The organism is Streptomyces fildesensis (assembly GCF_016107395.1).
Taxonomy (GTDB): domain Bacteria; phylum Actinomycetota; class Actinomycetes; order Streptomycetales; family Streptomycetaceae; genus Actinacidiphila; species Actinacidiphila fildesensis.
Genome location: NZ_JAAIKO010000042.1, coordinates 1 through 56,458 on the forward strand (window position 1 = coordinate 1; position 56,458 = coordinate 56,458).

Below are 56,458 nucleotides of genomic sequence, written 5' to 3' on the forward strand. Positions count from 1 at the left end.
ACCGCAGGGTCTCGTACCAGAACTGGGTGTTGTCCGGGAACAGCAGCTGCTTCATGACAGTGTCCTTGAAGGTGAGGGAATGAGCAGGGCCGGGCGGGGGCGGCGGCGGGGTTGCGGTCGGCGTCTGAGCCTTCCGACGCCGGGGATCGGCACGACGGGGATCGACACGACGGGGATCGGCACGAGGGGGGTCAGCGGGCGCTGCCGAGGTCGCGGTCGGCCTCGGAGCCTGCGAGCAGCAAGGTGGTCTCCTCGATCCGGCGGAAGCGGCCGTCGGGCGCGAACTCGCCGAACACGTAGACCTCCATGCGGACCGTGGAGCCGTCCGTCTTCACGACCTCCATGGTGTGGCGGTCGGCGTACCGGTCGCCGTCCGCGAGTTCGTCGTGGACCTCGACCGAGCCGCCGGCCACGACCGTGCGCAGGTGGGCGATATGGGCGAGGAATTCGGTGCGATCCGCCCAGCTGCCGTCGGTGCGCTGGCGGTAGTCGGGGGCGAAGTGCCGCTCGGCGGCCTCGTCCAGATCCAGGCCCGGGGTGAGGAGCAGGTCGGTGAGGGCGGCGCGGATGTCGGTGCGGTTCATGGGATTTCCTCCGGTGTGGTGGTAGTGGCCCGCAAGGCGAGCACAAGAGATGCACGAGAGATGCGTGCTTCGAGCACGCTTATGACTGTACGGGGAAAGCGTGCTTCGCGCACGCTATTCTGAAGCGGTGACGAACACGACCGGCGACGACATCGCCCAGACCCTCGGGCTGCTCCTGCGGCGCAGCACCCGCACCCGTCTCCATACCCGCCTCACCGACGGCCTGGAGGAGGCGGTTGACGACCTCACCTACCCGGTCCTCAGCGGCCTGGCCCGCACCGGCCCGTGCAGCGCCGCCGACCTCGGCCGCGAGGTCGGACTGGACCGCACCACCGTCAGCCGGCGCGCCGACCGCCTGGAGCGGTTCGGGCTCCTCGAGCGCCACCCGGACCCGGACGACAGCCGCGCCACCCTGCTCACCCTCACCGACGACGGCCGCGCCGTCGTGGCCGTCACCCGGCAGCGACTCGCGGACGCCATCGAGGACTCACTCGCCAGCTGGCCGCAGGCCGACGCCCGCACCTTCGCCCGCCTCCTGCGCCGCTTCGTCGACGAGGGACCCTTCGCCGGCGACCACGACTGACCGTCACGGGCGGTGCGATCGAGCGGTCGAGCGGGCCAGCAGGCGGGCAGGCGGGCAGGCGGGCAGGCGGGCAGGCGGGCAGGCGGGCAGGCGGGCGGGTCTACCAGTTCGCCCAGGGGAGGTTCCAGCCGCCGAGCCCGTTGTCGGGGGCGACCGCCTTCTCCTTCGAGTGCACGACCTTGACCACGTCGCCGATCAGCGAGCTGTTGAAGAACGCGCCCGCGGCGGAGTTGTCGCTGCCGCCCTCCACGTCCTTGAGCGAGACGCAGCCGTGGCTGGTGTTGGCCTTGCCGAACGGTCGCCCTTGTACCAGTAGTTGCCGTGGAGGTAGGTGCCGCTGCTGGTCAGCCGCATCGCGTGCGGGACGGCGGGGATGTCGTACTCGTCGCCGAGTCCGACGGTCCGGGAGTTCATGTGGGTGACCTTCTCCTTGGACATGATCACCATCGTGCCGCTCCACGACGGGTGCTTCTCGTCGCCGAGCGTGGCGGGCACGGTGGTGGCCTTGCCGTCCCGGACGATCGTGAGCTGGTGCGTGGCGGCGTTCGCGGTGGACACCTGCGACCGGCCGATGGTGAACGGCTCGTCCTTGTCCACGTCGCCGTAGACGCCCGGTGAGACCTCGACGTTCTTCAGTCGGTAGTGGATGGTGACCTTGGTGCCCGGCTTCCAGTACTCGGCCGGGCGGAAGTCCAGCCGGTCGTCGCCGAACCAGTGGCCCTTCACCTCGGTGCCGTTGTCGGTCGCGAAGGTGATGCCCTTGGCGACGGCGTCCTTGTTCACGATCTTCTTGCTGAACTCCACCTTGACGATCATGCCCACGCCGTAGGTCCGGCCGTCGCCGATGTTGTCGTTCGTGGAGACCTGCCTGCCGGGCGTGCGTGTGGTGAACGCGGTGGTGGCGGCGGCCACGAGGCCGTCGGCGTCCGTCGCCTGGGCGTTCACCGTGTACGCCGTGCCGGGTGCGAGCGCGGCGGCGGGCTTCCAGCCGGTGCCGTCCGGGGTGAGCGAGCCGGGCACGGGCTTGCCGTTCTTGTCGGTCACGTCCACGGTGGTGAGCCTCCCGTGGGAGACCGACACCCGAAGCGCGTTCGGGGCGACGCCCTGGGCGCCGTCCTTCGGCTCGACGTCCAGCACCGCGGCCGACGTCTTCGGCACAGCCCCGCCTGTGGTCGTGGCGGCCGGGCCGCCTGCTGCAGCGGTGTCCGTCGCACGGGAGGCCTCGGCGCCCTCGCCGTGGGGGTTGCCGCAGGCCGCGGTCATCAGCAGGATGCCGCCCATCGTCAGAGCCACCGCGCCGCGGTGGAATCGGTCGCCGGTACGTATCGCGCGCCGGGCCGCCTGAACAGTGCTCACTGTTGTTGCTCCTTTTCGGTGATCACCGAAAGCTTGTCGGCCGCTTCGTCCCAGCAGCAACGGCCGGCGTCCGATCTGGGACGCAGGGACGCCTTTACCTGCTTTGAGCTGGGAAGACGTAACCTTCCTGGGACGCGTTAATGGGACGCAGGAACGGCGTGCCCGGCGGCGGGAACCGCGGGAGCGTGAGCGGGCGTGCTTCTGCCCCGGAGATCGCTTCACGGTGGTCCGACCGCAGGGGGACGCGACAGCGCCGAACCCGAGCACCGAACCCGACCGCCGAACCCGACCGCCGATGTCGGCCGGGGACGGCGGGGCGCGATCATTGCGGGACGCAAGAGCGGGGTGGAGGAACGGTGCCAGAGGGGTTCGGGGAGTTGAAGGAGCGGGACGAGATCGCGCTGCTGCTCGGGGAGCTGAAGAGCCGGTCGGGGCTCAGTTACGGCGCGCTGGCGAAGAAGCTGCATCTGAGCACCTCGACGCTCCACCGCTACTGCACCGGCGAAGTGGTGCCGACGGAGTTCGCCCCGCTGGACCACCTCGCGCGGCTGTGCAGAGCGACGCCGCAAGAGCTCGTCGAGCTGTATCGGCTGTGGGTCGTCGTCCACGCGGCGCGAGGGACCAGGACGTCATCCGGGTCCGAACCGTCCAGTCCGACGGGTCCGACGGGTCCGACGGGGGCGACGGGTCCGACGGAGGCACAGGCGGAGGCACAGGCGGGGCCGGAGGCGCAGGCGACACCGGACGGGAGAGGTGATGAGGCCGGACCGGTCCCCGCCGCCCGCGCCGAACCGGACCCTGTCCCCCGGGCGGTGCCGCTGCGGTGGCGGGTCCGCCACCGGGGGATGCTGGCCGCGGCGGCGGTCGCCGTGGTGCTGGCCACCATCGGGGCGGTCGCTACGGGGCTGGAGTCGGCCACCGGCAGTGACACCGATCCTGGGCGGGCCACGGCCGGCGGGTCGTCCTCCGGATCTCCGGCCGCGGGCGGCCTCGACTCGTCGTCGTCCTCCCCCGCGCTCGCCTCCGCCGGCGCGGGCCCGGGCGCGGGCGCGGGCTCGCCGGGGCCGAGCGGCGGGACGGACACGAGCGCTCCGATCAAGGTTTCGGTCAAGCCTTCCGGGTGGGACACCCCGTGCGATCAGTACCTGGTCGACCGCCCGCCGTCCGAAGTCCCTCGACCGCCCCAGGTGCCGGACGTGGCGGGCTGGGTCTCCCGGCTCGGCGCGGTTCCCGGCCCCTACCTGTCGATCGAGATCGTCGTGCAGGGCACGAGCAGGGACACCGTGGTGCTGTCGGGCCTCAACGTCCGGGTCGCCCGGATCGCGGCTCCCCTCGCCTGGAACGCCTATTCCATGGGCGAGGGCTGCGGCGGCGGAGTCGACGTCCATTCCTACGACCTCGATCTCGACGCGGCCCGCCCGCGGCCGGTCGTGACCGAGGGCAGCACCGGCCTGCCGCTGAAGGTGAGCGAGGGCGACCCGGAGGTCATCGAGATCACCGCCCGGACCACCGCCCACGACGTGTCCTGGTACCTGGAGCTGGAGTGGTCCAGCGGCGACCGGAAGGGGACGCTCCCCGTCGACCTCGGCCACGGCACGCCGTTCCGCATCAGCGCGGTGAAGGGCCGGCCGCTGTGGTCCACCCGATCGGCGGACAAGCCTGGGAGCCGAGCCCGTTCCAGCGGTGACAGCGAGCCGGCCCCGGACGTCCCGGTACTCCGGGGCCGGCCCCGGAACGACCGCTGCTCACCCGGCCTCCCCCACCTCACCTTCACCGAATCCACCGGCATCAACGCGCTCCTCCGCGCCAACCGCACCCTTCAACAAGCCGGTGGTCGAGTCGATCGGCCATCTTGCCGAAGAAGAGCGAGAGTCGTGTTGGCGGCGTTGTCGACTAAATGGCCCGTGGTGTGGCCGGGCAGGCCCGACGATAGGGCCCGCGCACCCCCAGCCCGCGGGTTCGCAAGGGGTTGCTGCGGACCTCCCCCGCAAGGGTGCGGCTTCGCCTCGTCTGGGCCGAACGGGTGGCAATTGCACCGCGCGGATCCCGCACCTCGGGAACGGGGACAACCGCTGCTAGCTTCGCGAACCTTCGGAAGACCCGAGGAGCCCCAGGAGCAGGCGGGGCCCACCGCGACGAGCGGAGACCACGGTGACAGGTACAACGAGCGACCCGGACAAACCGGAGGCTTCCCCGTTCAAGCGCAGGAGTTTCGTGGCGGCGGCAGCCCTGGCGGCCGCGCCGGTCTCGCTGGCCGGGCCCGCCGCAGCCGCGCACGCGGCCGGGCCGCCGCAGGCCGCACCGTTCGGGTCTGTCGCGCGTCTGATGGCTGTTCCCGCCATCGGCCGCGACGTCGGCTGGCTCAGGCAGGCCCTTCAGGTTGCGGTGGAACTCGAACTCTCCACTATCCCGCCGTATCTGTGCGGCTGGTGGTCGGTCAAGGACCGCGGCAGCGAGGTCGCGCGTCTGATCCGGCGGATCGTCGGCGACGAGATGTACCACCTGGGAGTGGTCTGCAACCTCCTGGTGGCTGTGGGCGGGCGGCCCCGGATCAGCGACGCCGCCCCCACCTACCCCGGCCCGCTACCCGGCGGCGTGCGCGCCGGAGTGAACGTCTATTTGTCGGGCCTGACCAAGTCCGTCGTCCACGACGTGATGATGGCGATTGAGGCCCCCGACGCTCCGCTCACCCGCAGCAGGGCCACCTCGCCGAGCGTTGCTGACTTCTACTCCACCCTGCAGCAGGCGTTCCGACAGGCGGCACCGGAACTGTCGGCGCGGGGGCAGCTGTCCGAACACATCGGCTCCGCCGTGCTGAAGCCGGTCGAGAACCTCGATGACGTCGAACGCTGCCTCGAAGTCATCAAGGAGCAGGGCGAGGGCACGATCACCTCCCCGGATGAGTCCTTCGGCGACGACCACCCGGCGCACTACTACGCCTTCGGTGAGATCTACCACGGACGGCGGCTGCTCAAGGTCGGCGCAAGCAGGCAGTTCACCGGCGCGCCCGTGCCCTTCCCCGACACCCGTCCCATGGCCACGGTCCCAGCCGGCGGCTGGCCCCACGCGTCAGTGCTGGTCCGGCGACTCCTCGACCACTTCGACACCACTTACCACGCCGTGCTCGACACCCTCGAAACAGCGTGGGATGGCGGCGACCCCAGCGCCCTGCGCGCGGCCGTCCACGCCATGCGGGGACTGGAGACCCCAGCCGTCGAATTGATGGAGATCGGTATCCCCGGTACCCCGGGGAATTACGGCCCCCAGTTCCGCCCGCCCCTCTCCTCCCGCCCCACCGGACAATGATCGCCGACATCCCGGCAACGGACATGCCCGCACAGGCCCAGCCGCTGGGCCGCCGCCACGCCGTAACGGAGTGTGCGCGTCCGCAGTCGACGCGATGACCCGGAGCGCCACCGCGACGTTCCAGCCTTCGGCGCCTCACCGCGACACCGCAATGGCGAACGCCCCGACGGAACGCCGTGTCCGCGGGTGTGCCGGCGTCCTGAGCCCTGGTGGTGGCCCTGAAAACCGCGGGCGACCGGCCGTACATCGACGGGACCACGAACAACTCACCGGTGCGCTTGGTTGTGGGCTACCACTTCCTCAACCGCTTCCCCCGGCTGGGGCTGACCCCCGCCGACAACGGCAGCATCAACTCCGTACCCGGCGGTCCCACCGCGATCGGCTCCGTGGCCGGGCGCCGGGAGAGGGCAGTTGAACCCCCATCCGATGGAACCGGCCGTCCGGGTCACAACGAACCCGCCCCGACGCGGCCCACGGCGGTGGCTCCCGTGGACGCTTGCCGCCCGCTCACACCGTCGGAAGCGTCGCGGCGTCCCGCCCTGCTCCGGGGACCGGGAGGCCCGGCGAAACGATCACGAACGCCGGTCAACTCTTCCGCGCGCGAAACGAATCGGCGGAGGGTAGGTGCTCACTGTGGCATGTGCCGGAATTCATCACAGTTTGAGTGGCCGTGAGGCCGACCCACACGCAGCGACGTACCACTGGGTGGCAAGCGTGCACAGGTGTTGAAGGAAACGCCAGGGCGGACGCCCGTGTGCTTCCCGCGTGATCCAGCTGGAGGTCCTTGAGTTGAGCCACCGACATGTGAACAAGCGGACCGGCGCCATCACCGGCGCCGTGGCGGCAGTTGTCGCCGGGGTGGCGATCCTGCTTCCCCACGCCAACGCGAGTACCAACACGCCACAACCCCCCGAGACGTTCTCCTCGCAGTCGGCCGCGATGCTCGCGGCATCCCTCGACACGGACCTCGGCGGCAGGACAGCGGGCTGGTACCTGGACACCCCCACCAGCCACCTGGTCGTGAACGTACTGAGCAACGACGACGCCCGGCGGGTCCAGTCCCAGGGGGCCATCGCCAAGGTCGTGCGGAACACCATGCCCGCACTGCGCGACGGCGTTCGCACCTTGAGCGACACCGCCTCGATACCCGGCACCGCCTGGTCCATCGACCCGAAGACCAACCAGATCGTGGTCCTCGCCGACCGGACGGTGACCGGCACGAAGATGGCCACCCTGACACGGGCCACGGACCGGCTGGCCGGTCTGGTGAGCGTCAAACGGACTTCGGGCGAGTTCACACTCTACGACGCGGGCGGCCGCCGCCAAGGCTCGGCCGGCGGCAACCCCCCAGCGGCCGGCGGTGGCTCCCCTGCGGCGGGAGGGGCGGGAGGCCAGGCGGGCGGCGCGAACACCGCGACGGGAGCTATCGGCGGCTCCGCCATCTTCGGTGGCCGAGCGCAGTGCTCACTGGGATTCAACGTCACCGTGCAGGGAGCGCCCGCCTTCATCACAGCAGGCCACTGCGGCAACGAATCGAAGACCTGGGCGGCCGATCAGGCAGGTAGTCAGCCGCTGGGCACCGTCGCGGACTCCCGGTTCCCCAAAACCGACTTCGCCCTGGTGACGTACGACGACCCGACCACGAAGCCGTCCAGCGCGGTCGACCTCCACAACGGCAGCACCCAGCAGATCACCCAGGCCGTGGACGCGGCCGTGGGCATGAAGGTGCAGCGATCCGGCAGCAGAACGGGTCTCAAGGACGGCACCGTCACCGGTCTCAACGCCACGGTCAACTACGGCAACGGCGACATCGTCAACGGACTCATCCAGACCGACGTGTGCGCGGAGCCCGGTGACAGCGGAGGCCCGATGTTCGCCGGTGACGCGGCCGTGGGGCTGACCTCGGGCGGCAGCGGTGACTGCCAGCAGGGCGGCGAGACCTTCTTCCAGCCGGTCACGGCCGCGCTCGCGGCCACCGGAGCCGTCATCGGAGCGGGCGACGCCGGTGGCAGCGGCAGCGCGGCCGGTGGTGGTGACGCGAACGGGAACGCCGCCGGTGGCGACAACGCGAACGGCACCGGCGCGAGTGCTGGTTCCGGCAACGCTACTGGTGGCGGTGACGCCAACGGCAACGACGCCAGTGCGGGTTCAAGTGCGGGTGCCGGTACGGGTGACGCGCACGGTACTGATGCGGGTGCTGGTTCCGCCACCGGCGCCACAACCGGCGCGGATGGTGGCGACGGACAGCAGTAGGTCCGCGGGGACCACCGGCTCCGGTCACCGGTGACACCGGAGCTCCACCGAACTGACCGCACGATGGAGCTGCGGTGACCGGCCCCTCCTCCCCTGGGGCTGGCCACCGCAGCGGCACCGTAAGCGAGCGCGCCCCACTCCTCCAGTCGGGTCATGTCTCGTTCCACACGCGCCGCCATGATGAGTCGTCATAGGCGATCACGTGGACTGGGTTGGTGTAGATGCCGACCGGCCCAGCAGCTTGTCTCGTGCGTGCCGGGTGGCGCCTTCGGGGGCGCCACCCGGCATGTGGTGTGCTGCGGCTCTCCTAGATGTAGTAGCCGCTCCAGTTCTGCTCGCGGGGCAGATCCGGGGCGCAGGACCACAGGGTGAGCCACGTTCCGCTGGCCATGTTGCCACCGTAGTTGGTGATGCACTTGCCACCGAAGAGGGTGAAGGTGTGGTCCTTGGTGGAGGAGAACTCCTGCGGAGATCCGTAGGAGTAGTCGCAGGTCCACAGAGTCAGGACGGCACCATTGACACCGCTTCCATTGCCCGAGGGGGTGAGGCACTTGCCGCTGACCTTGTGCACCAAGTGGTTACGGTCCCAGCCCCACTGCTGCAGGTTGCTGCCCGTGCAGTCCCAGGTGGTGATCTTGGTGCCGTTGGACGTCCCGTTGCCTTCCGGGGTCATGCAGTCGGTGATGACTGACCAGTCGTTGGAAACGACGCCCCAGTGGCTGACGGAGGCACTGGCGGGGGCGGCGGAAAGGGCGGAAAGACCGCACAGGGCCAGGGCTATGGTCAGAAGCGAAGCAATCTTGCGCATACGTTCCTCGTTCATGAGAAACCGGCACAGGAAGGCAGTGCCTGCGGTCTGTCCCCGCACGCCCGGCCCGGCTGCACCGGTACTGGAATGGTGTTCCCCTGCTTCGCGTCCCCGGCTCTGCAGGGGACGCGTGCAACCGCACGCGAGGGTGAGCTGGGCCAAGCTACAGTCGTGCTGCAGAATTTTGCAAGATCTTTTCCTGGGGAGCCGGCTCCCCACGGCCCGTACGCCGTGGTCCTGCCACGGATGGTGTCGGCACACCGCGAAGTCGCCCCCGCGGCCGACCATGAGCCCATGACCCAAAGGGAATGCGGGCACCACCACCCAACACCGCAACTCGCGAACCGGTCAGGGGGCTTAGCCGGTCCACGGTCGAAGGATGACGATCACAACTCCCGATACGCCCTAGCATGATCCACGACGCCGGATGTGCCGGCGTCAGGAAAGGCACGACAATGCGCATACGGAAGATCCTCGCCGCCGCCGCCCTGGCCGGCACCGTTCTGACCGCGGGCCTGGCGACCACCGGCATGGCCTCGGCCTCCACCCTGGCCGACTGCCAGGGGGGCCCTTACGTCTGCCTGTACTTCAACTCCAGCAGCAACGGCTACGGGGCCGTCTTCCACCAGTCGTCGAACATATCGAACTACGCGGGCTACCAGTTCGGCGAGAGCGCCTACGGAACCAATGGTGCCGGCGTCTCCGTCAAGAACCACGCCGCATCGGTCGACAGCTGGTACGCCGGCGCCTTCACCGTTTATTACAGCAGCGGCGACCGCAACTGCAGCTATGCCTGCCAGACCATCCCGGACTACGGATTCAGGGACCTCAACGCGCAGATGAAGAACAACAACGCGGCCGGCTTCTTCGGCTGAGCCGGAGCTGCCCCCGTCTGAGAAGCGACAGTGATCTCCGACCATTCGCACTGGCCGGAGATCACTGCAGCCCAACCTGCTTCCGCCATCCACACCTGCCTGTCTCGCCGAACCGAGAGAGATCACGCCTGTGCTCAGCCGCCCGCGTCGCTCCACCGTCCTCCTTGTCGCCCTGCCGCTGCTGCTGGTCGGCTGCACGGGCGCCGTCGCGGACTCGGAGCGCGGCACCGACGCACCGACCCGGGTCGTGGTTCCGCCCCCGGTGTCCGCCACGCCCGTGCTGGATTCGGCAAACAATCTGCCGCTGCCCCTGGACTCCTATCTGTTCAATCCGGAGCAGATGTTCACGGTCGAGAAGGCGCAGGCACGGCTTGGCGCGAGGTGTATGGCACGCTTCGGATTCAGTTACCCGCACTCGGCACCGCTTCAGCCGAGGCGCGGTAGCGATGCCCCGACCACCCGAAGGGACGGCCGTTACGGGCCGCAGAACGCCACCGTGATGGCGAAGTGGGGCTATCACTTGGAGGGCGGCGACGTGGGCACGAGCTCGGCGCCCCCCAGGCCGCAGCTCAGCCAGCAGATGACGGCCGCTCTGCGGGGTTCGTCCGACATGACGCAGAAGTTCGGTCCCGGCGGGCAGGTCATCAACGGCCGGACCGTGCCGAACCACGGCTGCGTCGGGGAGACCGTCAAGGAACTGACCGGCGCCGTGGACGGCAGAGTGGGCGATGCGCAGCTCGCGGAGGACCTCAAGTTCGGCACGCTGCTGAACTCCCAGCACGACGTCCGGACCCGGACGGTTTTCGCTCAATGGTCGCAGTGCATGAAGGGAAGCGGCTTCAGCTACCCGGACCCCGTGGCCGCGATGGGCGACAAGAAGTGGTCGGACACCCCCATGCCCACGCCGCATGAGATCCAGGTGGCAACGGCCGACGCGAAGTGTCGGCACAAGGCGAACCTGGTCGGCGTCTGGTACATCGTCGACTTCGCCTACCAGAAGCAGGCGATCGCCGAGAACGCCGCCGCTATGGCACAGATCAAGACCGCCCTGCAGGCCCAGGTGAAGGCCGCCACCGCGGCGCTGAACGGAGATCCGTTGCGGCAGGAACGTTGAGAGCGATCACGAAAGGTTCGCTACTTCTTTCGCAGGTGCATGTTGCCGGTCGGGTGGTCGGCAGCATCGAACACTGCGCTCATCTGGGCAGCCACCGCAGTGACCGTTGGATGCTTCGTGGCGAAGCCGGTGCCTGAGGCTGGCGGTCATCGCACGAATCGTCTCGAGTGCGGGCGGAAGGGGTGCGTCTGGTGACGTTGACAAGGCCCAGGCCCAGGGCAGTTGGGGCTGTGGAAATTACTGCCGGGCTCGCGGCCGTTCAGCAGGCCGTTGAGGTGCGTCGCGCGGCGGACGAGGAGGCGCAGCGGGCCACCGGCCGGGTCGATCGCCTACTGGACGGCCGCGATCGGCCCTCGTGAGGCGGCCCCGACCCCGAAATCCGCCTTTTGGACCCTGGAACCCTCGCAAAGTGGGGTTCCAGGTACATCGACACAGGCTTGTCACAGCGCTCCCAGCGATACCGTCAAGTCGGCCAAGCGGAGTGGGTGGCCGCCGTGTTTGAAGCGGGTAACTCACTTAGCGGGTGGGACTGCTGGCGCTCCACGGCAAGCCATCATTTGACGCGTAGGCCTTGATCAGGCACCCTAGCCTCTGTCAAATCGAGAGCCGCCCGGCGCTTCATGCAATGGGGCGGCAGCACATCGGGGGATGTCACCAAACGGGGAAATGCTTCACGGTCTCTGCCGTGTTCAGCGGCTCGGGGTGGAGCCGGAGGCGGCTCTTCGGAGCGTCGGTGCCGAGTCACGCGAGTTAGGTCGGTGCGACCAGGACGGGCCCACGCCTGTCCTGCATTCGTATGCCTGCTACCTACCTGAGTGCGCCTTCTCCGCTTGCATCCTCTGTAGAAATCAAGACTTCGAAGGATTTTCAGTGAAGAACACGACCAAAACTCTCGCGACATTGGCCGCGATGCTTTTCGCATGCATGATGGTCAACGCGACCTCTGCGCAGGCGTACATATCTGCCACGGGCTATCTCATCAACTACCCAGGCGGCGGTGTCAAGTGCGCCACTCCAGAGGGCAATAGCACCGCTAATGGAACCGCTCTCACGTTCTGGGACTGCACGGGCAGCGACATCCAGAAGTGGTACGTCGAGGACGGGTTCATCAGGAACCTGTCCAGCGGCAAGTGCGTGACGCCCCGGGGCAATGCGTATGCCACGAATGGTGCCGTGCTGACCTTGTGGGATTGCGGCAGCTACCGCAACGCGGCTCAGACCTTCAGCGTTGGTGACAGGGTCGACCTGCGGACGAACACTTTTACCACCTACGGGAACAAGTGCATTACCGGATACGGCAATGGCACTTCCAACGGCACGTACATGACCCTTTGGTCTTGTGCCAGCAACGTGCCGGCCACGCAGAACTGGGGCATGTACTACTAGACCCCTGGTGCAGTTGACGATGTGGCCGCGCGCGATGCGGTGCGGCCACATCGATAGGCCCCACCGTGCCCTTAACTCACGTGGGACGCCACACGATTGGGTGATGCCGGGCCGTTTGTCTAACGGCCCGCTCCGGGCGCATGCGGTGCGGTGGGGCCACGAGCCGCGTCGGCGGGCGGCGTCCCATCTCGGTACCGCCCGCCGTCCAGTGCCCGGCCCGCCGCACGGTGACCTCTTTGTGATGCCCGAGCCGTCTGAGCTCCTGCAGACAGCGGAACCTACGGATAGGTCCTGCGCTCCAAGGGCTTCTTCTGGCTGGCCACCCGCCCTCACGTGACGGGCCCGTGGTCACAGGCTGGGTCAGTGGCCCGCTTTGAGCGCTCCGGCGCCCGCGACGCGGAGACCACCCAGGGCCAGGGGCTGGTCTTCATCGGCACCGGGCTGCGCGTCGAAGCCCTGCAAGCAGCCGTGGCCGACTGCCTGATGGCCGACGGAGAGACGCTGCCGCCGGGCGACCCGTTCCCTGCCTGGGACACCTTCGGTATTGAAGAGACCTGCGAGGACGAGCACCTGGAGCCGGTGCCGCAGACCTGAAGACTCCGGGCTGGGCAGTGGTCGCAGCCACGGCACTGCCCAGCCCGGTATCGATATCCGTCCTTCCCGGCCCGGCACTCTGCCGGGCCTTCGCCTTGTCGCTTTCGTCGCGGTCAATCCGAGGCGTACAGCAAGCCCGGACCGCGCGTGGCCCCACGCCCCACCGGGGACGTGGGGCCACGCGCGCTCGCCAAGGATTCAGGCCCTACCAGGACGACTTGGTGACTCCCGGGAGGTGACCATCGTGCGCCTGCTCACACATGCGGATCCGGGAGAGCCCGAACTTCCGTAGATGCCCACGCGGCCGGCCGTCCACGCTGTCCCGGTTCCGTACACGGGTCGCGCTGGCATTAGGGGGCTGGTTGCGCAGCTCTGCCGAAGCGGCATGGCGCTCGGCCTGTGTGGAGGACGGACGCCGCACGACCTCCTTCAGCTCGGCACGCCGGGCCGCGTACCGCTCGACGATCGCCTTGCGCTTCTCGTTCTGTGCGATCTTGCTCTTCTTCGCCATCAGACCTTCACCCCTCGGGCGCGGATCCGGGCAACGGCAGCCTCAACGCCGATCACGTCGACGGTCTTGATCGCCCTCGCGCTCAAGGTCAGGCGGACATACCGGCCCTCGCCGGGCAGCCAGTATCGCTTGCGCTGGATGTTGGGGTCGAAGCGGCGGGAGGTGCGCCGGTGCGAGTGGGAGATGGTGTTGCCGAAGCCCGGCTGGGCCCCGGTCAGTTGGCAGTGGGCGGACAAGGTGCGACCTGCCTCTCTCTGAACCGAATCGTTTATTGAAAACGATTCCCATTCCCGTATAGTAGCGGCATGGCACGCAACGAGGTACGCCCGATCATCAAGCTCCGCTCCACCGCCGACACCGGCTACACGTACGTCACCCGCAAGAACCGCCGGAACGACCCGGACCGCCTGGTGCTGCGCAAGTTCGATCCGGTGGTGCGCCGGCACGTCGACTTCCGCGAAGAACGCTGACCCACCACCGCCACCGCAGCTCGAAGGACACCTCCATGAAGCCCGGAATCCACCCCGCCTACGGCCCCGTCGTCTTCCGCGACAAGGCCGCGAATTTCGCCTTCCCCACCCGCTCCACCGCCACCAGGGACAAGACGGTCGACTGGGAGGACGGCAACACCTATCCCGTCGTCGACGTCGAGATCTCCTCGCGGAGTCACCCCTTCTACACCGGTACCGCCCGCGTCCTGGACACCGCCGGCCGCGTCGAGCGCTTCGAGCGCCGTTACGGGAGGACGTCATGACCCTGCCGGTCGTCATCGTCGGAGGGCTCCACGCCGACGCCCGCAGGCAGGTCGTGGACCGCCTGCTGCACACCGTGCCGGGCAGCGTCGCACTCCACCACGACCTGGCCACAGCGGCCACGGGCACGGTCCGGCGCCTGATGCGTGACGCTTCGGGCGAACTGTCCCGGGACGAGACCCCGCTGGTCAACGACTGCGCCTGCTGCGCGCTGCGCGAAGACCTGCTGCCCGAGCTGGAACGGCTGGCCGACAGCAGCATGACCCGGCTGGCCATCGTCGAGCTGTGGGACTCCGTCGAGCCCCAGGCCATGGCCGAGGTCGTCGCACACGGCAGTGACGTACTCGACCTCACCGGCGTGATCACCGCGGTCGACCCCGCGCTCGTGCTGTCCTACCTCGTCAACGGCGACGACCTGGCCGAGGTGGGCCTGGCCGCGGCCCCGACCGACCAGCGGACCGTCGGAGACACCTGGGCACGGCAGCTGGAGTACGCACCCGTCCTCGCCCTCGTCGACGGCGCAGCAGCAGACGACGAGGACCGCGCCGTCCTCGCCCAACTCCATCCGACCGCGCCCGCCAGGTGCCCGCCGGATCCGGGGAACTGGCCCAGCTGGCCTTCGCCGGCTTCGACGTGGAAACCGCGGCCGCCGCCCAACATCCCGCCTGCGCCCTACTGCCCCAGGAAGCGGAGGAGGCAGGAGTCAGCACCTTCGTCTGGCACCGCCGCCGGCCCTTCCACCCCGAACGGCTCCACCAGGCACTGGAGGACCTCTGCTGCGCCGCCGCCCGCAGCAGGGGCCGCTTCTGGCTCGCTGACCGCCCGAACACCCTGCTGGCCTGGGACGCCGCAGGCGGCGCACTATCCGTGGAAAGCGTCGGACCCTGGCTGGCCGCTCTCCCGGATGCCGCCTGGGAGATGGTGCCGCCGATGCGCAGAGCGGCCGCCTCACTCGACTGGCACCCGGAACACGGTGACTGCTGCCAGCACCTCGTCTTCACCTCCCCCGGCCTCGACCGGCACGGCCTGGAACAACTCCTGGAGTTCTGCCTGCTCACCGACGCCGAATACGCCTCAGGACCCGAGGCGTGGAAGACACTCCCCACCGCCTTCGACTCCCTCCTCGACCCCGCCTCCTGAACACCCGGCATCGACAACCCCGGACACCGACGACCTCCAAGGAATCCACATGGCCCGCCGCCAGGCCGCCCACAAGCCGCTGAAGACCAGCCCCAATCCACTGGACCGGAGCGGTCTGCGTTCTTGATGCCGTTGACCGGATTCCCGGCCCCGGGTCAACCGCCCTTGGCCAGTTCCAGCAATTCGTGCAGATCCTGGGCCGCCTCCAGCGTGCACAACGCCGTTGCCGCCAGCACCGCCACAACGCCCAGCAGCACCACAGCCCGATTGCGCGGGGCAGGGGCGAGCAGGGCGGCAACGCGGCGGGGCACCGGTCCAGCGGCGGTCCGCTTGCGGTCCCGGCCGAGCAGTCCCAGCGCCGCGCCCGGCAAGCGGCTGCGGCTCGCACCGCTCCGGGCTGCCAGGGCTGCCTTACCCACGGTGCGGGCGACGCGACGGCGGTCGCCGATCACCCTGGCGGCGTGTTCGTCGGCCCACCGCTCCACCGTGTAGGTCACAGCCGTGGCTGCCGGGCGCAGCAGTGGATTGGCTGCGGCTGCCAACTGAACGGCGGCGGTGAACAGGTAGTGGTGGCCGCGTAGATGGGCGCATTCGTGGGCGAGCAGGACTGCGCGCTCGCCGTCGTCCAAGGCGGTGAGCATGCCGGTGGAAACAACGATGCGGCCGGGCAGCCCGGGCATGGCGAAGGCGTCGGCGGCCGGTTCGTCGAGGACGACCAATCGGTTCGTGCCGGGAAAGCAGGCTGCTTCCAGGGCCGCGTTGAACAATGCCCGCACGCGCCGCCACACCATGCGGGTCGCAGCCGTCGCCGCGGCGCCGAGGAGTACGGCGGCGAGCAGCCCAACCGCCCGGGTGGTGGGATCGTGGCGTTGCATCACCTGGAGCGAGTACCCGCCCAAGGCGGCGACAGGCGGGATCCGGACCACTGCGGCCAGTACGAGCAGCCCGAGGACCGTGGTGCTGCCGAGGGCCAGGACGACCGCTCCGACGGCGAGGATCCAGGTGGCCAGTCGCGGTTCCAGCCGCTCCGTCAGCGGCCGGACAGCGAGTGCGGCCAAGGCAGTGAAGAGCAGCGGCAGATAGACGGCGAGGCGCATCCGGGGGCGGTCCCTACTGGCCGGGGTCGAGTTCGGCGCCGAGCAAGCGGCGCAGCAACTGCTCGTCGTCGGCGGACAGATCGTCGACGAACCGGGTCAGGACCTTCTCTCGATCCGGTTTGCTCCCCAGGACCTTGTGCATCTGGCGTGCGGCCAGGCCCGGTGCATCGGTCACGGGGGCGTAGGCGTAGGCCCGGCCGCGAGGGGCGCGCTCCAGGACGCCCTTGGCGTGCAGCCGGGAGAGGATCGTCACCACCGTGCTGTACGACAGTCCGCCGCCGAGGCGCTCAGCCGCCTGCGCGGGGGTCAGCGCCTCCTCGGCGGCCTGCAGGATCGCCAGCACCTCGGCCTCCAGAGCGCCGTTGGGGCGCCGTCCGGCTGCCGGGGTCGCCGCGCCGTCGTCATTCATGATTTGGCTACCTTCCGTTCATCATCTACAGTCGCGTAGAACGTCTACGTGACTGTAGAAGCTGCTGGCGCCCCCGAGTGTGCCATGCCCTCCCGCGCCTGGCGAGCAGCCCCGGCGCCCGCCTCCCCCTGCAAAGGCATCCTCGTGACCGCAACCTCGTTCCAGGCCCTGGACGGCGCAGCCATCGACGGCGGCTGGTACACCACCGTCACCGACTTCGCCCGCGACACCCACTGGCTCAACGCCCCGATGCTGGCCTTCACCAGCTACGGAGCGGCGCTGTTCGTCGTGGCCCTGCTCGCCGGTTGGTGGATGGCCCGCCGTGCCGATGCCGCCGCGATGGCCGCGTCGCTGGCGGGCGGCATCGCCGTCGTCCTCGCCTACGTCGTCAACTCCGGCATCAAGGAAGTCTTCGTCGAACCGCGCCCCTGCCGCGCCCTGCCGCACGACTTCCTCGTCGAAGCCTGCCCACCGCTGAACGACTACGCCTTCCCCAGCAACCACACCACCGTCGCCTTCGCCGCCGCCACCGCGCTGCTGCTCATCCACCGGCGCCTCGGCGCACTGGCTCTCGTCCTCGCCGTGCTGATGGCCGCTTCCCGCGTCTACGTCGGCGCCCACTACCCCCACGACGTCATCACCGCCGCCCTGGTCGGCACCGCCATTGCCGCCCCGACCGTCCTCCTCGGCCGCCGCTACGGCGCCCCGGTCGTCGAACGACTCCGCACCAGCCGGCTGCGCCCCGTACTAACCCGATAGGACCGACGCAAGGACGATGGAGGAGCCGACCGTGCCGTACCCGAGGCCGCCTTTGGATTCCAGCTCGCTCAGGTAGTCACCCGCAGTCGCACCGAGCGGACGGGTCAGGACGAACACTGTCCAGAACAGGCCGAAATCGTCGTGCCTGCAGGGCTGGTGGACAGGATCACGCATAGCCATCATCGGGCACAGAGGATCAACGTGCCGCCACGCGCGGGCCTGATCACGCAGTGGTGGGCGAAAGCCTCCAGGATGGCCTTCCCCCTGGTTCGGCGCAGTCGTCGACTCCGGCGCCAGTATGAGGAGGGGCAGTGCCCTGACACCCCTCGGCTGCCCCGAGCCGCACGCTATCCGGCGGGAAGTGAGACCACGAAGCGGGCGCCGGTATCGGCAGGAGACACCGTGATCTCACCACCTGCCGCTCGCGCCAGGCGGCGTGCGAGTGGCAGGCCCAAGCCGGCTCCATCGTGCCTGCTGGCGGGATCGGCCCTGAATCCCGGTTCGAAGACGGCCCCCCACAGGCCGGCCGGAATCCCGGGACCGTCGTCGGAGACCGTGACCTCCACGTTCCGTCCGGGAACGGCCGCATACTCGATCGCTACGCACCGCACCGCGTAGCGGCGGGCGTTGTCCAGCAGTGGCACCAGGATCCGTTCCAGGAGCGGAGCGGAGACGCCCACAGTGGGCTGCTCCCCGTCGATTCCGGTTCGTACCACCACGGGTGGATCCTGGGGGTGGGCTTCGGCGCTGTGGCGCGCAACTTCCTCGATCGTCTCCCGCAATGAACACCGTCCGGATGTCTCGGAGCCGCGGGTGCGCGCTTCAGTGAGCAGCGTTTCGACGATGCCGTGCATGCGGGCTGCCCCGGACGCGATGGCCCGGTGCGCGGTCTCCTGCTCCTCGACGCCGCGCGGCCTGGCTTGCAGCCATTCGACCTCGGCGGTGAGAGCGGCCAGCGGGGTGCGCAGCTCGTGTGACATCTCACCGGTCAACTGCTGCTCATGCCGGAGCACCGCGGCCAGCCGGTCCAGGAGTGCGTCGAGTGTCCCCGCCAGGTCGGCCAGTTCCGCCGGGCGTCGCTCTGCTCCGAAGCGGTGACCGGCGTCCTCCCCGCTCCACCGTGCCGCCTGCCGGCTCATGACGCCGACTGGGCGTAGTGCCCGGGCCACGACCGCACGGGTCACCGGGTAGACACCCCCGAGTAGCAGCACCGCCAGACCGATCGACCCAATGAGCGCGGTCTCGGCCGTATGCCGGTACGGAGTGACTTCCACCGCTGCGACAACCGTGCCCACCTGGCGACCCCGGTCCCGGATCGGCAGTGCGTACAGTCGGAACGGAGCGGAGCCGGACGACTCGTCCGCGAACCCTTCCCCGCCGGCGAGCCGGTCGGCCCAGGCCTGCGGGCCGCCGGGCGGCGGCGGTCCTTCCACGACGCGCCGGCCCTGGTAGATCCAGATTCCGGTGTCCAGGACATGGTCGTCGGACGGTTCATGGACGGTGAGTGAGCCGTTGGACCGCACTTCGACGGTGGCGGCGACGGCGGCCGCACGCGTGCGCAGCAGATCATCGGCCTGCGCGCGCAGCCGCGCGTCGAGCACCACATTGAACGCGGCTGTGAGCAGCGCCACCCATATGGCGGTGCTGGCCAGAGCAAGCAATGCGAGCCGGCCGCGCAAGGTGGCCGGGCGGCGCGTGAAGCGTCTCATGCGAACCGGTATCCGACTCCGCGGACGGTGTCGATGCCCTCGACCGCGTCCACTTCCCGCAATTTACGGCGCAGCCGCGCCAGGAACTGGTCGAGCGTGTTGTCGCTGACGCTGGCGCCGTCGGGCCATCCCGTGCGGATCAGGGTCCGCCGTCGCACCACCGCGCCGGGCTCGGCCATCAGGCAGGCCAGGAGACGGAATTCGGTGGGTGTCAGGGATGCGGTGCGGTCGCGCACCTCGAGCAGATGCCGTGCCGGGTCGAGTCGGACCCCGGCGCCGTGCACCACGCGTTCGCTTCCGGTGCGCCGCACGGCCGCCCGCAGTCGCGCGGCGAGCTCGCTCATGTGGAACGGCTTGGAGAGGTAGTCGTCGCCTCCCGCGGAGAAGCCCGACAGTCGGTCGGTCAGTCCGTCGCGCGCGGTCAGGAACAGCACCGGTGCGACCAGGCCGCGGGCCCGCATGGCCTGGCACACGTCGCGTCCGTCGGAGTCCGGCAGGCCGACATCCAGCACAACGGCGTCCGCGTGGCCGGTGGCGGCAAGGGTTCGCAGTGCGCTGCGGCCGTCGGCGGCGGTCACCACTTCGAAGTCCTCCTCGCGGAGGCCTCGGGCCAGCACGTCCCTCAGCGCGTGATCGTCCTCGACGACCAGCACCAGGGGCCGCGTCCTGCGCACGACCGGGCCGGACCGCGCGCCGGGTTCTTCGGCCGGCTCGGCCCGGCGTTCGGACGGCGCGTCGCGGTGGGAAGGGGTGTGAACAGCCACGGGGTCAGTATCACCCGCCCTCGGAGGCACCCCGGACGAGGTCGCGCGCGACGGGTTCGGCGGCTCCGGGATCCGTCTGATCCTTACGGGTGAAGGACAGGAAGGCGACGAGAGCCGAGATCGTCACGAGGAAGAGCGCGCTGGTCCCGACCGTCCCCAGGCCGAGGCCGCCCTCGTCACCGGGCTGCGAGAGGTAGTCGCCCAGTGAGGCGCCGAGGGGGCGGGTCAGGATATAGGCGATCCAGAAGGCCACCACAGCGTTCAGCTTGATGCCGGTGTGCGCCAGTGCGACAAGAGCGATCAGCGCCCCGAACACGACCGTCGACACCCAGTAGCCCAGGCCCAGCTGCTCCGCGGTGAGATCGCCCGCGGCGGTACCCAGGGCGAACGTGAACAGGATGGCCGCCCAGTAGAAGGCCTCGCGCCGGACCGTGACGATGCTGTGGATGGACAGCGTCTTCTCACTCGCGAACCAGATCGCGAAGGTGGCGGCCAGCGCGATGGCGAACAGGACGGCGGTGGTCGCGAGGGGAACGCCGAAGTTGTCCGTGAGGTTGTCGGTGACCAGCGTGCCGACCACGCTGATCAGAACGACCGCCATCCAGTAGACCGCGGGCAGGTACTTCTTCGCCATGAACTGGAAGAACAGCGTGATGATCAGCAGGCCGGCCATGATGTAGGTCGTGTTGGTCAGGCCGAGGTCGAGATTGCTGTTCAGGAAGTCCGCTGCCGTTTCGCCCACGGTGGTGCAGAGCACTTTGATGACCCAGAAGTAGATCGTGACCTCCGGCACCTTGTTCAACATCTGGCGGCGCGTGGGCGCGGCCCCGGACCATTCCGTCGTGATCGTCATGGCGCGAGGCTGGCACGACGCACCTGAACAGAACCTGACTGTCCTTCCCAGCCGCCGTCGGCCGGGCGCTACAGGCTCTCCTCCGGTCTTTCGAGCCGGTAGCCGTGGCCTCGGAGCGTGGTGATCTCCAGCGGCCGTGTCGGGGCGGCGGCGGTGGCAGCGGCATGGTGCAGGCGACGTCGCAATGAGGCCATGGTGACGTCCAGGGTCTTCGTGGGGCCGAACCAGTTCTCGTCCCACACCTGCGCCATCAGGTCCTCCCGTGACACGGCCGCGCCCTGGTTGCGGCCCAGTACGGTCAGGAGTTCGAACTCCTTCGCGCGCAGCACGATTTCCACTCCGTTGAGCAGGCAGCGCCGTGCGGCGATGTCCAGGGTCAAAGGACCGATCACGAGGGACTCCGGGCCCTCCGGCGCTGTGGTGGGGCGTCGGCGCAGGTGTGCGCGGAGCCGGGCGAGCAGAACGGTCAGGCTGAAGGGCTTGACGAGGTAGTCATCAGCGCCCGCGTCCAGGCCGGCGATGACATCGATCTCGTCGGAGCGGGCGGTCAGGATGACGATGAGCAGATCGGGGTGGTCCGCGCGGAGGCTGCGGGCGACATCGATGCCGTCCATGTCGGGCAGGCCGAGGTCCAGGAGGACGACGTCGGGGAGAGCCTTGTGCGCTGCGCTCAGCCCGGAAGTCCCGGTGCGGCACCAGCTGGCGCTGTATCCGTTACCGAGCAGGCCGGTGTGCAGGTGGCGTCCGATGGTCTCGTCGTCCTCGATCACCAGAGCGGCGGGCCGGTCGGATGCGGTGGCCATGGGCATGCTCCGAAGCGTAGGGGTCGGGCAGGCAGGAGCAGGGCAGACACCAGGGAGAGCGTGGCGCCTGCCCCGCCGGCCGGGTGAGCCGTCAGAGTTCCCGCAGCTCCTCGACAGCCGGCCGGTGGGAGGCACGGGCCGCGGCCAGGGCAGCGGCTGCCAGCGCGGTCATGGTGATCAGCAGGGTCAGGCCCAGGTACTGCCAGGGCACGGCCACCGTGCTGGGCGGTGGGTCGAAGACCCCGGTCAGTACCTTGACGAGCATCTGCGACAACGCCCAGGCGATGACGGCGCCACCGAGCACTCCGCCGGTGAGTACGGCGGCGGCTTCGCTGAGCACCAACCCTCGCAGCTGTCGTCTGGAGGCCCCGAGCACCGTGGCGATGGCGAAGGTGCGGCGGCGTTCCGCCAGGCCCAGAGCCAGCACGATGCCGCCTGCCGCCGCGGCCAGCAGGATCGCGAAGGCGAGTTCGATCCGGGTCAGTCCGGCGAGGTCGACCGAGGTGAGGCTGGAGCCGACCGCGGTCCGTGCCTGGGTGACGTCTGTGACGCTCGCCCTGGTGCCGAGTTCGCTGCGCAGCTTCGCGGCCACGTCCCTCTGGTGGGTGCCGCCGGTGTCGACCAGGAAGGCGCCGACCGCGTCACTGCCGGTGGCCTTGGCGATGTAGTCGGCGTTCGCGACGAAGAAGCTGTCGCGGGGGGCGGTCGGGAATTCCTTCACGATGCCCGCGTAGTGGAACGCCACGGTGCGGAACTGCTGTGTGCGACTGTCCTGCAGGCGCAGATTCAGCAGGTCGCCGGGGGCGAGCTGGAAGTCCTTCACGGTTTCGTCGCTGACCAGAACGGAGTCGGGCCGGGCGGCAAGCCGCTGCATCAAGCTCTGCGCACTGCCGCCGGAGAAGTAGGCGTCCTGCAAGGAGGTGGCAGAGGCGATCGTGGACGACCGCACTCCGTAGAGGTCCTGCAGATCGGATCCGATGTACGCGAACCGGTGCTGCAACGGCTCCACATGCCGCACTCCGGCGACCGAGGCCAGAGCGCTCGCGCCGCCGGGTCCGGTGGTGGAACCCGGTGACTGTGTGACCGTGACGTCCGCGCCGTTGGTCAGCTGGGCATCGATCTCCGACTGCTGGCGGTATGTCGCGTTGAAGGTCGCGGTGGAGGCTGCGAACGAGACCGCCAGCGCCAGCAGCACCATGGACCGCGCCAGCGGACGGTGCCGGCGCGACATGCTCGCTGCGGCCGCCCCGGCCAGCGTTCCCGTCAGCGGCCTGACCAGCCGGACCAACGGCCGGCGGCCGTGGGCCAGAACCATCGTTGCCAGCCGCCACAGCAGGAGCGAGGAGCCCAGCCAGAGCAGGGCCGGGCCCAGGAAGGCCCAGTAGGACACCGAGATGGCGGCCACGCCTTCCGGAGCCAGTACCAGCGCGTAGTTGTTTCGGCTGGACGCCCGGAAAATCAGGAGGGAGACCACCAGCAATACGACGTCCAGACCCCACCGCATCCACAGTGCATTGCGGCCGTGCCTGACTGTGTGCCGTGCCTCGGCCACGGTGCCGGCCCGCAGATCCCGCAGAGCGGGCAGCAGCACGGCGCCCGCTGCGATGACGAGTCCCAGGATCAGGGCGAGGGCGGACCATGTGGCGGCCGAAGCGGTGGTGGCGCCGAACGACGCGGTGCCGAAGGCCAGCCGCCCGGTCAGCGCGGCAATTCCGATCCCAACCGCGCCGCCGGCCAGACCGACCACACCCGCTTCCACCGCGGCGAGCCTGGCCACCTGGCGGGGGCGCAGCCCCCTGGTGCGCAGCAGTGCCTGCTCCCGGCGACGGCGGTCGGCTCCCGCACCCGCCAGTGCCGCGGTCAGCAGGGCGGCCAGGACGGCTCCGGGGGCGCCCAGGAACAGGAAGAGGATCTGGGCGTAGACGGCGTCCTGGCGGGCCGCGCCGAGGGAGGCGCCTAGGTTGTCGCCCACGAGTACTCCGCCGGACAGGTGCGCTTCGAGGTTGTGCGCCGCACTGGTGACCGCCGAGTACGCGGCGGCGGGGTCCTGCGGCAGGCGCGCGTCGCGGGACACATGGATCTGGGTGGTGACAGCGGCCGGGTCCACGGCCTTCACCGGGGTCGTCAGGGTGCTGAACAGGGCGGCCGGAAGCAGGATGACGTTGTCGGGCGGCGCGGAGGGCTGCGTCTGGGGCGGGGCACCGACCTTCTGGAACAGCGAGTCCGCCTGCGGCAGGTCGACGACACCGGCCACCGTGACGGACACGGGGCTCGCGCCCGGCCGGCCGATGCGCACCGTGTCGCCCGGTGCCACATGCAGGTTCGCGGCCGTCTGCTGTGCCAGCAGCACGCCGTCGGCTGCTCCGGTCAACTGCCGTATCTCGCGCGGGAACGCGGACCGGTAGCCTTCCGGGAGACCGAGCAGGACCCCCGAGCCGGTGCTCTGTACCGAACCCGCGACCGTGGCCTGGAAGCCGGTGCTGCGGGCGAAGCCGACCGGCAGCGCGGTCCGTACACCCGCAGCGGCGCGGACCGTGCCGAGTACGGTGGCGGGATCGGCACCGGGCTGCACCTCCACCTGCCAGTCGACGGCGACCGAGTGGACCGCGCGGGCCGTCATGGTCGACTTCGACGCGGTGAGGAACGAACCCAGCGCGGACATGAGTGCCACGGCCAGCGCGATGCCCAGCGCCGTGACCAGCAATCTGCCGCCACGCCGCCGCAGCAGGCCGGCCGACCAGGTGACGATCATGGTGTGCCTCCCCGGCCGGTGTCGCCCGCGGTCGGCGGACCGGAGTCGAAGGGAACGGTCAGCCGGCCGTCGGACATGGTCCAGCGCGCCGGGAACCGCTCACCGACGCTGGGGTCGTGCGTGCTGACGACCAGTGCGGCGCCGATCCGGTCGGCCACGCCCAGCAGGACGTCGACGATGTGCCGGCCGGTGACGCGGTCCAGCTGACCGGTGGGTTCATCGGCCAGCACCAGTCGGGGCCGCAGCGCCAGCACACGGGCGATGGCGACCCGTTGGGCCTGGCCGCCGGAGAGTTCCTGGGGAAGCTTGCCCATCAGATCGCCGGCTCCCACGAGGTCGAGGGCTTCGAGTGCCCGCCGCCGGGCCTCGCCCTCGGGCCTGCCGGCCAGGACCAGCGGGAGACCGGCGTTCTCGGCCACGTCCAGGTTGTTGATCAGACTCGGGCTCTGGAAGACGACCCCGATGTCCCGTGCGCGCAGTCCACCGTCCATGGTGAGGCCGGGCCAGGTCACCGTGCCGCCGGTCGGCCGTTCCAGGCCGGCCATCAGATGGAGCAGCGTGGACTTCCCGGACCCGGAGGGGCCCATGACAGCGATCCGGTCGTGCGCGCGCACCAGGCAGTAGGTGCCGTGCACCGCGACCACGGCGCCCGCTCCCCTGCCGAAGGTCCGGGCGACGTTCTGGCAGCTCACCAGTACCGTGGCGGCCGGGGCTTGGGCCACGGTCGGGGCGTTCATGACTCGATCCTTCCGTCGCGCAGACCGATGACCCGGTCGGCGATCCTGACGACCTCGGGGCTGTGAGTGACCACGAGGACCCCGCGTCCGTCCTTCGCACGGTCCCTGAGCAGGGCCAGTACCCGCTGTTCGGTCTGTCCGTCGAGTTCACCGGTGGGCTCGTCGGCGAGCAGGATGTCCGGGTCGTTGGCCAGGGCGACCGCCAGTCCCGCACGCGCCAGTTCACCGCCGGCCAGTTCGTGCGGCAGTGCCCGTGCCCGGCTGCTGAGGCCCACCTGCTCGAGGAGGCGGTCGGCGTCCGGCGCCGGACCTCGGCTGCGTCCCGCTGCCATATGGACGAGGCGAATGTTGTCGCGGACACTGAGGTGCGCGATGAGGTTGCCGGACTGCAGCAGCACGCCGATGCGGCGGAGCCGCGCCCGGGCCCGCTCGGCTTCCGGACGGTGGCTGATGCGCTCACCGCCGACATGCACCACCCCGCCGGCGGGCTCGTCCAGCCCTGCCAGGCATGCCAGGAGGGTGGATTTTCCCGATCCGGAGGGGCCCACGACGGCGACCGTCTCCCCTCGGCCGACGTGCAGGCTGACCCCGCGCAAGGCGAGGGTCTCCTCCTCCCCGGAGCGGAAGAACCGGTAGAGGTCCCGTGCGTCGAGGACGTGGGGCTCGTCCTTGCCCTTTCCCTTGTCCTCGTCCTTGGCCGGGGCGGGCGCGGTTCCGCTCATCACTGCCACCGCAAGGAATCGGTGACCAGACGCCACGGGTCCACGTTGTCGGCATTGACGGGACCGGACAGCGTGATGACGATCTCGCGGCTGCCCTGGTGGAAGGCGTACCGCTCGAAGGCGTCCCGGCTGACCTTGCCGGTCACCGGGTCGGGAGCGGAGTTGCCCTGATAGGTGAGCAGCACGGCCTGACCGGCCTGCCGGGAGACCAGCGAGGCCGATCCCCGGGCGAACGCGGGGACCTCCCGGGCCAGCTGGGGCACGACCGCCGACTCGGCCGCCTGCACTGTGGGGGCGGTCGGGGCGGCGCTCTGCGACACCTCGATGCGGTTGAGTTTGTCGGTGAAGACCGTCACTGTGCCGGTCCGGGTGCGGGCCCAGCCCTCGGGCACCTTGACCTGGAAGCCGCCTCCAGCCGGGGCGTAGGCGACGTACGCCTGGTTGTCGGGGATGTCACCGGGCGGATTGGACTCCACCGGAGCCGGTGTCTGGCTGCCGGAGGAAGCGCCTGGGGCGGCGGGGCTGGAGGCGGTGGAAGGGCCGGCGGTCGTGGGTACGCTGGTCGTGCCCTTGGCGCCGCCGGAGCCGCCGCATCCGGCGATCGCCACCGCAGCCAACAGGGCAGCCGTGACGGTGAGGGAGCCTCGCAAGGTCATGATGGCCTCCACAGGGGGATGACTGCGATGACCACGACGCTAGGGACCAGGCGGCAAAACCCCGGCGCAATGAGGGTTAGACGACGGCAAAACCTCGCCCCCGCCCCCGCACAACCGGGCCGCAGCAGCCACCGGCGCCCATGATGGGCATATGAGAGCACATGTGGTCCGGGTGGCCGTCGCCGCGGTCCTGGTGGCCCTCGTCCTGCTCGCCGTCCCCCTGGCGGTAGTGATCCAGCGGTCCTTCTTCGACGACGAGCGCGGGGAACTGGAGAGGACAGCGCTGGCCGCCGCCGTCCGCGTCGGACCGCAGTTCGCGGCCGGTGACGAGGTGGAACTGCCCGCACCGGAAACGGAGGGCAAGCTGGGCGTGTACGACCTCACGATGCGGCTGCGCTCGGGCTCGGGTTCCGCGCAGGCCGATGACGTGACGCGGCGCGCGGCCCGTGGAGTGGTGGTGCGCGGGAGTTCCGGAGGTGACCTGGTCGTCGCCGTGCCTGTCTCGACCTCGGAACAGGTCATCGGCGTCGTCCGCGCCACGACCCCGACCTCGGAGGTATGGCACCGCATCCTGCTGACCTGGCTGGCGCTCCTGGGCGTGGTGCTTCTCGCCCTGTGCGCCGCGATCGCTGTCGCCCGGCGCCAGGCACGGGCACTCAGCCGACCGCTGGAGTCCTTGTCCACCACGGCGCGGGCCGTCGCCGACGGTGATCTCACCGCGCGCGCGGGGCGCTGCGGCATTGTGGAGATCGATCAGCTGGCCACGGCCCAGGACACCATGGTCGCGCGGCTGACCACGCTCTTGCAGCGCGAACGGCACTTCAGCGCCAACGCCTCTCACCAGTTGCGCAACCCACTGGCAGGACTGCAGCTCGGACTCGAAACCGCCCTGGACGCGACCCGGTCCCCCGACACGGACCTGCGGCAGGCACTCGAGGACGCCCTGGAACGATCGCAGCATCTTCAGCGAACCGTTGACGAAGTCCTTCGCCTGGCCGGCGCGCCTTCCGGCGAGCTGGTCCCCACGCCCGATGAAACCGCCGCCGAACTCAGCGCGCGGGCTGAACGCCGCTGGCACGGCGCGTTCGCCGACGCGGGGCGGCGCCTGGATGTCGCGGTCCACTCCGGGGCCGGCCCCCTTCGTCTCCCCGGCCGCACCACCGACCAGGTCCTCGACGTCCTGCTCGACAACGCACTGCGACACGGCCGGGGCACCGTGCTGATCACCGTGCGCGAAGCGACCGGGGCGATCGCCGTGGATGTCACGGACGAAGGGACTCTGCGCATCGCCCCGCGGGCCGCCTTCGAACGGGGCACCACCACCGGGTTCGGCAGCGGTATCGGCCTGGCGGTCGCGCGGGAGCTGGCCGAGGCGGCGGGCGGACGGCTCACCGTCAGTGCCACCGACCCCACGGCATTCACCCTCCTGCTACCGGGCCCGGATGCTTAGCGAAGGGTCATACCCCGGCGGCGGTGACCACGGCGTCGGTCGCGAATCCGAGGAGCAGGCCGAGCAGAATGCACCACGTCGTCAGTTCCTTCGACGCCGCCGCACGGCGGGCCACCGCGAGAAGTTCGATGACGACATAGAGGATGGATCCGGCGGCCAGGCCGAGGAACGCGATCGACAACGTGTCATTGACCAGGTGCTGGCCAAGAAGGGTGCCCAGGAACGTCGGCCCACCGCCGATCAGACCCAGCCAGAGCAACGTCGACCACGTCGGGCGTTCACCCTCAGCCGCCAGGGGAGCGACGATGCCGAACCCTTCGGTGGCGTTGTGCAGGCCAAAGCCGATGACCAGCAGCACCGCCAGGGAAATCTCGCCCTGCGCCGCGGAGTTGCCGATCGCCAGCCCCTCGGCGAAGTTGTGCAGACCGATACCGGTAGCGATCATCAAAGCGAGCTCACCGGCCTGCGACCGCTTGGCGGGGGCGAGTTCGGCGGTATCCGCGGCGCCGGGTCCGTGCGGGAGCCCGGACCTGGCTCGCCGTGCCGCCGCCCAGCGGTCGTAGTGCACCAATCCGGCGAGTCCGATCGCCAGCCCGGCCGCCAGCACTGTTCCGCCGACGAGCGCGGTACCCCAGTGCTTGTCGCTCAGCGCCGCGTCCGTGGGCTCCCATGCATGGGTCAGGATGTCCCAGACGAGGAACACCAGGACACCGATCGCAACGGCATTCAGTCCAGCCCTCAAGCGCGGCGCGGCGTTGCGCAACCTGCCCAGCGGAAGCCCGAGGTAGATCGTGAACCCCGCAACCGCGCCGAGCAAGGCAATCTGGGAACTGGACATACCTACTCCATGGCAACGGGCGGACGCGAAGGAACCTGCCCTCATGCTTAGGCAAGGCTCGGCTAACCATAGAGGTTGATCAGCCATCCGTCTACAAGGGTGTAGTCGAACGTGCCCCACCCCCCGTCGAACCGGGTTCGCTCGCGCAAAATGTGAGACTCCCAAGTGCTCGTCCGCTGTCAGGCGAAGGAGCGGACACCGTGGGCGACCGGAGAAACGCGGCGGCGGGGCGGCGTGCGCCGGGCGAGCTCGAGGGCGAGGTCCTGGCTACCCTGTGGGCGGTCGGGGAGCCGGTGGCCGCGGGAGTCGTGCGCGAGCAGGTAACCGGCGACCCCGCGTACACGACCGTGCTGACCATCCTGTCCCGGCCGCACGACAAGGGACTGGTCACCCACGAGAAGGCCGGCCGCGGCTATCTGTACGCACCCGTACGCGACGAGGCCGGGCACGCCGCCGCGGGGATGCGCGATCTGCTGGAGCATGGCGGCGACCGGGCGGCGGTCCTGGCCCGGTTCGTCTCCGAACTACCGGCCGAGGACGAGAAGTTGCTGGAGCAACTACTGCGCGGACACCCGGAGGCATAGACCGTGTGGATCGGCCTGCCGCTGCTGTTCGGCGCGATCCTGGCGCTGGCGGCGCCCTGGACGGGACGCAGACTGCCGCCCCGTTCCGCTGCGTGGTCGCTGGCCTCGGCCGCGGTCAGCGCCGCCGGCGCCTGGGTGACGGCGCTGGCCATGCTGGGCTTCACCCTGGTCGGCCAGGTTCCTTAGGTGGCCGCGGAGGGACGGTGGTCGGCGCGGGTACTGGCCGCAGACGCCCCGGTGGACCGGCCGGTGGCCGCCGCCTGCGCCGTCGGCGTCCTGTGCTGCGCCCTGGGTCGTCGGCCTTCCCCCAGCATGAATCCTCGCCACCCCCTGCACTTCGAGACTGTGGGCCGCAGGCTTGGTACTCACCGACCGCGCCACCACCGCTATCCTGCTCGTGCGCTGATCCTCCGCCTCCCTCACCGCTCGAACCGACGATCGTACAACCGTCGTGGCGGCCTGAACCGGACGGACACCTATCGCACGGACAGAACCACAGGGGGACCGAGGAAATTGGCCGCATACCCACAGGGTGAGTCAAGCAACCATGACGGGTGGGCCCGCTCCGTCGTGGCCGGCCTCGTCACGCCCCCCGAGACGATCGACCACACGCTCGTCTCGGTCCTCCACGGGACGGCGGTGCTCTCCGAGGAAAATGCCCTCCGCCGGGCCGATGCCATCCGAGCGGCAGCACTCGGTCTGCCCCCGGCGGCGTGTGCCGCAGCGGCAGGCATCTCCGAGGCCCTGCTCAGTGACTGGCGCGAACAGGATCCGTCCTTCCACGCCGCCATGGCCAGCGTCCAGGCAATGGCGCAGGCGCACGGCCGCCATGGCGACGAACCAGGATTCTCGGCGCCCGAACTACGCCTGGTTCTCAGCCAAGTCGCCTCCGGCTCCACCCTGGCGGCCGCCACAGCACTCGTGGGCTACTCCACCGCCGTACTCAGACGGCTGCGCTCACGCAACCCGCTGGTCAACGCCCTCGTCAACGCCTCCACCACGCATCGACAGCAGCATGCAACCGCCAAAAAGGGCACCACTCCAGGCAACCGTTACCGACTCGTCCAGCGCGAAGAACGCTGAGCACTGCGCTCCTCAGCGACGCACCGTATTCAGCCCTTGCGGAGCGGGCCACCCCGACCAGTAGGCCGTTGATCCGCTGGCGCTTAGAGTGCCGTCGCGGTCGACGAGCAACCGGCCCTGCGGCGACCCCGCCCCTCGGACGGTCGGGCTCCCGTCAGGCGAACTTCGGCATCTCGCCGACCGTCTTCGACATGTCAATCACGGCGAACGCCGCGCCCTGCGGGTCCGACACCGCCGCGAAGCGGCCGAAGGGGCTGTCCATCGGCCCGAAGAGGAGCTTGCCGCCGCGCTTGGTCGTCTTCGCGACCGCCTCATCGCAGTCCGGGACGCCAAAATAGACCTGGACATAGGAGGGGATCTCCGGCGGGAAATCACTACCCATGTTCATCCGGCCCAGCACCGGGTTCTCCGGACCGCCAAGGCTGAAGACCTTGAAGTCCATCCCCGCCGCCTCCGGGGAATCGCCGAGGTCCATCTGCTGGGTCCCGTACGGGAAGACCCGCGGAAGGAACGCGTCCGCCTTGGCCACGTCGCGCGAGAAGAACTCGGCCCAGCAGTACGAGCCCGGCTCGCCGAGCTTCTCGAAGCCCTTGTGATCACCCGGCTGCCAGACACCGAACACCGCGCCGCTCGGCTCCTTCGCGATAGCCATCGTGCCGAAGGAGCCCACCTGCATCGGCTCCATCAACAGCTCACCACCCGCTGCCTTGATCTTCTCCGCGGTAGCCGCCGCGTCGGGCGAGGACAGGTAGAGACACCACTGCGACTGGCCCTCCTGCCCCGGCATCGGCGGCACGACGGCCGCGACAGCCTTGCCGTCGGAGTAGGCCTGCGTGTAGTTGCCGTACTCGCTGCTGGACTCGGCGAAGGTCCAGCCCAGTACGTCGGCGTAGAAGCTCTTCGCGCCCTCCAGATCGGAGAACATCGCGTCCACCCAGCAGGGTGCGCCTTCGGGGAACTCAGCCATGATCGATCGACTCCTGTGTCGTGGACGACGTGACCCGACTCCGTTCCCACGCTAGACGCAGGGTCTGACAATCGCGCGGGGAGCGCCGCTGCTGCTGAAGTGGGTGTTCTCGGAGCCATGGAAGATCGCCCGGCGCCTCGGCTCCGACAACGGACGCACACTCGATCGCCGCCCACGACGTCACCCCTCGCTCAAAGGCGTCCACAGCCTGCTGCGCACCCTCACCGGCATGACCGGCGCCGTACTGAGCATCGCCGCCCCCGCACACGAGTTCGGCACCCTGGCCCCCCTGCTGCGGCGGCGTAGGAGCCCGAGGAGGAGGCGGCGCCGAGGCCGGCGGCGATGGCCAGGGTGCGGGGGCGGTCGTCGCCGAGGAGTGAGACGACGGTGGATTTGCGGACGACCGCCTGGACCACGGCGGACAGAGCGAAGCCCAGGATCAGAGCCCAGGTGATCTCCCAGGTCATCGAACCGGCGATCGACCGTGCGTGCAGTACGGCGTGGACCATTCCTGAAGCCTTCCGACAGGAGTACGGCCTGGGGCCCACCGACACGCTCCGCCTCCGCGGTCGCGCAGCGGGTGGGTGAGCGCGGGGCGCCGCCGTGTGGCGGCGCCCCGCAAGGGTTCAGCCGACGTTCAGGGTCAGGGCGGCGGTGTGGAGTTTTCCGCCGGTCTGGAACTGCAGGAACAGCCGCCAGTTGCCGGGCGTGGGCAGTTCGGCGTGGAAGGACAGTTCCGGTCCCCCGTGGTCGCCGTTGACCTTGGTCGTCGGGTGGAGGTGGGCGAAGGCGGTGTCGCCCTCGTGGAAGGCGGTGAGGTGTGCGTAGGTGTCCAGGTAGGGCTGGAGGTCGGTGACGGGCTTGCCACCCCGGGTGATGTTGACGGTCAGCGGGTGTTCCATGCCGGCCATCGGGGAGCCCTTGACGGTGATGGTGTAGCCGTCGACTTCGGCGGAGGTGGTTGCCGCCGGCAGCGAGGTCTTCGTCGCCGCCCCGGGGACGGTGGCGGTGCGGCTGAGGACGAACGCTGTGCCCTTGCCTGTTCCGGTGCTGGGGGTGAAGGAGGTGAACAGGTGCCAGGTGCCGGGCGCGAGGGTGGCCAGGTCGGCCGTCCAGGTGCCGTCAGCGGCCATCGTCGGGTGGAGGTGCTGGAAGCCGGTCAGGTCCGAGCGGATGGCGTAGAAGTGCATCCGTTTGGTCTGCTCGACGGCGAAGTCGGTGACGGGCCTGCCGTCCGGACCGGTGACAGTGAACCGGTACGCGGCCTGCTGACCTGCCGGGAGGGTGGTGTCCTGGCTGGTGAGGCGGTAGCCGTCCTTCGTGTCGGACAGGCCGTCGCCGTCGGCCTTGGTGCCCATGCCGGGCATGGTGCTCATCGGGGGTGTGGCCTGCGTTGAGGATGACGCGGAGGGCTTGGCGCCGTGGTCCATGCCGGGCATCGAGGAGTCGTTGGAGGACCCGCAGGCGGCCAGGGTCAGCGCGAGGGCGGCTGCGGTGCCGGCGGCCGCGAGGGCACGTCGGCGCGCGGTGGTACGGGAGGAAGCAGTCATTGCGGTGGTCTTTCCGAGTGGGCGCACCACGCCGGGCGGGCGCGCGGGAGTGAGCAGGCCACCTCGCCGGGCCCGGTCGAAGATCCGGATTCCGGCACGGTCCTGTCAGGTCCGCGCGATACACACCGTCAGGAGCAGACTTCGCCCGCCCGGTGGCGGGGGTCCGCGCCGCCGCGACCCGCCCAGGGACACCGGACGGTTCGAGAGGAAGCCGGCCACCAGCACCGCGACGACAGCCATCAGGGCCCCGCCCATCGGCAGCGGGTTCCGGTCCCGAGCGGGAGTCGAGACGCACATCGCGCCGCTCGACGCCTGCGGTACGTCGGGATGTGCCATCGCTGGAGGCGTCGTCACCGTCGTCATAGTTGCCGGAACCGTGGACGTCATCGCGGCGGTGGCATGGCGGTGCGGTGTCGGGGAGGTGGCGGTCATCGCTCCGTGGCAGCCTTCGGCCGCGGTGGCCGGTGCGCCGTGCATGAGGAACAGGCCGAGCAGCACCGCACACAGCGTCAGCAGCCGGGCGATGCCCCGCCTGCGCGCCCGTCCGATGCCTGCCACTGCCGGTTCCCTTCTCAGACCATGGGCGCTACCGAGGGGCGCCACGTTCTGACCATACCCCGGGCGGGTACTCAGTGTCGGGGTATCACACTCCGGCCGCCAGAGCCGGGACCGTCGAGCGCTATCGCGCGTGGTGGGCCAGGACAGCGTGCGGGTCGCCACTGCCCGGGGTGTGGTCAGTGCGCACGGTGGCGGCGGTCAGCCGGGGAACGGCGTGGATCAGGGCATGCTCGGCGGCGACCGCCAGGGTGTGTGCCTGCACCACGGTCAGGTGCGGGTCGACGACGATGTCGGCCTCGCCGCGCAGGGCGTGGCCGATCCACCGCATCCGCAGCTGCCCGACGTCGCGCACGCCGTCCACGGCCCGCAGGGCGCTTGCGGCGGTCTCGATCAGGGCGGGGGCGACAGCGTCCATCAGGCGGCGGAAGACCTCCCGGGCGGCGTCCTTGAGGACCATGAGGATCGCGGCGGTGATCAGGAGACCGACGATCGGGTCGGCCGGCCGCCGGCCCCTCTCGGCGCCGGCGGCGCCGGCGGCGCCGAGCAGGACGGCAGGATCACCGAAGTACTCCGCCTGTCTGTGGCCCCGCGGGGGTGACCGGTTGAGGCAACCTCGTGCAGGGTGGGGCTGCTGCGCTCAGGCGGCGTCGAGTTCGGGGAAGACGACTTCGTCCAGGACCAGGTTGATGGCCACGGCGACCGGGACGGCGACCAGTGCTCCGACGATCCCGAGCAGGGCTCCTCCCGCGAGGACCGCGACCACGGTGACGAGGGGGTGGACGTCGACCGCGTAGCGCATCGCCCGGGGCATGATCAGGTAGTCCTCCAGCAGGCGGAAGGCGATGTAGAAACCCGCGGTGGCGACCGCGACCGGCCAGGACACCGACAGCGCCACCAGGCTCACGACCACACCCGCGATCGTTGAGCCGACCATCGGGATCATGTCCATCACCGCGGTGAACACTCCCAGTGCCGCCGCGTACGGGACGCTCATCGGAGCGCACCACGCGAACGTGGCCACTCCGGCAATCGCGGACGTGGCCACGTTGCCGAGCATGAACCTGCCGATGCGCACCAGGATCTCCTCGGTGATCTCCTGGGTGCGGGCGCGGCGGCTGCCAGGGACCAACTGGTAGAAGAAGCGCTTGATGGCAGGCATGCCGGCCATGAAGTACACCGTCAGGGTCACGACCACGGCAGTCGCGGTGAGGGCGCTGACGACATACAGGCCGGCGCCCAACAGGCCGCCGAAGATGCTGGATCCGCCGCCGGAGCCGATCTGGGTCTTGGCCTTGTCCGTGAGGTGGTAGCGGTCCTCCAAGCGGCCCAGGGTCGACTGGTGGTCGTGCAATTGCTGCAGCCAGCCCGGCACCGCGTGGATGAGCGCTTCCACTTCGGTGACCACCGGGGGGACGACCACGGCGAGCAGGCCCGCCACGATCAGGAGCAACACGGCGCACACGATCAGCACCGCGCGCCCGCGCCGGTGCCCCCGCGCCACCAGCCACCCGACCAAGGGTTCCAGGCTGACCGCCAGCAAGAACGCCAGCACTACCAGCAGCAGCACCTGACTGGCCCGGAGCACCGCCTGCGCGACCTGCCACGCCAGGAAGGCCCCCAGGGTGAAGGTGAATCCGGCGACGAACCAGGACCTGCGCCGCATGCCCCGCACATTCAGCGCCGCCGGCCCCGACAGGCCTTGTGCTGGTGGTATCTCGACCGGGTCCTGCGCGGGCCCGGATATCGACGACATGATCTGCCCTCTGCTTTCTGCGACCCGCGGGGCATCGTCATCACTGCAGAGCGATCCCGGCGGCCTGCCACACACCCACCGCGAAGACATCACGGCCAACCGGTCGACTTCCCCCTCGGCACCCTTCCAGACGTGCAGCGAAAGGCCCGCCTCGCGCGATGCGGGGCGGGCCTGCGTGATCTCGCGGCTACGGGAGCGGAATCAGGTGGTGGCCTCTGCGAGCATTCCTTGCCGCAAGCGGTCCAGGACCTTGGTCAGGAGTCTGCTGACGTGCATCTGAGAGATGCCGAGCTCGACGCCGATCTGCGCCTGGGTCATCTCGTCGCCGAAACGCATCTGCAGGATGCGCAGGTCGCGCTCACCCAGCTGCGCCATGAGCGGCTTGAGAACGTGCAGGCGTCCTTCGGAGCGACCTTCCCGGCATCCTCCACCCAAGGCAGATCTGCCACCGTCGCAACGTGAGTGGCCGGGGAGGCTATCGCTGCGGATGCAGTGGCCATGAGTTGACTCCCGGAGTGTGGTGGCTGCCTGGCGTGCTGAAGCTGCGGATACCCGGTATCACCCCAGCCATTCCCGCCGCACGCCGAACATCTGTTCCGAGATGCATTTCGGCGCGTGTCGCGCACGGACGAAAGCCGCACCGGGTTCATTGCAGAAAGCGTCTGCTGGTGGCCGAAGAGAGGGCTGCAGGGACCCCGTTACCGTGCTCCTGGTGGTCAGCCCTCGTGGCTCTGGAGGAGTTCCTTGACCTTGGCGATGGCGAAGCCCCAGCCCTGCTGGACGGTGGGCTTGCCGGGGACGGCGACTTCTTGCGGGTTGGTCAGTACGTCGAGGAGGACCGGCCCCGGGGTGGCGAAGGCGCGGCGGACGCTGTCGGTGAGGGTGCCGGGGTCGGTGACGCGGATGCCGGTCAGGCCGAGGGCGGTGGCGACCGCGGCGAAATCGGGGTTGTCGAGCTCGGTGCCGAACTCGGCCAGTCCGGCCTGTTCCTGTTCGAGTTTGACCATGCCCAGACGGCGGTTGTCGAAGACGACCAGCTTCACCGGCAACTGATACGTCTTGATGGTCATCAAGTCGCCGAGCAGCATGCTCAGTCCGCCGTCGCCGCAGAACGCGACGACCTGGCGGCCCGGTGCCCACAGCTGTGCGCCCAGCGCCTGGGGCATGGCATTGGCCATGGAGCCGAGGTTGTAGGACCCGATCAGACGGCGGTCACCATGCATCGTCACGAAGCGGGACAGCCACACGGTGGCCATACCGGTGTCGGAGGTGAAGATCGCGTCGTCGTCGGCGCACGCGTCGACCGCGGCGGCCAGAGCTTCGGGCCGGATGTCGTGGTCGGGGTTGTCCAGTGCGCTGCGCAGCCGTCCGGTCCAGCGCTTGGTGTCGTGCGCGGGTTCGGCCAGGCGCTGCTGGCCATCGTGCCAGGTGGCGAAGTGCTTGCGCGCGGTATCGAGGTGCGCGCGGTCGGGCTTGGCGTCCAGGTGAGGTAGCAGGGCGCGCAGGGTGGCGCCGGTGTCGCCGGCCAGTCCTGCGTCGATGGGTACACGCCGCCCGAGGTTCTGTTCCTGGGTGTCGATCTGGACGACGCGGCAGCCGGTGGGGTACCAGTCGCGGTAGGGGAAGTCGGTGCCGAGCATGAGCAGGGTGTCGCACTCGTCGAGTGCGCCGGCCGCGGCGGGATTGCCGATCAAGCCGGTCTGGCCGACCTGGTAGGGGTTGTCGCCCTCGAAGCCCTCCTTGGCCTTGAGGGTGAGCACCATGGGCGCGCCAATGTGCTCGGCCAGTGCCAGGACTTCCTCGCGGGCGTCGCGGGCACCGCGTCCCACCAGCAGGGTCACCTTGGACGCGGCGTTGATGATCTCGGCCGCCTGCAGGATGCCGGGCTCATCGGGGCGGGTGAGCTGGCGGGTGCGGGGGAAGCGGGCGGGACGGTCCTGCGTCAGCTCCTGGTCGCCCAGGTCGCCGGGCACTGTCAGGACCGCAACCCCGCCGTGGCCGACCGCGGCGCGCACAGCCGCCTCCAGGAGACGGGGCATCTGGTCGGGTGAGGTGACGGTGGCGCGGTAGACGGCGACGTCGCGGAACAGCAGGTCGTTGTCGACCTCCTGGAAGTAGTCGCTGCCCATTTCGGCCAGCGGTACCTGTCCGGCGATGGCCAGCACGGGAGTGCGGCTCTTCGCGGCGTCGTAAAGGCCGTTGAGCAGGTGGATCGCGCCCGGCCCGACGGTGCCCATGCACACACCCAGAGTCCCGGAAAGCTGGGACTGCGCGCTCGCGGCGAACGCGGCGGCCTCCTCATGGCGGCACCCCACCCACTCCAGACCATCGGTGGTGCGGATGGCGTCGGTCAGCGGGTTCAACGCGTCGCCGACCACGCCGAAGACGTGACCGACCTCCAGTTCCTGCAGGGCGTCGATGATCACACGGGCCACAGTGCGTGCCACGGAATAATCCTCCGGTTCGTCAGGCGGTCGAGCAGGGAAACGGGCCGGCAGGGCCAGCCGGGTCAGACGGTGAAGCGGTCGGGGTCCGCGGCCTTCCAGTCCGCCGCCCAGAATTCCGGCGCCTGGTGGATCAGCTCGCCCGGCGCCAGGGGCGGGTACAGCTCGGCGTACGAGCGGACGATGACGGAGTCGATGCGGCGGCGCAGCATGTGCGGGGCCAGGCCTGAGGGTTCGTCCACGCCCATCGACGCCATGATCTGCAGGGCGCTCTTGACGGTCGCTTCCTGGAAGCGCTGGACCCGCCGGGACTTGTCGCCGACGTCCAGGGCGCGTGCCCGGCGCGGGTCCTGGGTGGTCACCCCGGTCGGGCAGGTGTTGGTGTGGCACCGCTGGGCCTGGATGCAGCCCACCGCGAACATCATCGCCCGGGCGGCGTTGGTGTAGTCGGCCCCCTGAAGGAGACGCTTGACCAGGTCACTGCCGGTGGCGACCTTGCCACTGGCCCCGATCTTGATCCGGTCCCGCAGGCCCGTACCGACCAGGGCCTGGTGGACCGTGGTCAGGCCGTCCGTCAGGGGCATGCCCAGATTGTCGGCGAACTCCAGGGGCGCGGCCCCGGTCCCGCCCTCGGCACCATCGACGATGATGAAGTCGGGTGTGACGCCCTCGTCCAGCATCGCCTTGCACACCGCCAGGAACTGGCTTCGGGAGCCGAGGCACAGTTTGAACCCGGTCGGCTTGCCGCCGGACAGCTCCCGCATCCGGGCCACGAAGGCAACCAGTTCGCGCGGGGTGGAGAAGACCTGGTGGTAAGGCGGGGAGATGATGGTCCTGCCTTGCGGGACGCCTCGGACCTGGGCTATCTCCGCGTTGACCTTGGTGCCGGGCAGCACCCCGCCGATTCCGGGCTTGGCCCCCTGACTCAGCTTGAGAGACACGCACCGGACCTGCTCGTGCGCGGCCTTGTCGGCGAACATCGCGGGGTCGAAGCCGCCCTGATCGGTACGGCAGCCGAAATACCCGGTACCGATCTCCCAGACCAGGTCCCCGCCCGGCCGCAGGTGGTACTCCGACAGGCCACCCTCACCGGTGTCGTGGGCGAAACCGCCCAACGCGGCACCGGTGTTCAACGCGAGGATCGCGTTCGAGGACAGGGAGCCGAAACTCATCGCGGAAACGTTCAGCAACGCCATGTCGTAGGGCTGCTTGCAGCCCGGGCCGCCGACCCGCACCCGCGGCACATCCGTACGCACCGGGTGCGGGGCCATCGATGGGACCAGGAACTCGCTTCCCGTCGCGTACAGGTCCTGCTCCGTGCCGAAGGGCTCCTCGGCGTCGGTTCCCTTGGCACGCTCGTAGACGATGCTGCGGGTGTCCCGGTCGAACGGCCTGCCGTCGACGTTGCGTTCCACGAAGTACTGCTGCATCTCAGGGCGGATGCCCTCCAGGGCGAACCGCAGATGACCCAGCACCGGATAGTTCCGCAGCACCGAATGCCTTCGCTGCACCAGATCCCACACCGCAAGCACCAGCAAAGCCGTCAGCGGTCCCCCGGCAAACCACCACCACGGCGAGGCCACCAGCGCCAAAGCGGCACCGGCGACAGCAAGACAACCCAGCAACGCGACCCACAGCATCCTCAGCACACCACGCGCCTACCCCGATCGCGCAGATCAAGCGGTCCTGTGTGGCCGCTTCCGGGTCGGCGTCGGGGACCGGGCCGTCCGGCGGCTGTGGGGCCGCCGGACGCACACGACGTGCCGGTGATGGTGCTCGTTCAGGCGCCTGGCCCCGTGGCAATCGCTTCCGTCGGCAGGCCGCGGGCTGCGAGGCGTCGAGCACTGCCGTCGGCCAACCGGTAGGACAGCCCCACCACGGCGGTCCGTCCGGTGGCGACACCGTCTGCGAGCACCCGCGAGCGGTCCAGGAGGAGATCCACGGTCTGCCGTACGTGCTCGGCGATGAAGTCGTCGTCCCCGGTGAGCCCGGCGGCGCGGGCGGCCAGGACGCTCGGCGTGACGCGCTCTATGACGTCACGCACATACCCCGTGGTCCCCAGGCCGTCGACGAGGGCGGCACGGGTGGCCGCGACCGCACCGCACGAGTCGTGGCCCAGCACCACGACCAGCGGGCAGTCCAGCACACTCACCCCGTACTCGATGCTCCCCAGCACCTCCGGCCCCGCCACATGGCCGGCAGTACGGACCACGAAGAGGTCACCCAGGCCCCGATCGAAGATGATCTCTGCGGCCAGACGGGAGTCGGAGCAGCCGAACAGCACGGCGAACGGACGCTGGCCGGCCGCGGTCTCAGCGCGGCGCGCGGCGTCCTGGTTGGGGTGTTGCAGCTCGCCGGCAACAAAACGCTGGTTGCCGGCCAGCAGCAGCTCGAAGGCTTCGGAGGGAGTCAGGATCGGGGCCTCAGTCATAGCAGCAGGCTACGACCAGCCCCAGCCCACCACCTCACAAGGGTCCGCCAAAGGAAGCTCCGGTGCGGTGACCGGGAGACGGATGGTCCTGGGGTCACCAGGCCACCCCAGCCGCTCTCGGATCGCAGGGGCTGAATCTGCGGAAGGCGACGTCAATGGCGGCCGTGTGCGCTGTCCGAGGCGCCGCCGAAAAGCCTGGCGATCAGGCGGAAGGGCAGCGAGACCACAGTGGCGATGGCTGAACCGATGCTTCGCAGGGCATCTGCGATGGCCTTCAACATGAGAACGTGCCTCCAGTCATGCACCACACGCCGAGACGTCGCTGAGATGTGAACGCCGCCGAATCCCGGGCCAGCGGCGGGGCGGGCGCCCGGAATCCCCCTATGGATCATCACGAGCTGATAGAGAGGTGAGGTGGGCGGGCCCGGGCGGCGAAGCCCGGACCCGCTCACCTCCTCAGAGCAGCCCGCGATGACCGTCAGGAGCGACGGTGCTCTGACGACGCTGCGATCAGCGGCCGAGGGCCTTTATGAGTTCGGCCTTGCGCATGGAGGAACGACCCTCGATGCGGCGACGCCGGGCTTCTGCGTACAGCTGGTCGTAAGTGCGGCTGGCCGGCCCGGTGTGGGAGCTCAGGCCGCTGCGCCGCGCCGCGGGGGTGTTCTTGTGCGAGGTGCGAGCGATGGTGCGCGCCGCACTCACCGGAGCGCGATCCTTGCTCACCGCGCGGGTGGTGACCTTCTTGGTGCGTGGTGCGCTCACGCCCCGCTTGGTCGAGCCGGCCTTGATGCGCTCGTTCTGCCGTTTCCCCTTGGCGGTGGAACCTTGCGGCATGTCTGCCTCCTGATATCGCGAGTGGTTGGAGCCGCTCGGTTCTGTCCGGCGGTCCCCGCCGATCGTCGCGTCCGTCGATGAGCCCGGCATCCTGGGTGACGCCATTCGGGGTGGCGCAGCGACATGGGGACCGTGCCGGTACCAGTCCCAGGGGAACCTCGACGTCGACCTTCTGGCAGTCGTCAGCCGGTCCGACGTGGGATACAGCGATGGCAGCTGACGAGCCTGCGGTTGAGGTTCCTGGAGCGGAGGCTGGAGGTGCCACCTGGACGTCCACCGGAGTGCGATCCGCCGCAGAGCCCAAACCGCTGGCCGGCCAGGACCCATTCCGTCATGCTCGGGACCTGAGCCGGATCGGCTCACTGATCCCCGTCCTCACGGGATGGGGCGAAGAGCAGGGCGAACTGACGGTCGAGTTGGCGGACACAGTCGGGGTCTGGCGCAGTGATCGCATAGCGCCAGCTCATACCGTCAGCGGGGTCGTCCGCGTACAGCAGCACACCTGCACCGGTGCCGGGATCGTAGGCCAGGCCCGCTGCCGCCAGGAGATCTACAGCCTCGGGGAACGTGTACACGCGGTCGGCGCGACGAGTCCCCATCAGCCAAGCGGGCGTCGGGGAGGACGGAAGCAGCCGGGTGATCATGGCGTGCGGGGTCGTGGTCGCCGTGCGCCGCACGTTCGCCTCGGTGGCGTACAGCCCACCCTGCCGGGTGACCAAGGCATCAATGCTGTAGGGGCCTCGGTAGCCTCGCGCGGCGAGGTAGTCGCCCAGATCGAGGCCCCACCGCTCCAGCTTCTTCACGGTGTATTCGGGCACGTCGGCCAGTGGTGAGCGGTAGCCGGTGAAGGCACCGTCGCGGGTGCTCATCTCTCCACTGAACAGCATGCGGGGCTCTTGTTCCCCGGTATGGAACTGGGCGCTGACCGATCTGCAGTGGGCGAGGTATTCCTCGACCACCCATTGGCCGGCGGCGGGTTCCGCGGCCAGGGGCAGATCTCTGCCACTGATGAACCGCAGACCGTGGCCACCTGCGGAGCGGTCCGGTTTCACGACGATGTCCTGGTAGGCGCCGATGAGTTCGCGGGCCACGGCCGGGAGCCGCGAGCCATCGCAGAGCTGTCCGTCGGGCAGCCGCATCCCCAGATCCTGTGCTGCGGTCCGGAAACCCGCTTTGGTGTTGAGGAGCGCGGTGACAGCAACAGCGTCCGGGCCCGCCGCCCGAGTGCTGAGATCGTAGGGCGAGATCGGGATGTCGAGCTCCGCCGCGAGTGCCACCGTCGCGCTGTCCAGAGCAGTGGGCAAGAGGCGGTATCCGGGCCGCTGTGCAACGAGGTCGCGCAGCGATGTGAGCGCGCGGGTGGACCGCACGGTGTCGGCCATCGCCGCCCCCGCGACATCCGGAACGGTGAGGATGCTGATCGCGTCGATCGGCATGTCCAGCACGGAGCAGGCGTAGCGGATGAATGCCGGCGACAGCGGGACCGGGGTGAGCAGCACATCCCCTGGGCGCGCAAGCCAGATTTCACGGGGAGCCTGGAGCGACCACTGCCGGAGTATCGCGCTCTGTTCAAGGTCTATGGCTGTGTCGGAGGCGAAGTTCGCCAGAATGACCAACGGTCTGTCGCGTGGGCGGGGTGGCAGCATGGCCAACTCCTCGTTCACTACGGTGAATCATGGGTGCCCTGCCGGCGGGCGCACTTTCCGGTCGGGCTCAGTGCTGAGGCGCGACTTCCGGTGGCGGGGCTCCGTCCGGCACAGGCCGCGTTGCTCCGCCGAGCGGTGTGCGCAGGGCGGTACTTCCGTCCCGCCAGGCGGACAGAAGATGGTCGGCGAGGAGGTACTCCAGGTGCCCGGTGGCCTCGATACCCAGAACGATGTCCGGTGCGAGGTACGGCTCGTCCTCGAGAAGTCCGCCGATCACATCGCGGCGGACCAGTTGTTCATGGACCGCGTCGGCTTCCACATGCTCGTCGTAGAACCGTTGCGCGGCGGCACCTGCTCCGACGCGTCTCATCGCCTTCGCCATCCTGCGGGATCCCGGGGACGAGGTCACTTCCACTGCGGCGAAATGACCGACCAGCGCACCTCGCAGGGATCGGTGGAGTCCGAACAGGGACATCAGGTTGACCGTGGCCAGCGCTTGAGCGGGCCCCTCCTCGAGGTAGCGCCCGTAGGCGGTGTCGAGATCTAGGTCGGCCATCAGGTCGGCGAACAGCTGCGCGTGGATGTTCTCCGCCCTGCCGGCACCGAACTCGTCGAACTCGATGGCCACCATGGCCGCCTTCGCTCGCCCCCGCAGCCTCGGCACCACCCACAGGTGGGGGTCCGCCTCCTTGAGGTGGTAGAGCGAGCGCAGAGCCGCATACTCCCGAATCTGCCAGCGCTCCCCCTCGCGTTGCAGGTGGTGGCTCACGCTGTGGCCGTTGTCCTCCACCGGCTCCACCAGCAGCGCGTCCACCGTCTGTCGCACGTCGCTGCCGCCTGAGGTGTGCGCGCGAAGGGCGCTCAGAAAGATGCCCTCGGCGGCTGCACGCACGCGCAGCAGAGCGGGGTCCCATTCCAGGCCCTCGTCGACCGCCTCGAAACCGCGGTAATGCAGTTCGTACAGGACGTACAGAAGAAGCTGGAGATCATCGCCGTAGGGATCGGCTTGACGGATCTCGCCCTCGGAGGGCAACGGCGTACGCCGGCCGCTCAGGGCGGCAAGAACGCTGCCGGAGAGAGGTCCGCGTGCTGGAGGCAGGCTCGGTTCCGAAGTGATACGGCCAAGGTGTTCCGTCTGACGAGTGGTCACGGTGCTCCCTCCTTGTCCTGCCTTCCGTCCGTCCCTTCGACTCCACGTCCGGAAGTCGCTCCGGCTCCGCACGCCGGGGCTCGGACGGTGTCGGCCGCGGCGGGAATGTGCTCCCGACGGCGATGGCTGGTGTCACACCAGGGGTGGATGCGGCTGCGCCGACAGGTGCAGAGCGCGACGACGACCCGATCGGAGACCACCAGCTTCCCGTCGTCCGTCATCACTTCGACGGGACCCTCCACGAGGATCGGGCCGCCGTCCACCACGGTCACGCGGCGCGGTTGTTCAGTCCTTGTGTGCACGGATGATCACCAGTTCTTCCCTGTCGGTGCCGGCCGGCACCACACCACGCTCCCGGAGCCATGACAGTCGCCCGCGCATCACCGGTCCGAAGGGGATCGCCACCCGCTCACTGACCGAAGCGCTCAGCCCTGCCCGGACAAGTCGGCTCACCGTTTCCTCCGGGCCGCTGAACCCCGAATGGACCATGAGCAACACGCCGCCCGGACGCAGCGCGGTAGGAGCGGCTTCACAGATCCGGTCCACCAAGGCCCGCCCGTCGACACCTGCGTCCCATGCGCGGCGGGCACCACGTCGCGGCAGTTGCGCACTGGCCGAGGGTACGTACGGCGGGTTGGAGACCAGCACGTCGAACGAACGGCCCGGCACTACCGACAGCAGATCCCCGCGCAGGACGCGGACCGGCAGACGGGCAAGCGATGCGTTCAACCGCGCCGATGCCACGGCCCGACGGCTGATGTCCACCGCCGTCACCCTGGCGCCCAGCCGAGCAGCATGCAGAGCCAACGCCCCACTGCCGGTGCACACGTCCAGGACGTCCATCCCCGCACCGACACCCTCCCGCCCCATGGCAGCTGCCAAAAGCGAACTGTCGGCCTGTGGGCTGTACACGCCAGGCAATCGCAGGATCCTGCCCGCCCACGGAGACAACTCGCTGGTGACGCTCACCGCAGCCTCTCGGGTCATCACACCACCGCCACCGCCGGACGGCTCCTGTGCCAGGCTCCGCCCGTCCGAGCCGCGCCGCGACCTTTCCGGGGCCGTACCGCTCCGCCATTCCACAGCCGAAGACCGCCAGCCGGCGTCACGGCCTTCTCTTCCTGAATTCAGCACCGTTCGACCTTTCAGCGGGCCAACCCACACAAATCCCGCGTGCCCCGGCTTCCCCTTCCCACACATCACCCCCGTCACGGGCCTCACGACACCGCTCACGGGACCCGGCACAACCGGGCGAGAACGACCTGCTGCCCGTCAGGGCAGTGGGGTGCCGCCGGTGGCGTTCAGAATCTCCCCGGTGATGTAGCCGGCTTCCTGAGAGGCGAGGAAGACATAGGCGGGAGCCATCTCAGCCGGCTGCGCCGGCCGCTGAAGGGGCAATTGCTTGCCGAACTCGGCGACCTTCTGGGGGGACATCGTGGCGGGGATGAGAGGAGTCCACACCGGACCGGGGGCGACCGCGTTGACCCGGATCCCCTCGGTTGCGAGTTGCTGAGCCAGACCCTGTGTGAAGGTGACGATGGCACCCTTGGTCATGGCGTAGTCCAGCAAGTGCGGGCTGGGCTGGTAGGCCTGGACGGAGGCGGTGTTGATAATGGACGACCCCGGAGCCAGATGGGGAAGGGCAGCTTTGCTCAGCCAGAACATCGCGTAGAGATTGGTCTTCATGACGCGGTCGAACTGCTCGGTATCGATGGCTGACAGGCCATCGGGCTGAGACATCTGGTAGGCCGCGTTGTTGACCAGGACGTCCAGGCCACCGAGCTGGTCCACCGCGCGGCGCACTACAGCGCCGCAGTAGTCCTCCTGCCGCACGTCGCCCGGCACGGCAAGCGCCCGCCGTCCCGCGTGCTCGATCAGCCGGACGGTCTCCTGTGCGTCCTCCTCCTCGCTCGGCAAGTAGGAGATTGCCACGTCCGCGCCCTCACGAGCGAAGGCGAGCGCAACGGCACGACCGATCCCGGAATCCCCTCCGGTGATCAGAGCCTTTCTGTCCTGCAACCGGCCGGAGCCGCGATAGGTGTCCTCGCCGTAGTCAGGCTCCGGATCCATGGCTCCGCTCAGCCCCGGATGGGTTTGATCCTGCTCCTCGAATTCCGGCTGCGGGTACTGCTCTGCGGGGTGACGTGGAGAGAACTGATCTGGAGACACGGACAGCTCCTGGGGTATGACGAAGGGTGCATGCTGATGAGTGGTGCATGCCGGGGCGATACGACTCGCTTCACCCTTCGCGTGCCCGGAAGCGCCTGCCCCTAACGCCCTCAATAAGCTCATTTCATCAGATTGGGCACGCACAGAGGAGAGCTCGCGCAGCCCCTCACCACCCCGGTCGCCGCGCACCAGCGCGCCAGGAGTCCGTCGGCGGGCCTGGCCGGACGCGTCGCACAGCGCTCCGTGCGGAGTGCGCCGCGCGACCGCCGGCACTCCGCCGAGCAAGGCGCGTGGCAGCGCCTGCCCTCCCGCATCTGCGGCCCTCACAGCAGGGCGTACGGGTGTGTCAATTTAACGGCTCTGTCTCACATTCGGTGGTGACGCCGAGTGGCGCAGGTCGTTGATGTGAGTGCGAAGGCGTCGGCGATGCGCTGGACGAGCCTCCGCTTACATCGAGTCGGCACCGAGGGTCCGCAGAGGCGGGAAGGCGGGAACCGGACCGAGGGTCACGGTGCCCGGGCGGGCGAGACGGGTCAGGCCGCGGCGGTAGACGGCAATGGCTTCCTGGGTGCGGCCCTGCCGGTTGAGCAGATCTCCGAGGAGGCGGCAGGTGTCGGCCAGGTCGCCGATGACGTCGGCTTCTTCCTGCAGGGGGATGGCGGCCAGGTATTGCTGCTCGGCCCCCCCGGTGTCGCCTCGTTCTTCGTGGATCAGCCCGAGCAGCCGGTGGGCGGCAGCCGCGTGCACGGCACCCCGGCCTGGTCCGAGCCCCTTGAGGAGGTCGAGCAGGAGTTGCTCGGCGTCGGTGTCGTGGCCGCGGCGGCGGCGGACATCGGCGAGTTCGACCTCGACCTGCACGGCGTAGAACGTTCCTCCGGTCTCCCGTAGCATCTCGCGCGCCGTGCGCAGTTCGTCTTCCGCTTCGGCCAGGCGGCCGTGCTGGGTGTGCAGATAGCCGTGCATCCAGTGGCACAGCGCCAGTTCCGAGCGGATTTCGCGCCGCTGGTAGAGCTCCTGGGCTTTCACCAGGTAGTTCTCCGCGTCCTCGTAGCGTCCCTGGGCGGCCAGGGTTCGGGCGACGGACCGGTGGAGGCCGGCAATCGCGACAGGGTCTTTCACCTGGGGAGCGAGGTCGAGGGCAAGGCCGGCGGCCTTGGCGGCGCGCTCGTAGGCCCCGAGGTCCATGTACGGGGTGATGACGGTGACGTACAGCAGAAGCAACGCCTCGGGGTCCGGCAGGCCCTCGGCGTTCAGTTCGTTGATGGTCTTCTCCAGCAGGTAGCAGGCGTAGCGCACGTCGCCTTCCAACTGGTGGGCGGTGGCCAGGCCGCGCACCGCGCGGACCCGCGAGGGAAGCGGCTCGTCCGCCATCAGGCTTTCGGCCCGCTCGAACTGTGAGCGCCCCTCTGCCAGCGCGCCGCGCCGCAACATGCAATGCCCGAGTGAGACCCGCAGCTGTGATTCAAGGTCGTGGAGTTGGTGCGCTTGCGCCTGCTCGATGAGGCCGATCAGCAGCGATTCGGCATCCGTGCTGGAGCCGCTGTCCATCAGACCGCTCGCCTGCGCGAGGCCCTCCCGCAGTTCGGCCCGCAGTTCGGCCGGGACCCCGGTCGCCAACTGCTCATAAGTGGTCCCGAGTTTGCCGGCGAAGTAACGCAGCGCTGTCTCGGACGCCCTGACTTTTCCGGCTTCGACGGTGGAAACGTACGCCGGAGTGTATTTGGGTTCGGCCAACTGGCGCTGAGTGAGCCGCAGGCCGGTCCGCAGGGACTGAACGCGTTCCCCGATCCCCTTGGCGTCGCCGGGCGCGCCGTCGTCCGTACCACCGATGGGCATGCGCACCTTCCTGGCTTCGCGCGGGCGGACGCCCTCGGCACAAGTCCTATCACGCCCCCCGGCACGGGCACCTGCTTGAGCCGTCCACGAGCCGACCGGCTCTCGGTCGCATGAACGCGATGTGACTGCCCCGGAGCCCTTGGCGTGCGCGGAGCGTCCCCAGCGACCGGGAACATATCTCCATTAATACGGCTATTTGCATGGTAGCGGGACCCACTGGACCAGCGGGCCGAGGGCACACTCCGTCTCCTCCCGGTCCGGCCCGGCCGCGCCCGAGTCCTCCCCCGTGGCCGCATCGGGCACGGGATCGCTCCGGCGCCCGGCCGGACCGTCGTGACCCAACCGAGGCCGAGCAACCCGTCGGTAGGCCTTGCGGACCCCGACCACGAGCCCTAACTTAACTCCACATGTAAGTGAGATTATCCGCTCACTTACATGCAGTTTCCGTGTTGACCCTGGTGATTGAGGCGTCATGTCCGATCCGCAGCAAGCCGTAATACCCCGGGCGGCGACGGCTCCGCCTGACGGGACCGACAACGCCGACGAGCGGCCGGGGCAGTCCCCGGCCCGGCTGGCCTGGGCCCGGTTCCGCAGGGACCGCGTCGGGATGGTGTGCCTGGGTGTGGTCCTCGGCGTGGTCGTGATCGGGGCGCTGGCCCCGGTGATCGCGTGGGTCTACGGCAAGAGTCCCGCCGAGCACTACGGGCAGGACGATGCCGGCCTGCTCACCGACAGCGGGTACCCCGCGGGCGCCAACGGCGGGATCGGCGCTCGCTTCTGGTTCGGCCTGGAACCCGGGCTCGGGCGGGACGTGTTCACCCAACTGCTGTACGGCATCCGCACTTCACTGCTGATCGCGGTGTCCTGCGTGCTGATCACCAGCCTCATCGGCGCGGTGGTCGGTATCGCGGTGGGCTATCTGGGCGGGGTGGTGGAGAAGGGCTTCGAGTTCGTCGCGAACGTGATGCTCGCCTTCCCCTCACTGCTGCTGCTGATCGCCCTCACCCCGGTGATCAATTCCCGGCTGGTCGCACCGGACCAGAACGAGCCGGCCTGGATGCAGTTCACCTCAGTGATCCTGGTGCTGTCGCTGTTCGGGTGGATCACCCAGGCGATGGTGCTGCGGTCGGTGGTGCGGTCCCTGCGTGAACGGGAGTTCGTCAAGGCCGCGCGGGCGCTGGGGATGAGCCGGCGTCGGATCGTGCTCACCGAACTGCTGCCCAACCTGTGGGGCCCGGTGATCGTGCACATCACCGTCGCGGTCCCCGCCTACGTCGCTTTCGAGGCGGCCCTGTCCTTCCTGGGACAGGGCATCAACGAGCCCGTCCCGGACTGGGGCCGAATGATCGGCCACGCCGGGCAGGTCTTCTACTCCGACCCCACCTACATGCTCTTCCCCGGCGGAGCAATGTTGATCTTCGTTCTGGCCTTCAACCTGCTCGGCGACAGCGTCCGTGACGCACTCGACCCCAAGTCCGCGTGAACCGAACCCTCCAAGGAACTCCCGCGATGAGAACCATGTCCCGCGCCCTGTGCGCAGCGATCGCCGCTTCCACCTCCCTCGCCGTGCTCTCGGCCTGCAGCTCCGCCGGCGGCAACACCGGTACCCAGCACGGCAAAGCGCCCGCCATCAAAGCCGGCCAGAGTGCGGTGCGGATGGGTACCGAGGCCGAGAGCCATGGCCCGGCGCCGGTCATCTCCGGTGCGGGACGGGGCGGGACCGTCACCGTGTTGGACACCGCCGACTACGACCACCTCGACCCACAGAAGGTGTACGTCTCCCAGGGCTATGACGTACTGAACATGGTGGACCGGCAGCTCACCGGCTATACCGTGATCAACGGGCAGCGGGTCCTGGTCGGTGACCTGGCCACGAACACCGGTGAGGCATCGGACGAGGGCAGGACCTGGACGTTCCACCTCAAGTCCGGTGCGACCTGGCAGGACGGCCGAGCCGTCACCGCCCAGCAGGTCAGGTACGGCATCGAGCGCTCCTTCCAGAAGGGTTTCGAGAACGGCCCGGTGTACTGGCAGGAGTGGCTGACCGGCACCAGCACGATCACCGACGCCCAGAAGAAGTACGCCGGGCCCGCCACGGGGGACATGCCCGCCATCGTCACCCCGGACGCATCCACCATCGTGTTCCACTTCCCCAAGCCGCAGTCCGACGTGCCGTTCGCCGCCGCGCTGGGAACCGCCAGCCCGGTCCGCAAGGACAAGGACACCGGCAGCGCCTACGACCTCAGTCCGTACTCCTGCGGGCCCTACCAGATCGCCGCGCACACCCAGAACGTGTCGATGAAGCTCGTCCCCAACCCGCACTGGAAGGCCGACACCGACCCGATCCGCTACCAGTACGCCGACGCCTACGAGTTCGGTTTCGGCAAGGAACTGGTCAACATCGACCAGCAGATGCTGTCCACCGCCGGCAACGGCCCCACCACCATGAGCCTCAGCAACGCCATCGCACCCTCTCTGAACGACACGGTCAACAACCGCGCGGACCGTGGGTCGATCGCCTACCAGCCGCAGGGGATCTTCGGCTACTGGTTCGCCATCAACACAGCCCGCATCACCGACGTGAATCTGCGCACGGCCCTGCTGTACGCCTTCCCCAAGGAGCAGCTCAGGCAGCTGCAGGGCGGTGCGTTCGCAGGTCAGTACGGCACCACCGTCACCACCCCTGATCTGCTGGGCTACCGCGACTACGACACCTTCCACGCTCCGGCGCGCGGTGACGTGGCCACCGCCCAGAAGTACCTGGCCCGCTCGGCGCAGAAACTCAGCACCTTGGTGTATGCCTACCGCAGCGGGGACGGGGCCGGACAGCAGCAGGTGCAGGTGCTGGCCTCGGCCTACGCCAAGATCGGTATCCATGTCGTGGCCAAACCGCTCGACGCGACGACGTACTACGACACCATCGGTGCCAAGGGCGCACCGTACGACATGTTCCTGACCGGCTGGGGAGCGGACTGGCCCTCCCCGTCGACGGTACTGCCCAACGTCTTCGACGCCCGGCAGGGCCCCTGGTACGACTCCTCCCGGTTCGACAGCTCCGCCGACACCGCGGAGTTCGACCGCATCGCGGCCCTGAGCGATTCCTCCGCCAAGGCCGCCGCGTACATCGCCCTGGAGAAGAAGATCATGGCCGGCGTCCCGGTCATCCCCTACCTGTACTCGCAGGGCTACCAGATCCACGGGGTGAACCTGCGGCTGCCCCGGGCGGCGAACGGCAATCCCCTCAACGGCGCCCACGTGGCCTGAACGGAGTCGACAGATGCTCGCCTTCGCAGTGCGGCGCACCGCCCAAGTCCTCGCGGTCCTCGTGGCCATCAGTGCCGTGACGTTCGCGCTGTTCTACGCCGGCCCGCAGGACGCCGCACGCAGCGCCTGCGGCGCCAAGTGCGACGCCGCCGCCGTGGCCTCGATCCGGCACGGAATGGGCCTGGACCAGGCGGTGCCGGCGCAGTACTGGCACTACCTCAGCGGGCTGGTCGCCGGCCGCACCCTGCAGGACATCAACGGCACCCCGGTGGCCTGCCCGGCACCGTGCCTGGGGTACTCCTACTTCCTGCACGAGCCCGTGGTGACCGCGATCGGCCAGGCGTTCCCGGTCACGCTGTCCCTCACGCTCGGCGCGGTCCTCGTGCTCGCCGTCATCGGTGGCGGCACCGGGTTCCTTTCGGCGCTCTTCCCGCGCAGTTGGCTGGACCGGGCTCTGAACACCTTCACCTTGGTCGGCGCCAGCGTCCAGCTCATCTTCATCGGCTACGCCGTCCAGTACTACCTGGTCTACCAGGCGCATCTGCTGCCGCAGCCCGGCTACACCTCGCCCTGGCACGATCCCGCCGGCTGGTTCCGCGGGATGCTGGTTCCCTGGCTGATGCTTGGCTGGGTCAGTGCCGCGGTCTACGCCCGCCTCGCCCGCACCCAGATGCTCGACACGATGGGCGAGGAGTACATCCGCACCGCCCGCAGCAAGGGGATGGGCTGGTGGCAGGCCCATCTGAAGTACACCGCGCGTGGCAGCGCGGCACCGCTGGTCCAGCTCATCGGCCTGGAGATCGGCTGGCTGCTGGGCGGGTCGGTGATCGCCGAGACGGTCTTCGGCCTCAACGGAGTCGGCAAGCTCGCCCTGACCGCCATCACCCAGAACGACCTGCCGACCGTCGTCGGCACGGTACTGCTCGCCGCGCTGTTCGTGGTGGTCTTCGTCGCCCTCACCGACTGCCTGATCGCGCTGCTCGACCCGCGTATCCGCCTGTCGTGATTCCCAGCCGGGCCGTCCCACCGCCCCAGCCCATGCCCGCCGCCGTTCCGCTTCCTTCCGTGCGCCCACCAGGGAGTTCGCCATGTCTCTGCCATCGCTTCAGGCTCCGCCGGCCGTCGCGGCGCCACCCGCACTGCGTGTCCGCGGCCTGGACGTCACCTTCGCGGCGCGCGGCAACCGAGTGCACGCAGTGCGGGATCTGTCCTTCGACCTTCAGCGCGGCGAGGCCCTGGGCATCGTCGGAGAGTCGGGTTCGGGCAAGACCGCGGCGCTGCTCGCCCTCATGGGACTGCAGCCCCGGGCGACCACCCACATTTCGGGCAGTGCGCTACTGGCCGGGGAGGAACTGGTCGACGCGCCCGAGACGGTGATGCGCCACGTGCGCGGAAACCGCATCGCCATGATCTTCCAGGACGCGCTGGCCGCCCTCAGTCCCTTCCACCGCGTCGGTGCCCAACTGGAGGAGATGTACCGGCTCCACCACCCGCGGGCCGGCCGGACCCGGACCAGGACCCGAGCCGTGGACATGCTCGACCGGGTCGGCATCCCCGAGCCCGACCGCAGATCCCGCCAGTACCCGCACCAGTTCTCCGGCGGCATGCGTCAACGCGTCTGCATCGCCATGGCCCTGATGAACGAGCCCGAGATCGTCATCGCCGATGAGCCCACCACCGCCTTGGACGTCACCCTCCAGGCACAGGTGCTGGCGCTCCTCAACGACCTGCGACGCGACCTGTCCCTGTCCCTGGTCCTCATCACCCACGACTTCGGCGTGGTCGCGGAGACCACGGACCGCACACTGGTGATGTACCGGGGCGAGAAGGTCGAGGAAGGTCCCACCGACGCGCTCCTGGCCGCCCCCCAGCACCCCTACACCCGCGCGCTGGTGGCCGCCGTGCCCACCATGGACACCCCGCCCGGCATTCGGCTGGCGACGGTGTCCGCCGCGACCACGCCACCTGCCCCGCCGGCCCCCACACCGGTGTCACTCAGCAACCGGGCTGCCGCGCCCGCCGCAACCGGGGCCGACATCCTGTCCGTCCAGGAACTGACCGTCGACTACGCCCCTCGTTCGCTGCTGCGGTGGCACAGGACACCCCGGTCGTACGCCGTGCACGACGTGAGCTTCACCATCGGCGCCGGCGAAAGCTTCGGCCTGGTCGGCGAGTCGGGCTGTGGAAAGAGCACCACCGCGCAGGTCGTCATGGGCCTGATACGGCCCACCGCCGGCACGGTCGCGTTCCGCGGCACCGATGTGACGGCGGCCTCAGGACCGGTCCGCACGGAGCTTGCCCAGCGCGTCCAGATCATTTTCCAGGACCCCTACGCCTCCCTCAACCCCCGGCGCAGCGTCGCGCAGATCATCACAGCACCGCTGCGCGTCCACACCGGCCTGGATGCCGACGCACGCCGCGAGCGGGCCGCCGAACTGCTGGAACAGGTCGGACTCGAACGCCTGCACCTGGATCGCTATCCGCACGAATTCTCCGGCGGGCAGCGCCAGCGCATCGGCATCGCCCGCGCGCTGGCCCTGGGGCCGGAACTCCTGATCGCCGACGAACCGGTGTCCGCCCTGGACGTCTCGGTGCAGGCCCAGGTGCTCAACCTGCTGTCCGATCTCCGTGACGAACTCGGCATCTCCTACCTGTTCGTCTCCCACGACCTGGCCGTCGTGCGGCACTTCTGCGACCGCATCGCCGTCATGCGAGCCGGCCGGATCGTCGAGACCGGCACCCGCGAGGAGATCTTCGAGACTCCCCAGCACCCGTACACGCGCAGCCTTCTCGCCGCGGTCCCCCGCTTCCGCACCACCGCCTGACCCAGCCGCCTGCCCCCGATATCCATGAGGCTTCGATGACCGCGCACCGACCGCCCGCCGAGAAACCCACGACCGAGCAGCCGCCCGCCTACCGGCAGGCCGGGCTTCGGCTGACCGAGCACGTCTTCACGGTGCCACTGGATCACCACCGTCCCGACGGCGAGCACATCGAGGTCTTCGCCCGCGAAGTCACCGCCCCGGGGGCCGACTCGGATGGGCGGCCTTGGCTGCTCTACCTCGAAGGCGGCCCCGGCTGCGCCGCCCCGCGGCCGCTGGACACCCAGACGGCCGGCGGCTGGCTCGCCCGCGCCGCCCGCGACTACCGCGTGCTCCTGATGGACCAGCGCGGTACCGGACGCTCCGCTCCCCTGAACCGGCAGACCCTCCCGCTGCGCGGCACTGCCCGTCACCAGGCGGAGCATCTGCCCTTCTTCCGGGCCGACTCCATCGTCCGCGACGCCGAGATGATCCGCCGCCAACTGACCGGCGGAAGGCCGTGGAGCGTGCTCGGGCAGAGCTTCGGCGGATTCTGTGCGGTCACCTATCTCTGCCTGGCGCCCGAAGGACTGCGTGAGGCGTTCATCGTCGGCGGCCTGCCCGGGCTGGACTCGGATGCCGAAACCGTCTATCGCGCGGCCTACCCCCGCATGGAACGCAAGAACGTCGCTTACTACGCCCGCTATCCCGAGGACGAGGAACGGGCCCGTAGCATCGCCCGGCACCTCAGGGAGCACGAGGTCGTGCTGCCCGGCGGCCTGCTGCTGACCGCCGAGGCATTCCAGAGTCTGGGCATCCTGCTGGGAACCATCGACGGCGCGGCCCGCCTGCACTACCTCCTCGAAGGCGCCTTCCTGTCCGGAACCCGGGGCCCCGAACTGTCCGACGCCTTCCAGCACCAGGTGCAGTCCCTGCTGTCCTTCGCGACCCGACCGCTGTACGCGGTGCTGCACGAGGCCGCCTACGCCCAGGACGGACAGCCGACCGCGTGGGCGGCCGAACGCGTCCGCGCGGAGTTCCCGCAGTTCGACGCCGGCGCCGCTCTCGAAGACCCGCACGCCCGGCTGCTGTTCACCGGCGAAACCATCCACCCCTGGCACTTCCGCATCGACCCCGCGCTGCGGCCGCTGCGCGACACGGCCCAACTGCTGGCCGAGGACACGTCGTGGACACCGCTGTACGACAAGGCGCTGCTGGCCGCCAATCAGGTGCCCACCTGCGCAGTCGTCTACCAGGACGACCTGTACGTCGACGCGGGCGATTCGCTGCGCACCGCGGCAGCCATCGGCAGCACCCGCACCGTCGTCACGGGCGACCACGAGCACGACGGTCTGGCCGCAAGCGGCACCGTCGTGCTGGACATGCTGCTCACCGCCGCCCGAGGCGACGGCTGACACCGGGTCCGGCCACCCACTCCCCCCCATCTCCCGGGACATCAGGCCCCGGGCAGCCCCCCACAGAAAGGTCGGACGATGTCTCGGAGAAAGATACTCACCGCGCTCGGTGTGGCACTGGTGCTGGCAATGGCACTCCTGCTCCCCGCCCAGAGCGCGAATGCTTCCACCTGCTGGTACGGCTCGTGCTTCAGCTACGTCTCGGGCCAGCAGGAGGTCAGCGCCACCGGCGCCTCCGTCACCATGACCCAGGCCACCCCCCAGGTCACCGCCGGCCACTCGCTGCAGGAATTGGCCCTGCGCACCGACGACCGCAGCGCCGTCGTCGAGATCGGCTGGATGGTCGACCCGGTCACCAACGGCGACTACCAGCCTCACCTGTTCGTCTACCACTGGGTGAACAACCAGACGTCCTGCTACAACGGCTGCGGCTTCGTGCCCACTTCCAGCAGCATCAGGGCCGGCATGACCGTCCGCTCCGGCACTTCGGCCAACTTCAGCATCATCAACTACAGCGGCAACTGGTACGTGTACTACGACAACCAGCCCTTCGGGTACTTCCCCGGCTCCTTGTGGGGCGGACGGTTCACTGCCGCGCAGAACGTCAGCGCCTTCGGAGAGGTGGCCGACTCCGGGCAGACCAGCTGCGACGACATGGCCAACGGCCAGTACGGCAGCGGCTCCGGCGCCTCCTCCATCGCCGGCTACCAGCTCTACGGAGCCAACTCGGCCCCGCACTTCTCCGTCTCCGCGACTGACCCCAGTTACTACAACTCCGGTCACGCCACCGCCACTTCCTTCACCCTCGGCGGCCCTGGAGCCTGCTGACCGGCGCGTCCCATGCCCGGGTGCGGCTGCGGACGGTCCTCCCCCACCCCCTTCCGCAGCCGCACCCGTACCACGTTCGTGTCAGGGCCGTCCGGACTTCTGCGCGCCGGCCGGACGACCTGACACGACGCGGCCACAAGCCGAAACCCCCAGGTGGCGTGCGTCGACCACGCCCGCCACCGCCTCCCGCCCTCACCGAACAGCCAAAACCCACATCCACTCCTTGGAGCCACCATGCACATACGCACCTCCTTCGCGGTCGGCCTCGCCGCTGCCGCCGCCCTCGCCGTGCTGCCCGGGTCGCCGGCACACGCCACCGAAACGACACCCGCCA

53 protein-coding genes and 7 pseudogenes (1 of these 60 cut by a window edge) are annotated in these 56,458 nt (G+C 69.5%); 23 read left to right on the plus strand and 37 right to left on the minus strand.

What is annotated here, in order from left to right; all coding sequences use genetic code 11:
* Nucleotides 1-191 precede the first annotated feature (191 nt).
* Nucleotides 192-584: a nuclear transport factor 2 family protein gene (locus tag C6N31_RS34290; protein ID WP_138352787.1), complete on the minus strand. Its 393-nt coding sequence runs from the start codon at nt 582-584 to the stop codon at nt 192-194.
* Between the two features lie 127 nt (nt 585-711).
* Here C6N31_RS34290 and C6N31_RS34295 point away from each other — a divergent pair, with 127 nt between their 5' ends.
* Complete coding sequence (locus C6N31_RS34295) at nt 712-1,167, plus strand: MarR family winged helix-turn-helix transcriptional regulator (RefSeq protein WP_138352786.1); 456 nt, start codon at nt 712-714, stop codon at nt 1,165-1,167.
* A 100-nt stretch (nt 1,168-1,267) separates the two neighbouring features.
* Here the strand turns inward: C6N31_RS34295 and C6N31_RS44475 are convergent, their stop codons facing one another.
* A complete protein-coding gene (locus tag C6N31_RS44475; protein ID WP_232486013.1) occupies nt 1,268-1,417 on the minus strand; it encodes a hypothetical protein in 150 nt (49 codons plus the stop codon).
* Nucleotides 1,363-2,523 (minus strand): L,D-transpeptidase, encoded by a 1,161-nt coding sequence (locus tag C6N31_RS34300; RefSeq protein WP_269288847.1) that lies wholly within the window; start codon nt 2,521-2,523, stop codon nt 1,363-1,365. The genes C6N31_RS44475 and C6N31_RS34300 overlap by 55 nt, the downstream gene beginning before the upstream one ends.
* A 140-nt stretch (nt 2,524-2,663) precedes the next feature.
* Here C6N31_RS34300 and C6N31_RS44480 point away from each other — a divergent pair.
* Nucleotides 2,664-3,044: pseudogene (locus C6N31_RS44480) on the plus strand (helix-turn-helix domain-containing protein); the annotation flags it as partial.
* Here the strand turns inward: C6N31_RS44480 and C6N31_RS44485 are convergent.
* Complete coding sequence (locus C6N31_RS44485; protein WP_232486014.1) at nt 3,014-3,634, minus strand: hypothetical protein; 621 nt, start codon at nt 3,632-3,634, stop codon at nt 3,014-3,016. The pseudogene C6N31_RS44480 and the gene C6N31_RS44485 overlap by 31 nt on opposite strands.
* 1,040 nt (nt 3,635-4,674) lie before the next feature.
* Between C6N31_RS44485 and C6N31_RS34310 the strand changes: the two genes are divergently transcribed.
* Both C6N31_RS34310 and C6N31_RS34315 read left to right on the plus strand, forming a co-directional pair.
* Nucleotides 4,675-5,829, plus strand: coding sequence for a ferritin-like domain-containing protein (locus C6N31_RS34310; RefSeq protein ID WP_307811577.1), 1,155 nt, complete (start codon nt 4,675-4,677; stop codon nt 5,827-5,829).
* Between the two features lie 765 nt (nt 5,830-6,594).
* The gene (locus C6N31_RS34315; RefSeq protein ID WP_307811578.1) at nt 6,595-8,082 is read left to right on the plus strand and encodes a S1 family peptidase; all 1,488 of its coding nucleotides are present in this window, start codon (nt 6,595-6,597) and stop codon (nt 8,080-8,082) included.
* A gap of 307 nt (nt 8,083-8,389) precedes the next feature.
* Here the strand turns inward: C6N31_RS34315 and C6N31_RS34320 are convergent, their stop codons facing one another.
* Nucleotides 8,390-8,890, minus strand: a complete 501-nt coding sequence (locus C6N31_RS34320) for an RICIN domain-containing protein (protein ID WP_187145114.1) — start codon at nt 8,888-8,890, stop codon at nt 8,390-8,392.
* A gap of 455 nt (nt 8,891-9,345) precedes the next feature.
* Here C6N31_RS34320 and C6N31_RS34325 point away from each other — a divergent pair, with 455 nt between their 5' ends.
* The 4 genes and pseudogenes from C6N31_RS34325 to C6N31_RS34340 all read left to right on the plus strand — a co-directional run.
* The gene (locus C6N31_RS34325; protein WP_138352782.1) at nt 9,346-9,765 is read left to right on the plus strand and encodes a hypothetical protein; all 420 of its coding nucleotides are present in this window, start codon (nt 9,346-9,348) and stop codon (nt 9,763-9,765) included.
* A gap of 262 nt (nt 9,766-10,027) precedes the next feature.
* Nucleotides 10,028-10,879, plus strand: coding sequence for a hypothetical protein (locus C6N31_RS34330; protein WP_187145113.1), 852 nt, complete (start codon nt 10,028-10,030; stop codon nt 10,877-10,879).
* An 870-nt stretch (nt 10,880-11,749) separates the two neighbouring features.
* Nucleotides 11,750-12,265 carry an RICIN domain-containing protein gene (locus C6N31_RS34335; protein WP_187145112.1) on the plus strand — a complete coding sequence of 172 codons (516 nt, stop codon included), beginning with the start codon at nt 11,750-11,752 and terminating at the stop codon, nt 12,263-12,265.
* 267 nt (nt 12,266-12,532) lie between these two features.
* Nucleotides 12,533-12,859 (plus strand): annotated as a pseudogene (locus C6N31_RS34340) (GTP-binding protein); the annotation flags it as partial.
* A 205-nt stretch (nt 12,860-13,064) separates the two neighbouring features.
* On the opposite strand, the gene rpsN reads toward C6N31_RS34340, so the two are convergent.
* A complete protein-coding gene (gene rpsN, locus C6N31_RS34345) occupies nt 13,065-13,370 on the minus strand; it encodes a 30S ribosomal protein S14 (RefSeq protein ID WP_138352778.1) in 306 nt (101 codons plus the stop codon).
* Nucleotides 13,370-13,606 (minus strand): 50S ribosomal protein L28, encoded by a 237-nt coding sequence (gene rpmB, locus C6N31_RS34350; RefSeq protein WP_138352777.1) that lies wholly within the window; start codon nt 13,604-13,606, stop codon nt 13,370-13,372. Before rpmB ends, rpsN begins: the two co-directional genes overlap by 1 nt.
* A 69-nt stretch (nt 13,607-13,675) precedes the next feature.
* Between rpmB and rpmG the strand changes: the two genes are divergently transcribed.
* From rpmG to C6N31_RS34365, 3 genes and pseudogenes are all read left to right on the plus strand, one after another.
* Entirely contained in the window at nt 13,676-13,840 is a 165-nt protein-coding gene (gene rpmG / locus C6N31_RS34355) for a 50S ribosomal protein L33 (protein ID WP_138352776.1), read from the plus strand.
* A 35-nt stretch (nt 13,841-13,875) separates the two neighbouring features.
* On the plus strand, nt 13,876-14,124 hold the full coding sequence (locus C6N31_RS34360; protein WP_138352775.1) for a type B 50S ribosomal protein L31: 249 nt from the start codon (nt 13,876-13,878) through the stop codon (nt 14,122-14,124).
* A pseudogene (locus C6N31_RS34365) lies at nt 14,121-15,262 on the plus strand (CobW family GTP-binding protein). Before C6N31_RS34360 ends, C6N31_RS34365 begins: the two are co-directional and overlap by 4 nt.
* Before the next feature lie 155 nt (nt 15,263-15,417).
* On the opposite strand, the gene C6N31_RS34370 reads toward C6N31_RS34365, so the two are convergent.
* A complete protein-coding gene (locus C6N31_RS34370; RefSeq protein WP_198358987.1) occupies nt 15,418-16,359 on the minus strand; it encodes a M56 family metallopeptidase in 942 nt (313 codons plus the stop codon).
* 13 nt (nt 16,360-16,372) lie between these two features.
* Nucleotides 16,373-16,768 (minus strand): BlaI/MecI/CopY family transcriptional regulator, encoded by a 396-nt coding sequence (locus C6N31_RS34375; RefSeq protein ID WP_138352772.1) that lies wholly within the window; start codon nt 16,766-16,768, stop codon nt 16,373-16,375.
* Between the two features lie 144 nt (nt 16,769-16,912).
* Between C6N31_RS34375 and C6N31_RS34380 the strand changes: the two genes are divergently transcribed.
* On the plus strand, nt 16,913-17,527 hold the full coding sequence (locus C6N31_RS34380; protein ID WP_307811579.1) for a phosphatase PAP2 family protein: 615 nt from the start codon (nt 16,913-16,915) through the stop codon (nt 17,525-17,527).
* On the opposite strand, the gene C6N31_RS34385 is transcribed toward C6N31_RS34380, so the two are convergent.
* The 9 genes from C6N31_RS34385 to C6N31_RS34425 form a co-directional block, all read right to left on the minus strand.
* On the minus strand, nt 17,516-17,710 hold the full coding sequence (locus tag C6N31_RS34385; RefSeq protein ID WP_138352771.1) for a hypothetical protein: 195 nt from the start codon (nt 17,708-17,710) through the stop codon (nt 17,516-17,518). The two genes, C6N31_RS34380 and C6N31_RS34385, sit on opposite strands and share 12 nt — an antisense overlap.
* A 164-nt stretch (nt 17,711-17,874) precedes the next feature.
* A complete protein-coding gene (locus tag C6N31_RS34390) occupies nt 17,875-19,236 on the minus strand; it encodes a sensor histidine kinase (RefSeq protein WP_138352770.1) in 1,362 nt (453 codons plus the stop codon).
* Nucleotides 19,233-19,910, minus strand: coding sequence for a response regulator transcription factor (locus C6N31_RS34395; RefSeq protein WP_138352852.1), 678 nt, complete (start codon nt 19,908-19,910; stop codon nt 19,233-19,235). Before C6N31_RS34395 ends, C6N31_RS34390 begins: the two co-directional genes overlap by 4 nt.
* Before the next feature lie 100 nt (nt 19,911-20,010).
* Complete coding sequence (locus C6N31_RS34400) at nt 20,011-20,853, minus strand: COG4705 family protein (protein ID WP_198358988.1); 843 nt, start codon at nt 20,851-20,853, stop codon at nt 20,011-20,013.
* A 68-nt stretch (nt 20,854-20,921) separates the two neighbouring features.
* Nucleotides 20,922-21,662 (minus strand): response regulator transcription factor, encoded by a 741-nt coding sequence (locus C6N31_RS34405; protein ID WP_138352769.1) that lies wholly within the window; start codon nt 21,660-21,662, stop codon nt 20,922-20,924.
* An 85-nt stretch (nt 21,663-21,747) separates the two neighbouring features.
* Complete coding sequence (locus C6N31_RS34410; RefSeq protein ID WP_138352768.1) at nt 21,748-24,408, minus strand: ABC transporter permease; 2,661 nt, start codon at nt 24,406-24,408, stop codon at nt 21,748-21,750.
* Nucleotides 24,405-25,145, minus strand: a complete 741-nt coding sequence (locus C6N31_RS34415; RefSeq protein WP_138352767.1) for an ABC transporter ATP-binding protein — start codon at nt 25,143-25,145, stop codon at nt 24,405-24,407. The genes C6N31_RS34410 and C6N31_RS34415 overlap by 4 nt, the downstream gene beginning before the upstream one ends.
* Nucleotides 25,142-25,867 (minus strand): ABC transporter ATP-binding protein, encoded by a 726-nt coding sequence (locus tag C6N31_RS34420; RefSeq protein ID WP_138352766.1) that lies wholly within the window; start codon nt 25,865-25,867, stop codon nt 25,142-25,144. Before C6N31_RS34420 ends, C6N31_RS34415 begins: the two co-directional genes overlap by 4 nt.
* Nucleotides 25,867-26,523, minus strand: coding sequence for a hypothetical protein (locus C6N31_RS34425; RefSeq protein ID WP_138352765.1), 657 nt, complete (start codon nt 26,521-26,523; stop codon nt 25,867-25,869). Before C6N31_RS34425 ends, C6N31_RS34420 begins: the two co-directional genes overlap by 1 nt.
* A gap of 151 nt (nt 26,524-26,674) precedes the next feature.
* Between C6N31_RS34425 and C6N31_RS34430 the strand changes: the two genes are divergently transcribed.
* Entirely contained in the window at nt 26,675-27,973 is a 1,299-nt protein-coding gene (locus C6N31_RS34430) for a HAMP domain-containing sensor histidine kinase (RefSeq protein ID WP_198358989.1), read from the plus strand.
* Nucleotides 27,974-27,980: 7 nt separating this feature from the next.
* On the opposite strand, the gene C6N31_RS34435 is transcribed toward C6N31_RS34430, so the two are convergent.
* Complete coding sequence (locus C6N31_RS34435; RefSeq protein ID WP_138352764.1) at nt 27,981-28,811, minus strand: ZIP family metal transporter; 831 nt, start codon at nt 28,809-28,811, stop codon at nt 27,981-27,983.
* A 200-nt stretch (nt 28,812-29,011) separates the two neighbouring features.
* On the opposite strand from C6N31_RS34435, the gene C6N31_RS34440 reads away from it, so the two are divergent.
* The 3 genes from C6N31_RS34440 (at nt 29,012) to C6N31_RS34450 (ending at nt 30,478) form a co-directional block, all read left to right on the plus strand.
* Nucleotides 29,012-29,395 (plus strand): BlaI/MecI/CopY family transcriptional regulator, encoded by a 384-nt coding sequence (locus C6N31_RS34440; protein ID WP_138352763.1) that lies wholly within the window; start codon nt 29,012-29,014, stop codon nt 29,393-29,395.
* Nucleotides 29,396-29,398: 3 nt separating this feature from the next.
* Nucleotides 29,399-29,581, plus strand: a complete 183-nt coding sequence (locus tag C6N31_RS34445; RefSeq protein ID WP_138352762.1) for a hypothetical protein — start codon at nt 29,399-29,401, stop codon at nt 29,579-29,581.
* A gap of 384 nt (nt 29,582-29,965) precedes the next feature.
* Complete coding sequence (locus tag C6N31_RS34450) at nt 29,966-30,478, plus strand: hypothetical protein (protein WP_138352761.1); 513 nt, start codon at nt 29,966-29,968, stop codon at nt 30,476-30,478.
* Nucleotides 30,479-30,632: 154 nt separating this feature from the next.
* Here C6N31_RS34450 and C6N31_RS34455 read toward each other — a convergent pair whose 3' ends face one another.
* The 18 genes and pseudogenes from C6N31_RS34455 to C6N31_RS34530 form a co-directional block, all read right to left on the minus strand.
* A complete protein-coding gene (locus C6N31_RS34455) occupies nt 30,633-31,445 on the minus strand; it encodes a VOC family protein (protein ID WP_138352760.1) in 813 nt (270 codons plus the stop codon).
* Between the two features lie 290 nt (nt 31,446-31,735).
* Nucleotides 31,736-31,954, minus strand: a pseudogene (locus tag C6N31_RS34460) (permease); the annotation flags it as partial.
* A 117-nt stretch (nt 31,955-32,071) separates the two neighbouring features.
* Complete coding sequence (locus C6N31_RS34465) at nt 32,072-32,995, minus strand: DUF8832 domain-containing protein (protein WP_138352759.1); 924 nt, start codon at nt 32,993-32,995, stop codon at nt 32,072-32,074.
* 105 nt (nt 32,996-33,100) lie between these two features.
* Entirely contained in the window at nt 33,101-33,553 is a 453-nt protein-coding gene (locus C6N31_RS34470; RefSeq protein WP_138352758.1) for a hypothetical protein, read from the minus strand.
* Nucleotides 33,554-33,674: 121 nt separating this feature from the next.
* Nucleotides 33,675-34,112: pseudogene (locus tag C6N31_RS44490) on the minus strand (cation transporter dimerization domain-containing protein); the annotation flags it as partial.
* Between the two features lie 78 nt (nt 34,113-34,190).
* A complete protein-coding gene (locus tag C6N31_RS44495; RefSeq protein ID WP_232486016.1) occupies nt 34,191-35,306 on the minus strand; it encodes an AI-2E family transporter in 1,116 nt (371 codons plus the stop codon).
* A 201-nt stretch (nt 35,307-35,507) separates the two neighbouring features.
* Nucleotides 35,508-35,702 (minus strand): annotated as a pseudogene (locus tag C6N31_RS34480) (sigma-70 family RNA polymerase sigma factor); the annotation flags it as partial.
* Between the two features lie 320 nt (nt 35,703-36,022).
* On the minus strand, nt 36,023-37,753 hold the full coding sequence (locus C6N31_RS34485) for a thiamine pyrophosphate-dependent enzyme (RefSeq protein WP_138352756.1): 1,731 nt from the start codon (nt 37,751-37,753) through the stop codon (nt 36,023-36,025).
* 62 nt (nt 37,754-37,815) lie between these two features.
* Nucleotides 37,816-39,390, minus strand: a complete 1,575-nt coding sequence (locus tag C6N31_RS34490; RefSeq protein WP_138352849.1) for an FMN-binding glutamate synthase family protein — start codon at nt 39,388-39,390, stop codon at nt 37,816-37,818.
* A 140-nt stretch (nt 39,391-39,530) separates the two neighbouring features.
* A complete protein-coding gene (locus C6N31_RS34495; RefSeq protein ID WP_198358990.1) occupies nt 39,531-40,181 on the minus strand; it encodes a carbonic anhydrase in 651 nt (216 codons plus the stop codon).
* A gap of 152 nt (nt 40,182-40,333) precedes the next feature.
* The gene (locus C6N31_RS45300) at nt 40,334-40,462 is read right to left on the minus strand and encodes an LPFR motif small protein (protein WP_269288419.1); all 129 of its coding nucleotides are present in this window, start codon (nt 40,460-40,462) and stop codon (nt 40,334-40,336) included.
* A 229-nt stretch (nt 40,463-40,691) separates the two neighbouring features.
* On the minus strand, nt 40,692-41,015 hold the full coding sequence (locus C6N31_RS34500; protein WP_138352754.1) for a plasmid stabilization protein: 324 nt from the start codon (nt 41,013-41,015) through the stop codon (nt 40,692-40,694).
* Nucleotides 41,016-41,374: 359 nt separating this feature from the next.
* A complete protein-coding gene (locus tag C6N31_RS34505; RefSeq protein WP_138352753.1) occupies nt 41,375-42,679 on the minus strand; it encodes a preATP grasp domain-containing protein in 1,305 nt (434 codons plus the stop codon).
* A 49-nt stretch (nt 42,680-42,728) separates the two neighbouring features.
* Nucleotides 42,729-43,811: an iron-containing redox enzyme family protein gene (locus C6N31_RS34510; protein ID WP_138352752.1), complete on the minus strand. Its 1,083-nt coding sequence runs from the start codon at nt 43,809-43,811 to the stop codon at nt 42,729-42,731.
* A gap of 113 nt (nt 43,812-43,924) precedes the next feature.
* A pseudogene (locus C6N31_RS47050) lies at nt 43,925-44,113 on the minus strand (CDGSH iron-sulfur domain-containing protein); the annotation flags it as partial.
* Entirely contained in the window at nt 44,097-44,798 is a 702-nt protein-coding gene (locus tag C6N31_RS34520) for a HemK2/MTQ2 family protein methyltransferase (RefSeq protein ID WP_138352750.1), read from the minus strand. The gene C6N31_RS34520 and the pseudogene C6N31_RS47050, both read right to left, overlap by 17 nt.
* A 285-nt stretch (nt 44,799-45,083) precedes the next feature.
* Nucleotides 45,084-45,980 (minus strand): SDR family oxidoreductase, encoded by an 897-nt coding sequence (locus tag C6N31_RS34525; protein WP_138352749.1) that lies wholly within the window; start codon nt 45,978-45,980, stop codon nt 45,084-45,086.
* A gap of 447 nt (nt 45,981-46,427) precedes the next feature.
* Entirely contained in the window at nt 46,428-47,816 is a 1,389-nt protein-coding gene (locus C6N31_RS34530) for a helix-turn-helix domain-containing protein (RefSeq protein WP_138352748.1), read from the minus strand.
* A 472-nt stretch (nt 47,817-48,288) separates the two neighbouring features.
* On the opposite strand from C6N31_RS34530, the gene C6N31_RS34535 reads away from it, so the two are divergent.
* The 7 genes from C6N31_RS34535 to C6N31_RS34565 all read left to right on the plus strand — a co-directional run.
* On the plus strand, nt 48,289-49,299 hold the full coding sequence (locus C6N31_RS34535) for an ABC transporter permease (protein WP_138352747.1): 1,011 nt from the start codon (nt 48,289-48,291) through the stop codon (nt 49,297-49,299).
* 26 nt (nt 49,300-49,325) lie between these two features.
* Nucleotides 49,326-51,080, plus strand: coding sequence for an ABC transporter substrate-binding protein (locus tag C6N31_RS34540; RefSeq protein WP_138352746.1), 1,755 nt, complete (start codon nt 49,326-49,328; stop codon nt 51,078-51,080).
* 13 nt (nt 51,081-51,093) lie between these two features.
* On the plus strand, nt 51,094-52,086 hold the full coding sequence (locus C6N31_RS34545; RefSeq protein ID WP_138352745.1) for an ABC transporter permease: 993 nt from the start codon (nt 51,094-51,096) through the stop codon (nt 52,084-52,086).
* Nucleotides 52,087-52,168: 82 nt separating this feature from the next.
* A complete protein-coding gene (locus tag C6N31_RS34550) occupies nt 52,169-53,905 on the plus strand; it encodes a dipeptide ABC transporter ATP-binding protein (RefSeq protein WP_138352744.1) in 1,737 nt (578 codons plus the stop codon).
* 35 nt (nt 53,906-53,940) lie between these two features.
* Entirely contained in the window at nt 53,941-55,296 is a 1,356-nt protein-coding gene (locus tag C6N31_RS34555) for an alpha/beta fold hydrolase (protein WP_198358991.1), read from the plus strand.
* Between the two features lie 78 nt (nt 55,297-55,374).
* Entirely contained in the window at nt 55,375-56,124 is a 750-nt protein-coding gene (locus tag C6N31_RS34560; RefSeq protein ID WP_198358992.1) for a neprosin family prolyl endopeptidase, read from the plus strand.
* Nucleotides 56,125-56,358: 234 nt separating this feature from the next.
* Nucleotides 56,359-56,458, plus strand: partial view of a neprosin family prolyl endopeptidase gene (locus C6N31_RS34565; protein ID WP_198358993.1) — the beginning only. It continues 746 nt past the right edge of the window; only the first 100 of its 846 coding nucleotides appear in the window; the start codon lies at nt 56,359-56,361; its stop codon lies off the right edge, out of view.

What these genes read in the sequence shown, in the direction of transcription:
- C6N31_RS34290 (WP_138352787.1), bottom strand. Translation starts at nt 584, where the DNA reads ATGAACCGCACCGACATCCGCGCCGCCCTCACCGACCTGCTCCTCACC.
- C6N31_RS34320 (WP_187145114.1), bottom strand. Translation starts at nt 8,890, where the DNA reads ATGCGCAAGATTGCTTCGCTTCTGACCATAGCCCTGGCCCTGTGCGGT.
- C6N31_RS34325 (WP_138352782.1), top strand. Translation starts at nt 9,346, where the DNA reads ATGCGCATACGGAAGATCCTCGCCGCCGCCGCCCTGGCCGGCACCGTT.
- rpsN (WP_138352778.1), bottom strand. Translation starts at nt 13,370, where the DNA reads ATGGCGAAGAAGAGCAAGATCGCACAGAACGAGAAGCGCAAGGCGATC.
- rpmG (WP_138352776.1), top strand. Translation starts at nt 13,676, where the DNA reads ATGGCACGCAACGAGGTACGCCCGATCATCAAGCTCCGCTCCACCGCC.
- C6N31_RS34360 (WP_138352775.1), top strand. Translation starts at nt 13,876, where the DNA reads ATGAAGCCCGGAATCCACCCCGCCTACGGCCCCGTCGTCTTCCGCGAC.
- C6N31_RS34370 (WP_198358987.1), bottom strand. Translation starts at nt 16,359, where the DNA reads ATGCGCCTCGCCGTCTATCTGCCGCTGCTCTTCACTGCCTTGGCCGCA.
- C6N31_RS34375 (WP_138352772.1), bottom strand. Translation starts at nt 16,768, where the DNA reads ATGAATGACGACGGCGCGGCGACCCCGGCAGCCGGACGGCGCCCCAAC.
- C6N31_RS34385 (WP_138352771.1), bottom strand. Translation starts at nt 17,710, where the DNA reads ATGATGGCTATGCGTGATCCTGTCCACCAGCCCTGCAGGCACGACGAT.
- C6N31_RS34390 (WP_138352770.1), bottom strand. Translation starts at nt 19,236, where the DNA reads ATGAGACGCTTCACGCGCCGCCCGGCCACCTTGCGCGGCCGGCTCGCA.
- C6N31_RS34400 (WP_198358988.1), bottom strand. Translation starts at nt 20,853, where the DNA reads ATGACGATCACGACGGAATGGTCCGGGGCCGCGCCCACGCGCCGCCAG.
- C6N31_RS34405 (WP_138352769.1), bottom strand. Translation starts at nt 21,662, where the DNA reads ATGCCCATGGCCACCGCATCCGACCGGCCCGCCGCTCTGGTGATCGAG.
- C6N31_RS34410 (WP_138352768.1), bottom strand. Translation starts at nt 24,408, where the DNA reads ATGATCGTCACCTGGTCGGCCGGCCTGCTGCGGCGGCGTGGCGGCAGA.
- C6N31_RS34415 (WP_138352767.1), bottom strand. Translation starts at nt 25,145, where the DNA reads ATGAACGCCCCGACCGTGGCCCAAGCCCCGGCCGCCACGGTACTGGTG.
- C6N31_RS34420 (WP_138352766.1), bottom strand. Translation starts at nt 25,867, where the DNA reads ATGAGCGGAACCGCGCCCGCCCCGGCCAAGGACGAGGACAAGGGAAAG.
- C6N31_RS34425 (WP_138352765.1), bottom strand. Translation starts at nt 26,523, where the DNA reads ATGACCTTGCGAGGCTCCCTCACCGTCACGGCTGCCCTGTTGGCTGCG.
- C6N31_RS34430 (WP_198358989.1), top strand. Translation starts at nt 26,675, where the DNA reads ATGAGAGCACATGTGGTCCGGGTGGCCGTCGCCGCGGTCCTGGTGGCC.
- C6N31_RS34435 (WP_138352764.1), bottom strand. Translation starts at nt 28,811, where the DNA reads ATGTCCAGTTCCCAGATTGCCTTGCTCGGCGCGGTTGCGGGGTTCACG.
- C6N31_RS34455 (WP_138352760.1), bottom strand. Translation starts at nt 31,445, where the DNA reads ATGGCTGAGTTCCCCGAAGGCGCACCCTGCTGGGTGGACGCGATGTTC.
- C6N31_RS34465 (WP_138352759.1), bottom strand. Translation starts at nt 32,995, where the DNA reads ATGACTGCTTCCTCCCGTACCACCGCGCGCCGACGTGCCCTCGCGGCC.
- C6N31_RS44495 (WP_232486016.1), bottom strand. Translation starts at nt 35,306, where the DNA reads ATGTCGTCGATATCCGGGCCCGCGCAGGACCCGGTCGAGATACCACCA.
- C6N31_RS34490 (WP_138352849.1), bottom strand. Translation starts at nt 39,390, where the DNA reads ATGCTGTGGGTCGCGTTGCTGGGTTGTCTTGCTGTCGCCGGTGCCGCT.
- C6N31_RS34495 (WP_198358990.1), bottom strand. Translation starts at nt 40,181, where the DNA reads ATGACTGAGGCCCCGATCCTGACTCCCTCCGAAGCCTTCGAGCTGCTG.
- C6N31_RS45300 (WP_269288419.1), bottom strand. Translation starts at nt 40,462, where the DNA reads ATGTTGAAGGCCATCGCAGATGCCCTGCGAAGCATCGGTTCAGCCATC.
- C6N31_RS34500 (WP_138352754.1), bottom strand. Translation starts at nt 41,015, where the DNA reads ATGCCGCAAGGTTCCACCGCCAAGGGGAAACGGCAGAACGAGCGCATC.
- C6N31_RS34520 (WP_138352750.1), bottom strand. Translation starts at nt 44,798, where the DNA reads ATGACCCGAGAGGCTGCGGTGAGCGTCACCAGCGAGTTGTCTCCGTGG.
- C6N31_RS34530 (WP_138352748.1), bottom strand. Translation starts at nt 47,816, where the DNA reads ATGCCCATCGGTGGTACGGACGACGGCGCGCCCGGCGACGCCAAGGGG.
- C6N31_RS34535 (WP_138352747.1), top strand. Translation starts at nt 48,289, where the DNA reads ATGTCCGATCCGCAGCAAGCCGTAATACCCCGGGCGGCGACGGCTCCG.
- C6N31_RS34540 (WP_138352746.1), top strand. Translation starts at nt 49,326, where the DNA reads ATGAGAACCATGTCCCGCGCCCTGTGCGCAGCGATCGCCGCTTCCACC.
- C6N31_RS34545 (WP_138352745.1), top strand. Translation starts at nt 51,094, where the DNA reads ATGCTCGCCTTCGCAGTGCGGCGCACCGCCCAAGTCCTCGCGGTCCTC.
- C6N31_RS34550 (WP_138352744.1), top strand. Translation starts at nt 52,169, where the DNA reads ATGTCTCTGCCATCGCTTCAGGCTCCGCCGGCCGTCGCGGCGCCACCC.
- C6N31_RS34555 (WP_198358991.1), top strand. Translation starts at nt 53,941, where the DNA reads ATGACCGCGCACCGACCGCCCGCCGAGAAACCCACGACCGAGCAGCCG.
- C6N31_RS34560 (WP_198358992.1), top strand. Translation starts at nt 55,375, where the DNA reads ATGTCTCGGAGAAAGATACTCACCGCGCTCGGTGTGGCACTGGTGCTG.